General features: G+C 70.6%; 49 protein-coding genes and 1 riboswitch. Of the genes, 27 read left to right on the plus strand and 22 right to left on the minus strand.

What is annotated here, in order from left to right:
• Nucleotides 1-43: 43 nt before the first annotated feature.
• The 6 genes from ACFVJX_RS28080 to ACFVJX_RS28105 form a co-directional block, all read right to left on the minus strand.
• On the minus strand, nucleotides 44-1,420 hold the full coding sequence (locus ACFVJX_RS28080; protein ID WP_384128846.1) for an aminotransferase class V-fold PLP-dependent enzyme: 1,377 nt from the start codon (nucleotides 1,418-1,420) through the stop codon (nucleotides 44-46).
• A gap of 173 nt (nucleotides 1,421-1,593) precedes the next feature.
• A riboswitch (SAM riboswitch) is annotated at nucleotides 1,594-1,711 on the minus strand.
• A gap of 94 nt (nucleotides 1,712-1,805) precedes the next feature.
• On the minus strand, nucleotides 1,806-2,870 hold the full coding sequence (trpD, locus tag ACFVJX_RS28085; protein WP_384128848.1) for an anthranilate phosphoribosyltransferase: 1,065 nt from the start codon (nucleotides 2,868-2,870) through the stop codon (nucleotides 1,806-1,808).
• Between the two features lie 123 nt (nucleotides 2,871-2,993).
• Entirely contained in the window at nucleotides 2,994-4,619 is a 1,626-nt protein-coding gene (locus ACFVJX_RS28090; RefSeq protein ID WP_384128850.1) for a cytochrome bc complex cytochrome b subunit, read from the minus strand.
• The gene (locus ACFVJX_RS28095; RefSeq protein WP_384128852.1) at nucleotides 4,616-5,668 is read right to left on the minus strand and encodes a Rieske 2Fe-2S domain-containing protein; all 1,053 of its coding nucleotides are present in this window, start codon (nucleotides 5,666-5,668) and stop codon (nucleotides 4,616-4,618) included. The genes ACFVJX_RS28090 and ACFVJX_RS28095 overlap by 4 nt, the downstream gene beginning before the upstream one ends.
• Nucleotides 5,665-6,474, minus strand: coding sequence for a c-type cytochrome (locus tag ACFVJX_RS28100; RefSeq protein ID WP_384128854.1), 810 nt, complete (start codon nucleotides 6,472-6,474; stop codon nucleotides 5,665-5,667). Before ACFVJX_RS28100 ends, ACFVJX_RS28095 begins: the two co-directional genes overlap by 4 nt.
• A 62-nt stretch (nucleotides 6,475-6,536) precedes the next feature.
• Nucleotides 6,537-7,157 (minus strand): heme-copper oxidase subunit III, encoded by a 621-nt coding sequence (locus tag ACFVJX_RS28105; protein WP_363021323.1) that lies wholly within the window; start codon nucleotides 7,155-7,157, stop codon nucleotides 6,537-6,539.
• A 202-nt stretch (nucleotides 7,158-7,359) separates the two neighbouring features.
• Here ACFVJX_RS28105 and ACFVJX_RS28110 point away from each other — a divergent pair, with 202 nt between their 5' ends.
• Entirely contained in the window at nucleotides 7,360-7,761 is a 402-nt protein-coding gene (locus ACFVJX_RS28110) for a hypothetical protein (protein WP_384128857.1), read from the plus strand.
• A gap of 50 nt (nucleotides 7,762-7,811) precedes the next feature.
• Here the strand turns inward: ACFVJX_RS28110 and ACFVJX_RS28115 are convergent, their stop codons facing one another.
• The 4 genes from ACFVJX_RS28115 to coxB all read right to left on the minus strand — a co-directional run bounded on the left by ACFVJX_RS28115 (nucleotide 7,812) and on the right by coxB (nucleotide 12,282).
• Complete coding sequence (locus tag ACFVJX_RS28115) at nucleotides 7,812-9,068, minus strand: Ig-like domain-containing protein (RefSeq protein WP_384128859.1); 1,257 nt, start codon at nucleotides 9,066-9,068, stop codon at nucleotides 7,812-7,814.
• A 123-nt stretch (nucleotides 9,069-9,191) separates the two neighbouring features.
• The gene (locus tag ACFVJX_RS28120; RefSeq protein ID WP_384128861.1) at nucleotides 9,192-9,590 is read right to left on the minus strand and encodes a cytochrome c oxidase subunit 4; all 399 of its coding nucleotides are present in this window, start codon (nucleotides 9,588-9,590) and stop codon (nucleotides 9,192-9,194) included.
• Nucleotides 9,587-11,323, minus strand: coding sequence for a cytochrome c oxidase subunit I (ctaD, locus tag ACFVJX_RS28125; RefSeq protein ID WP_384128863.1), 1,737 nt, complete (start codon nucleotides 11,321-11,323; stop codon nucleotides 9,587-9,589). Before ctaD ends, ACFVJX_RS28120 begins: the two co-directional genes overlap by 4 nt.
• On the minus strand, nucleotides 11,320-12,282 hold the full coding sequence (gene coxB / locus ACFVJX_RS28130; protein WP_384128865.1) for a cytochrome c oxidase subunit II: 963 nt from the start codon (nucleotides 12,280-12,282) through the stop codon (nucleotides 11,320-11,322). The genes ctaD and coxB overlap by 4 nt, the downstream gene beginning before the upstream one ends.
• A 270-nt stretch (nucleotides 12,283-12,552) precedes the next feature.
• On the opposite strand from coxB, the gene ACFVJX_RS28135 reads away from it, so the two are divergent.
• Nucleotides 12,553-13,935: a cysteine desulfurase/sulfurtransferase TusA family protein gene (locus ACFVJX_RS28135; protein ID WP_384128867.1), complete on the plus strand. Its 1,383-nt coding sequence runs from the start codon at nucleotides 12,553-12,555 to the stop codon at nucleotides 13,933-13,935.
• A gap of 4 nt (nucleotides 13,936-13,939) precedes the next feature.
• Here ACFVJX_RS28135 and ACFVJX_RS28140 read toward each other — a convergent pair whose 3' ends face one another.
• The gene (locus ACFVJX_RS28140; protein ID WP_384128869.1) at nucleotides 13,940-14,914 is read right to left on the minus strand and encodes a carbohydrate kinase family protein; all 975 of its coding nucleotides are present in this window, start codon (nucleotides 14,912-14,914) and stop codon (nucleotides 13,940-13,942) included.
• 181 nt (nucleotides 14,915-15,095) lie between these two features.
• Here ACFVJX_RS28140 and ACFVJX_RS28145 point away from each other — a divergent pair, with 181 nt between their 5' ends.
• Nucleotides 15,096-15,293 (plus strand): hypothetical protein, encoded by a 198-nt coding sequence (locus tag ACFVJX_RS28145; RefSeq protein WP_384128871.1) that lies wholly within the window; start codon nucleotides 15,096-15,098, stop codon nucleotides 15,291-15,293.
• Nucleotides 15,294-15,455: 162 nt separating this feature from the next.
• Entirely contained in the window at nucleotides 15,456-16,934 is a 1,479-nt protein-coding gene (locus tag ACFVJX_RS28150; RefSeq protein WP_384128873.1) for a hypothetical protein, read from the plus strand.
• 93 nt (nucleotides 16,935-17,027) lie between these two features.
• Here the strand turns inward: ACFVJX_RS28150 and ACFVJX_RS28155 are convergent, their stop codons facing one another.
• Complete coding sequence (locus ACFVJX_RS28155) at nucleotides 17,028-17,384, minus strand: iron-sulfur cluster assembly accessory protein (RefSeq protein WP_024488899.1); 357 nt, start codon at nucleotides 17,382-17,384, stop codon at nucleotides 17,028-17,030.
• Nucleotides 17,385-17,608: 224 nt separating this feature from the next.
• On the opposite strand from ACFVJX_RS28155, the gene nadA reads away from it, so the two are divergent.
• The gene (gene nadA, locus ACFVJX_RS28160; RefSeq protein WP_384128875.1) at nucleotides 17,609-18,805 is read left to right on the plus strand and encodes a quinolinate synthase NadA; all 1,197 of its coding nucleotides are present in this window, start codon (nucleotides 17,609-17,611) and stop codon (nucleotides 18,803-18,805) included.
• Nucleotides 18,806-18,872: 67 nt separating this feature from the next.
• Here nadA and ACFVJX_RS28165 read toward each other — a convergent pair whose 3' ends face one another.
• The 5 genes from ACFVJX_RS28165 to ACFVJX_RS28185 all read right to left on the minus strand — a co-directional run bounded on the left by ACFVJX_RS28165 (nucleotide 18,873) and on the right by ACFVJX_RS28185 (nucleotide 25,379).
• The gene (locus ACFVJX_RS28165) at nucleotides 18,873-22,037 is read right to left on the minus strand and encodes an efflux RND transporter permease subunit (protein ID WP_384128877.1); all 3,165 of its coding nucleotides are present in this window, start codon (nucleotides 22,035-22,037) and stop codon (nucleotides 18,873-18,875) included.
• A gap of 166 nt (nucleotides 22,038-22,203) precedes the next feature.
• Nucleotides 22,204-22,899: a response regulator gene (locus tag ACFVJX_RS28170; protein ID WP_384128879.1), complete on the minus strand. Its 696-nt coding sequence runs from the start codon at nucleotides 22,897-22,899 to the stop codon at nucleotides 22,204-22,206.
• Complete coding sequence (locus ACFVJX_RS28175; protein WP_384128881.1) at nucleotides 22,896-24,158, minus strand: sensor histidine kinase; 1,263 nt, start codon at nucleotides 24,156-24,158, stop codon at nucleotides 22,896-22,898. Before ACFVJX_RS28175 ends, ACFVJX_RS28170 begins: the two co-directional genes overlap by 4 nt.
• 153 nt (nucleotides 24,159-24,311) lie before the next feature.
• Complete coding sequence (locus ACFVJX_RS28180) at nucleotides 24,312-24,590, minus strand: hypothetical protein (RefSeq protein WP_384128883.1); 279 nt, start codon at nucleotides 24,588-24,590, stop codon at nucleotides 24,312-24,314.
• Nucleotides 24,591-24,599: 9 nt separating this feature from the next.
• Nucleotides 24,600-25,379, minus strand: a complete 780-nt coding sequence (locus tag ACFVJX_RS28185) for a PspA/IM30 family protein (protein WP_384128885.1) — start codon at nucleotides 25,377-25,379, stop codon at nucleotides 24,600-24,602.
• A gap of 296 nt (nucleotides 25,380-25,675) precedes the next feature.
• On the opposite strand from ACFVJX_RS28185, the gene ACFVJX_RS28190 reads away from it, so the two are divergent.
• The 3 genes from ACFVJX_RS28190 (at nucleotide 25,676) to ACFVJX_RS28200 (ending at nucleotide 28,373) form a co-directional block, all read left to right on the plus strand.
• Nucleotides 25,676-26,275 carry a DUF3043 domain-containing protein gene (locus ACFVJX_RS28190; RefSeq protein ID WP_384128887.1) on the plus strand — a complete coding sequence of 200 codons (600 nt, stop codon included), beginning with the start codon at nucleotides 25,676-25,678 and terminating at the stop codon, nucleotides 26,273-26,275.
• Nucleotides 26,276-26,358: 83 nt separating this feature from the next.
• Nucleotides 26,359-27,117: a class I SAM-dependent methyltransferase gene (locus tag ACFVJX_RS28195; RefSeq protein WP_384128889.1), complete on the plus strand. Its 759-nt coding sequence runs from the start codon at nucleotides 26,359-26,361 to the stop codon at nucleotides 27,115-27,117.
• 164 nt (nucleotides 27,118-27,281) lie between these two features.
• On the plus strand, nucleotides 27,282-28,373 hold the full coding sequence (locus tag ACFVJX_RS28200; RefSeq protein ID WP_384128891.1) for a S1C family serine protease: 1,092 nt from the start codon (nucleotides 27,282-27,284) through the stop codon (nucleotides 28,371-28,373).
• Between the two features lie 60 nt (nucleotides 28,374-28,433).
• Here ACFVJX_RS28200 and ACFVJX_RS28205 read toward each other — a convergent pair whose 3' ends face one another.
• Nucleotides 28,434-28,679 carry a hypothetical protein gene (locus ACFVJX_RS28205; protein WP_384136624.1) on the minus strand — a complete coding sequence of 82 codons (246 nt, stop codon included), beginning with the start codon at nucleotides 28,677-28,679 and terminating at the stop codon, nucleotides 28,434-28,436.
• Nucleotides 28,680-28,783: 104 nt separating this feature from the next.
• Here ACFVJX_RS28205 and ACFVJX_RS28210 point away from each other — a divergent pair, with 104 nt between their 5' ends.
• The 5 genes from ACFVJX_RS28210 to ACFVJX_RS28230 all read left to right on the plus strand — a co-directional run bounded on the left by ACFVJX_RS28210 (nucleotide 28,784) and on the right by ACFVJX_RS28230 (nucleotide 34,754).
• The gene (locus ACFVJX_RS28210) at nucleotides 28,784-29,986 is read left to right on the plus strand and encodes a bifunctional adenosylcobinamide kinase/adenosylcobinamide-phosphate guanylyltransferase (protein WP_384136626.1); all 1,203 of its coding nucleotides are present in this window, start codon (nucleotides 28,784-28,786) and stop codon (nucleotides 29,984-29,986) included.
• Nucleotides 29,987-30,039: 53 nt separating this feature from the next.
• Complete coding sequence (locus ACFVJX_RS28215; RefSeq protein ID WP_384136628.1) at nucleotides 30,040-30,867, plus strand: class I SAM-dependent methyltransferase; 828 nt, start codon at nucleotides 30,040-30,042, stop codon at nucleotides 30,865-30,867.
• Nucleotides 30,868-31,009: 142 nt separating this feature from the next.
• Nucleotides 31,010-32,131, plus strand: coding sequence for a nicotinate-nucleotide--dimethylbenzimidazole phosphoribosyltransferase (gene cobT, locus ACFVJX_RS28220; protein WP_384136629.1), 1,122 nt, complete (start codon nucleotides 31,010-31,012; stop codon nucleotides 32,129-32,131).
• A gap of 89 nt (nucleotides 32,132-32,220) precedes the next feature.
• A complete protein-coding gene (locus tag ACFVJX_RS28225; protein WP_384136631.1) occupies nucleotides 32,221-34,026 on the plus strand; it encodes a phosphatidylglycerol lysyltransferase domain-containing protein in 1,806 nt (601 codons plus the stop codon).
• The gene (locus ACFVJX_RS28230; protein WP_384136633.1) at nucleotides 34,023-34,754 is read left to right on the plus strand and encodes a hypothetical protein; all 732 of its coding nucleotides are present in this window, start codon (nucleotides 34,023-34,025) and stop codon (nucleotides 34,752-34,754) included. Before ACFVJX_RS28225 ends, ACFVJX_RS28230 begins: the two co-directional genes overlap by 4 nt.
• Here the strand turns inward: ACFVJX_RS28230 and ACFVJX_RS28235 are convergent.
• A complete protein-coding gene (locus ACFVJX_RS28235) occupies nucleotides 34,697-35,458 on the minus strand; it encodes a hypothetical protein (protein WP_384136635.1) in 762 nt (253 codons plus the stop codon). The genes ACFVJX_RS28230 and ACFVJX_RS28235 overlap by 58 nt on opposite strands.
• A gap of 88 nt (nucleotides 35,459-35,546) precedes the next feature.
• On the opposite strand from ACFVJX_RS28235, the gene ACFVJX_RS28240 reads away from it, so the two are divergent.
• On the plus strand, nucleotides 35,547-36,326 hold the full coding sequence (locus tag ACFVJX_RS28240; protein WP_384136637.1) for an adenosylcobinamide-GDP ribazoletransferase: 780 nt from the start codon (nucleotides 35,547-35,549) through the stop codon (nucleotides 36,324-36,326).
• A 26-nt stretch (nucleotides 36,327-36,352) separates the two neighbouring features.
• Here ACFVJX_RS28240 and ACFVJX_RS28245 read toward each other — a convergent pair whose 3' ends face one another.
• Nucleotides 36,353-37,198, minus strand: a complete 846-nt coding sequence (locus tag ACFVJX_RS28245) for an endo alpha-1,4 polygalactosaminidase (RefSeq protein WP_384136638.1) — start codon at nucleotides 37,196-37,198, stop codon at nucleotides 36,353-36,355.
• Nucleotides 37,199-37,445: 247 nt separating this feature from the next.
• On the opposite strand from ACFVJX_RS28245, the gene ACFVJX_RS28250 reads away from it, so the two are divergent.
• The 7 genes from ACFVJX_RS28250 (at nucleotide 37,446) to ACFVJX_RS28280 (ending at nucleotide 48,004) form a co-directional block, all read left to right on the plus strand.
• Nucleotides 37,446-38,993 carry a leucyl aminopeptidase gene (locus ACFVJX_RS28250; protein ID WP_384136640.1) on the plus strand — a complete coding sequence of 516 codons (1,548 nt, stop codon included), beginning with the start codon at nucleotides 37,446-37,448 and terminating at the stop codon, nucleotides 38,991-38,993.
• 328 nt (nucleotides 38,994-39,321) lie between these two features.
• Complete coding sequence (gene lpdA, locus ACFVJX_RS28255) at nucleotides 39,322-40,710, plus strand: dihydrolipoyl dehydrogenase (RefSeq protein WP_384136642.1); 1,389 nt, start codon at nucleotides 39,322-39,324, stop codon at nucleotides 40,708-40,710.
• Between the two features lie 61 nt (nucleotides 40,711-40,771).
• On the plus strand, nucleotides 40,772-42,559 hold the full coding sequence (gene sucB / locus ACFVJX_RS28260; RefSeq protein WP_385746058.1) for a 2-oxoglutarate dehydrogenase, E2 component, dihydrolipoamide succinyltransferase: 1,788 nt from the start codon (nucleotides 40,772-40,774) through the stop codon (nucleotides 42,557-42,559).
• 149 nt (nucleotides 42,560-42,708) lie between these two features.
• A complete protein-coding gene (locus ACFVJX_RS28265) occupies nucleotides 42,709-43,332 on the plus strand; it encodes a GntR family transcriptional regulator (RefSeq protein WP_384136577.1) in 624 nt (207 codons plus the stop codon).
• 260 nt (nucleotides 43,333-43,592) lie between these two features.
• A complete protein-coding gene (gene aceE, locus ACFVJX_RS28270; protein WP_384136579.1) occupies nucleotides 43,593-46,262 on the plus strand; it encodes a pyruvate dehydrogenase (acetyl-transferring), homodimeric type in 2,670 nt (889 codons plus the stop codon).
• A gap of 179 nt (nucleotides 46,263-46,441) precedes the next feature.
• Nucleotides 46,442-47,422, plus strand: a complete 981-nt coding sequence (locus ACFVJX_RS28275; RefSeq protein WP_384136581.1) for a helix-turn-helix transcriptional regulator — start codon at nucleotides 46,442-46,444, stop codon at nucleotides 47,420-47,422.
• 60 nt (nucleotides 47,423-47,482) lie between these two features.
• Entirely contained in the window at nucleotides 47,483-48,004 is a 522-nt protein-coding gene (locus ACFVJX_RS28280; protein ID WP_384136583.1) for a DUF4240 domain-containing protein, read from the plus strand.
• Nucleotides 48,005-48,044: 40 nt separating this feature from the next.
• On the opposite strand, the gene ACFVJX_RS28285 is transcribed toward ACFVJX_RS28280, so the two are convergent.
• Nucleotides 48,045-48,572, minus strand: coding sequence for a GNAT family N-acetyltransferase (locus ACFVJX_RS28285; RefSeq protein ID WP_384136585.1), 528 nt, complete (start codon nucleotides 48,570-48,572; stop codon nucleotides 48,045-48,047).
• A gap of 54 nt (nucleotides 48,573-48,626) precedes the next feature.
• Here ACFVJX_RS28285 and ACFVJX_RS28290 point away from each other — a divergent pair, with 54 nt between their 5' ends.
• Nucleotides 48,627-49,526: a TIGR01777 family oxidoreductase gene (locus ACFVJX_RS28290; protein WP_384136587.1), complete on the plus strand. Its 900-nt coding sequence runs from the start codon at nucleotides 48,627-48,629 to the stop codon at nucleotides 49,524-49,526.
• Nucleotides 49,527-49,772: 246 nt separating this feature from the next.
• Entirely contained in the window at nucleotides 49,773-51,122 is a 1,350-nt protein-coding gene (locus ACFVJX_RS28295; RefSeq protein WP_384136589.1) for an NAD(P)/FAD-dependent oxidoreductase, read from the plus strand.
• A gap of 32 nt (nucleotides 51,123-51,154) precedes the next feature.
• Here ACFVJX_RS28295 and ACFVJX_RS28300 read toward each other — a convergent pair whose 3' ends face one another.
• The gene (locus tag ACFVJX_RS28300; protein WP_384136591.1) at nucleotides 51,155-52,897 is read right to left on the minus strand and encodes a regulator; all 1,743 of its coding nucleotides are present in this window, start codon (nucleotides 52,895-52,897) and stop codon (nucleotides 51,155-51,157) included.
• A gap of 290 nt (nucleotides 52,898-53,187) precedes the next feature.
• On the opposite strand from ACFVJX_RS28300, the gene lipB reads away from it, so the two are divergent.
• The 4 genes from lipB to ACFVJX_RS28320 all read left to right on the plus strand — a co-directional run bounded on the left by lipB (nucleotide 53,188) and on the right by ACFVJX_RS28320 (nucleotide 56,337).
• Entirely contained in the window at nucleotides 53,188-54,000 is an 813-nt protein-coding gene (gene lipB / locus ACFVJX_RS28305) for a lipoyl(octanoyl) transferase LipB (protein WP_384136592.1), read from the plus strand.
• A 131-nt stretch (nucleotides 54,001-54,131) separates the two neighbouring features.
• Nucleotides 54,132-55,097, plus strand: coding sequence for a lipoyl synthase (gene lipA / locus ACFVJX_RS28310; protein WP_384136593.1), 966 nt, complete (start codon nucleotides 54,132-54,134; stop codon nucleotides 55,095-55,097).
• A 309-nt stretch (nucleotides 55,098-55,406) separates the two neighbouring features.
• Entirely contained in the window at nucleotides 55,407-55,607 is a 201-nt protein-coding gene (locus ACFVJX_RS28315; protein ID WP_384136595.1) for a hypothetical protein, read from the plus strand.
• A gap of 19 nt (nucleotides 55,608-55,626) precedes the next feature.
• Nucleotides 55,627-56,337 carry a DUF4191 domain-containing protein gene (locus ACFVJX_RS28320; protein WP_384136597.1) on the plus strand — a complete coding sequence of 237 codons (711 nt, stop codon included), beginning with the start codon at nucleotides 55,627-55,629 and terminating at the stop codon, nucleotides 56,335-56,337.
• The last annotated feature ends 52 nt before the right edge of the window (nucleotides 56,338-56,389 follow it).

The raw sequence follows: 56,389 nt of genomic DNA on the forward strand, positions 1-56,389 counted from the left end.
GGTACGGACTGCTGTCCGTACCGGCCGAACGTATATAGGTGACTCAGACCTGGGCGGCGCCTCGGTCCGGGACGCAACGGCCGTCCTCGGTGCGGTACTTCCACTGGGCGCCCTCGCTCACCAGTTCCTTGACCGCCCGCAGGAAACGCTCGATGTGCTCGTCCGGCGTACCGGCACCGAAGCTCACCCGGATGGCGTTGAGCGACCGCTCGCCCGGCTCGGCCTCGGGCGCGCCGCACTCGCCGACGTCCTGCGGGTCGCTGCCGAGCAGCGTGCGTACCAGCGGGTGGGCGCAGAACAGTCCGTCGCGCACCCCGATGCCGTACTCGGCGGAGAGCGCGGCGGCGAAGTGCGAGCTGTTCCACCCCTCCACCACGAAGGAGATGACGCCGACCCGCGGGGCGTCGTCGCCGAACAGCGAGAGCACCTTGACCTCGGGAACCTCGGCGAGTCCGGCGCGGACCGCGGAGACCAGCTGCTGCTCCCGGGCGACCAGGCTGTCGAATCCGGCCTCGGTGAGCGCCTTGCAGGCGGAGGCGATGGAGTAGACGCCGATGACGTTGGGCGAGCCGGCCTCGTGGCGGGCGGCGGTGGTGTGCCATTCGACGTCCACGCCGCCGTCGGTGCGCCGGGCGACCTTGCGGGAGGCACCGCCGCCGGCCAGGTAGGGCTCGGCCTCCCGCAGCCAGTCGGAGCGGCCGGCGAGGACGCCCGAGCCGAAGGGCGCGTACAGCTTGTGACCGGAGAAGGCGACCCAGTCGACGTCCAGCTCGGCGATGCTCACGGGGTGGTGCGGGGCCAGCTGGGCGGCGTCCAGCACGATCCGGGCGCCGTGGGCGTGCGCGGCGGCGGCGAGCTCCCTGACCGGCCACAGTTCGCCGGTGACGTTGGAGGCGCCGGTGACACAGACGAGCGCGGGGCCGTGGGGATCGCGGGCGGCGAGGGCCCGCTCCAGGGTGGCGACGGCCTGGGCGGGGGTGCGCGGGGCGTTCAGGTAGGTCACCCGGGCGTCGCGCCAGGGCAGCAGGGATGCGTGGTGCTCGGTCTCGAAGACGAACACCTGACAGTCGGCGGGCAGCGCGGCGGCCAGCAGGTTGAGCGAGTCGGTGGTGGAGCGGGTGAAGACGACCTGATCGTCGGCGCGGCAGCCGAGGAAGTCGGCGACGGTCACCCGGCTGCTCTCGAAGAGGTCGGTGGAGAGCTGCGAGAGGTAGCCGGCACCGCGGTGGACGCTGCCGTAGTACGGGGCGTAGGCGGCGACGTCGTCCCACACCCGCTGCAGGGCCGGAGCGCTGGCGGCGTAGTCGAGCGCGGCGTACGTGACCTCACCGCCGGTCACCAGCGGGACCGTCACATCCTTGCCCAGAACCGGCAGAGGGGCACAAATGGACTGGTCGGCGGCAGCGGTGAAGACAGACATGACGAACTCCCGTAACAGGCAGGCGAATTCCGCGCGCCTGCGGGTACGCGGCAGCACGGAGGGAAGAAAAGAGGGTGTGCGGAGGAGGGCCGAAAAGCCCTATCGCATTCGCTTGCTCACAGAGGCTCCCTGAGGACCAGGACCCCACGGGTGGACATCTCACGACGTCGAGGGGTCCGCGCTTGCCGCAGACCTCGCTGCCTACGGCCTGGTCTTCACCCGGGGCACCCCGCCACGGACGGAGGGTTGCCGGACAGCGGGCCGGGGCCGTAGTCGCTGTCACTCATGACCTGCCCAGCATCTTGCCATACGCGGAGGAACGCGCAAGGCGCAGTCCATGATCTGGACTGCGCCCTGCCTCACATCCCGTGCGCCCGAAAACCGCTCAGGCGTTGCTGGCCCTGACCCATCTCTCCAGCACCCGCCCGGCGGATCCGGAGTCGATGGACTCGGCGGCCTTCGCGATACCGGCGGTCAGCTGCTCTTCGAGCGAGCCCTCCCCCGGGTCCAGCGCGACCAGGGCCGCCGCCGAGTTGAGCAGGACGGCGTCCCGTACGGGACCGGTCTCGCCCGCCAGCAGCCTGCGGGCCACATCGGCGTTGTACGAGGCGTCGGCACCCCGCAGCGCCTCCACCGGAACCAGGTCGATGCCGACGTCCCGCGGGTCGAAGGCCTGCTCACGGACGACGCCGTCCCGGGCGATCCAGACCCGGGAGGTGGCCGTCGTGGTCAGCTCGTCCAGACCGTCGTCGCCGCGGAAGACCAGCGCGGAGTTGCCGCGCTCGGCGAGAACGCCCGCGACGATGGGCGCCATCCTCAGGTCGGCGACGCCGATGGCCTGGGAGCGCACCTGGGCCGGGTTGGTGAGCGGGCCGAGGATGTTGAAGGTGGTCGGGGCGCCCAGCTCGGCCCGCGCCTTGGCCGCGTACCGCAGGGCGGGGTGGAACTTCACCGCGAAGCAGAAGGTGATGCCCGCCTCCTCGGCCACCTCCACGACGCGCCGCGGCGGCAGGTCCAGATTGACGCCGAGCTTGCCCAGGACGTCGGATGAGCCGCTGGCCGACGAGGAGGCGCGGTTGCCGTGCTTGACGACCTTGGCGCCGGCCCCCGCCACGACGATCGCGGACATGGTGGAGATGTTGACCGTCTTGGCCATGTCACCGCCGGTGCCGACGATGTCGACCGTGCGACCGGGCACGTGGATGGTGGTGGCGTGCTCGTACATCGCGCGGACCAGGCCGGAGACCTCCGTGACCGTCTCGCCCTTGGCGCGCAGGGCCACCGCGAAACCGGCGATCTGCACGTCGGTCGCCTCGCCGCTCATGATGCGGTCCATCGCCCACGCGGTGTCGTCGGCGCTCAGGTCCTCGCCGCGCAGCAGCGGGGTCAGCACGCCGGGCCAGGAACGAGCCGCCACGCTGTCGCCGCCGACCGGGGTCACAACGTTCATGGTCCGCTCCTGGGGTCCACAGCCGATAAAGGGGATGCGGCCACCCTATCGAGCCCCGGGGACAGCAAAGAGCCCCGTCCGACGAATGGACGGGGCTCCCGCTGTGGCGATCAGTTCAGGTGATCAGTGGTGGCCGTGGCCGCTGGTGATCTCCTTGTACTCCTCGGGGGACGCCTTGGCGATCTGGTTGTTCTCGCCGTAGAAGCCCTTGCTGAGCTTGGCCCGCACCTTCTGCACCGCGGACACCTTGCGCCTGACACCGTTCTCGTCGACCTCGGGGCCGAGTTCGACCGGCTTGTACTGCTCGTGCGCGGTGAGCGAGTGCAGCTGACCGGGTGACAGCGGCTCGTGGACCTCGACGAACTCACCGTGCGGCAGGCGCTTGATGAGCCCGGACTCGCGCCCGTGCAGCACCTTCTCCTTGTCCCGGCGCTGAAGGCCGAGGCAGATCCGCTTGGTGGCGATGAACGCGAGGACCGGTCCGAGGAAGAAGAAGATCCGGACGAACCAGGAGATCGAGTTCAGCGACAGATGGAAGTGCGTCGCCCAGAGGTCGTTACCGCCGCCCACCAGACCGATGAAGTACACCGTGATCCAGGCGACACCGAAGGCCGTCCGGGTCGGGGCGTTGCGCGGGCGGTCCAGGATGTGGTGCTCGCGCTTGTCGCCGGTGACCCAGGACTCGATGAACGGGTACATCGCGATCGCACCCAGGATCACACCGAAGAGCACCAGTGGGATGAACACGCCCAGGACGAGCGTATGACCCCAGAGGTTGATCTCCCAGCCGGGCATCACTCGGATCAGACCCTCGGCGAAGCCCATGTACCAGTCGGGCTGGGCGCCGGTGGACACCTGGTCCGGGCGGTACGGGCCGATGGCCCAGATCGGGTTGATCGACGCGATGCCCGCGATGACGGCGATGACACCGAAGACCAGGAAGAAGAAGCCTCCGGCCTTCGCCATGTACACCGGCAGCAGGGGCATGCCGACGACGTTCTTGTTGGTCTTGCCGGGACCCGCGAACTGCGTGTGCTTGTGGTAGAAGACCAGGATCAGGTGGCCCACCAGCAGCCCGAGCATGATGCCCGGCAACAGCAGGATGTGGATCGAGTAGAACCGTGCGACGAAGTCGCCGCCCGGGAACTCCCCGCCGAACAGGAACATCGAGATGTAGGTGCCGACGATCGGCATCGACAGGATCGCACCCTGGGTGAACCTGACGCCCGTACCCGAGAGCAGGTCGTCCGGGAGCGAGTAGCCGGTGAAACCGGTGAACATGCCGAGCACGAACAGCAGGAAGCCGAACAGCCAGTTGATCTCACGCGGCTTGCGGAACGCGCCCGTGAAGAACACGCGCATCATGTGCACGAACATGCCGGCCAGGAAGATCAGCGCGGCCCAGTGGTGGATCTGCCGGACCAGCAGACCGCCGCGGACGTCGAAGCTGATGTTCAGCGTCGAGGCGTACGCCTCGGACATCCGGATGCCCTGCATGGGCTCGTACGGGCCGTGGTACACGACCTCGTTCATGCTCGGGTGGAAGAACAGCGTCAGATACACACCCGTGAGGATGATGATGATGAAGCTGTAGAGGCAGATCTCACCGAGCATGAAGGACCAGTGGTCCGGGAAGATCTTGCGCATGTTGGACTTGGCGAGGGAGTAGATCCCGAGCCGCCCGTCCGCCCAGTCGGCCACCTTCTCACCGGCGGGCGCCTTGCGCTTCGTATCGGTCGCAGTACTCATCCGCGCTCCCAGAATGCAGGACCGACGGGCTCTTCGAAGTCACCGAGCGCCTCGAGGTTGCCCTCGCTGTTCACGCCGATCCGCAGCTGCGGGAGGGCGTGACCGGCCGGACCGAAGATGACGCGGGCGCCGTCGGAGAGGTCGAAGGTTGACTGGTGGCACGGGCAGAGCACGTGGTGCGTCTGCTGCTCGTACAGGCTGATGGGGCAGCCGACGTGGGTGCAGATCTTCGAGAAGGCCACGATTCCCTCGTGGGCCCACTCGCGCTCGCGCTTGTCCTTGATGTTGGACGGCTCGATGCGAATGATCATCAGCGCAGCCTTGGCGATCTGCGTCTGGAAGTCGTGCGCGTCCTCCTCCAGGCCCTCGGGCATGGCGAAGGTGAGCGAACCGACGGCCACGTCCTCGGGACGGAGCGGCTCATTGGTGTTCATGTTGATGAGCTGCTTGCCCTTGGCCCACAGCGTCGAGCGGAGCTTCTTCTCCGGCAGCGGACCGAGGTCGCGCAGCAGCACCACACCGGCGAGCGGCACCAGGGCCAGCGCGCCGAACATGGTGTTACGGATCAGCTTGCGCCGGCCGAGCACGGACTCCTCGGCACCGGCCGCGAAGTCGGCGAGGACCTTCGCCCTGACCTCGGGCTCGGCCGCGATCGGGTGCCGCTCGTCGGCGACCTCCACGTCGGACATCAGGGTGCGCGCCCAGTGGACGGCTCCCGCGCCGATCGTGAAGAGCGCCACGCCCAGGGTCAGACCCAGGGAGAAGTTGAGCGCGCTCACGTGACCGAACGGGAAGATGTAGACGATCTTGTCGACCGGGAAGATGACGTAGGAGGCGATGAAGCCGACCGTCGCCAGCATGGACAGCGTGAACAGGAACGCGACCACGCGCTCGGACCGGTCCGCGGCCCGTTCGTCGATGTCCTGGATGCGCGGCTGGTGGGCCGGCAGCCCCGGGTCGGCGAACGGATCGTCCGCGACCTCTACCGCGCCGTGCGCGGCGTCCTGCTCTGCGGGCAGGTTCTCTTCTGGATTCTCTTGGCTACTCATGACTTCTTGGCCTTAGCGGTGTGGGCCGCGACCCAGACGGCAACTGCGATCAGTGCGCCGAGCCCGAAGATCCAGCCGAACAGACCCTCGCTGACCGGACCGAGGCCGCCCAGCTTGAGGCCGCCGGGGCTCTCAGCCTGTGCGCTGTTCACGGTCTGGACGTACGCGATGATGTCCTTCTTCTGCTGCTCGGGCATCGTCGTGTCGGGGAAGGACGGCATGCTCTGCGGGCCGGTCTGCATGGCCTCGTACATGTGCTTCGGGTCCACGTCCTCAAGGCTGGGGGCGAACTTGCCCTTCGTCAGGGCACCACCCTCACCGGTGAAGTTGTGGCACTGCGCGCAGTTGGTACGGAACAGGTCGCCACCCTTGGCGATGTCCGCGCCCTCGGGGCTGACCTGGCTCTTGGTCGGGACGATCGGGCCGGCGCCGAGCGACGCGACGTACGCCGCGAGCTGGTCGATCTCGGCCTGGGTGTAGATGACCTTCTTCTTCGGTACCTGGGCACCCGGCTGCTGTGCCGGCATACGGCCCGTACCGACCTGGAAGTCCACGGCGGCGGAGCCCACGCCGACAAGCTGGGGCCCGTCGGTGGTGCCCTGACCGCCGGTTCCGTGGCAGCTGGCGCAACCGACGGAGTACAGCTTCTTGCCCTCGTCAATGGCGAGGGACTGGGCGGTGTCGTCGGCCTGCGCCTTACTCGCGGGCGCAAACGCGGCGTACAGCCCCCCAGTAGCCGCCAGCGCGAGGAGTAGTACGACGACCGCCGCCAACGGATGGCGTCGTCGTGCGGAGAGCTTTTTCACGGATTACCCCGGTGTCAGGATCTTCTGCGTCGATGCTGGATGTGGTTCGGGCTCGGGCCCGGTTACTTGATCAAGTAGATCGTGGCAAAGAGGCCGATCCACACAACATCGACGAAGTGCCAGTAATAGGACACGACGATGGCAGCGGTCGCCTGTTCATGGGTGAACCTCTTGGCTGCGTATGTCCTGCCCAGAACGAACAGGAAGGCGATGAGACCGCCTGTCACATGCAGACCATGGAAGCCGGTCGTCAGGTAGAACACCGAGCCGTACGGATCCGAGGACAGCGAGAGGCCGTCCTCCTTCACCAGCTCGGTGTACTCGAAGATCTGGCCTCCGATGAAGATCGCACCCATCACGAAAGTGATCACGAACCAGGCGCGGAGCTTCTTCACATCGCCCCGCTCCGCGGCGAAGACGCCGAGCTGGCAGGTGAGTGAGGAGAGCACCAGGATGGTCGTGTTCGTCGCCGAGAACGGAACGTTCAGGGACGACGCCATTTCCTTCCAGTGATCTGGTCCGGTCACCGATCGCAGGGTGAAGTACATCGCGAAGAGGGCCGCGAAGAACATCAGCTCGGAACTCAACCAGATGATGGTTCCGACGCTGGTGAGGTTCGGCCGATTGACCGACGGGTGCGCGTGCCCGGTTTCTACTGTCGTTGCTGTCGCCACGACCGACATTATGTCGGTCGCTTATCCCGCCCTCACTCCGGGGGGTGCCGTTCGGTGTGTCAGAGGGGTGTGTCCTCCCCGAACGGCCCATGATTCCGCTGCCCCGAGCGGTGCTGACAGGCAGTCGGGCGGAGTACGATCCGCGCATCGGACAGCCCTCGTGCACCGAGGGCCCCGAGAGCCCCGAAGACACAGACGTCACGGAGGAACAATGCAGCCGACCGCCACGGTCCTGGTCTACAGCGACAACGCACACACCCGTGAGCAGGTGAGGCTGGCAGCAGGGCGCAGGCCCGCGGCGGACGTGCCGCCGGTGGAGTTCCTGGAGTGCGCCACCCTGCCCGCCGTCCTGGACGCGCTGGAACACGGAGGCGTCGACGTCTGCGTGTTGGACGGCGAGACGGCCCCCATCGGCGGGATGGGCGTCTGCCGCCAGATCAAGGACGAGATCTTCCGCTGCCCGCCGGTGCTGCTGCTGATCGGGCGTCCGCAGGACGCCTGGCTGGCCACCTGGAGCCGTGCGGAGGCGTCGGTGACCCTTCCGGTCGAACCGGTCGGGTTCGCGGACGCCCTGGCCGCCCTGCTGCGCAGCAGGCTCTCCGTGGAGGCCTGAGGCCCCGTCCTTCGCCTGTTGTCCCTCCGGGGGGCAGCGCACCCCCGCCGTCAGACCTGGGGCTGCAGCCGCGCGGCCCGGACCGTGTCGACGCGGTCCGCGGGCGCGTCGTTGGTCAGTGCGCTGCCCTTCTGCCACTTCGCCCAGGACAGGTTCCAGTCCCCGTAGCCGTTGTCGAAGGGCGTCATGGTCTCGCCCTCGCTGCCGACGACCTGGACGATGTCACCCTCGCGCACGGTGTTGAAGAACCACTCGGCCTCGCTGGTGCTCATGCCGGTGCAGCCGTGGCTGACGTTCGCGTACCCCTGTGATCCGGTGGACCAGGGGGCCGCGTGGACGTACTCACCGCTCCAGGTGACCCGGGTCGCGTAGTAGACCGGCAGGTCGTAGGAGTCGCTGGAGCCCTCGGCGATGCCGATGGTCTCCCCGCGCATACGTACGTAGTACTCCTTGCCCAGCACGACCTTGACGCCGTTGCGGGTGGAGAAGCCGGGCTTGCCCGTGGTCACCGGAATGGTGTTGATCACTTCGCCGTTGCGCTTGACCGTCATGGAGTGCTCCGAGGCGTCGGTGATCGCCTCGATACGGTCACCGGTTGTGATCTTCAACGCCTTCGTGGGAGCCCCGTACATCGCGTTGGTCACCTTGATGCCGGTCAGGTTGCTGCTGACCTGGACGGTGGCCTTCGCCGGCCAGTAGTCCCGCGGCCGGTAGTGCAGCGTCTTGTCGTCGACCCAGTACCAGGAGCCGGTCACCGAGGGCGTGGAGCGCACCTGCAGCGCGCGCTCGACGGTGGCGCGGGCCGCCTTGTCGGCGACCGGGGCGCTGAGTTCCGCCGTAATGGGCTGTCCGACGCCGTAGGTGCCCGCCTGAGGGCCGAAGGTGACCTTCAGGAACTTCTTTGCGGCGGCGGTCTCGAAGGACAGCGTGCGGCCCCCTGGGGCGCCGTCACCGTTCTCCATGCTGGCCTTGACGGTGTACCGGGTGCCCGCGGCGAGCGGAGCGGTGGAGTGCCAGCGCCGCCCGTCCGCGTCGAGTTCGCCCGCCAGATGGCGTCCTTCGGCGTCCACGGCGGTCACATCGGTGATCCGTCCGTCGTCGTCGGAGACTCTGACTTCCAGGGGCTTGTCCGGGTTGATCTTCTTGCCGCCGTCGGGGGCGTTGAAGGAGATCTCGTCAGCAGCGTCGTACGGCTTCGCCGAGAGCGGATGGCCGTCGGACTCCCCACAGGCGGTCACCCCTGCGACCAGGGTCACGACCAGCAGAGTGCAGCTCACTACGGGACGGATGCGCGGCGTGTGGTTCATGAACCCCACGCTAAGAAGATTCATTCGTTTCAGCGCGCGGAGTGACTGCAAACGGGGGGCCCGCACTCCTCGTGGAAGTGCGGGCCCCCCGTCAGGTGGAGCGGTGTCGCGGGTGGAGCGGTGTCACTGGGTGCGGTTCTCACCGCGGTAGTACTCGAAGACCCAGCCGAACAGACCGAACAGGATGACCGGGGCCGAGAAGTAGAGCAGCCACCAGCCGAAGACGACCCCCATGAAGGCGAGTGCGCCGCCGACCGCCAGCGAGAGCGGCTGCCAGCTGTGCGGGGAGAAGAACCCCACCTCGCCGGCCTCGTCCGCCACGTCGGCGTCCCGGTTGTCCTGCGCGAGCGCGTCGACCCGCCTGGCCGTGAAGGCCAGGTAGAAGCCGATCATGACGCTCAGCCCGAAGGCGAGGACGAGCGCGGTCGTACCGGCCGGCTCCTTGGACCACACGCCGTACGTGACGGCCATGGCGAGGATGAAGACCGAAAGCCAGAGGAAGAGCTTGCCCTGAATCTTCACTTGCCCGCCTCCTTGCCGCCGGCGAGGGCCTTGTCACCCTCGGAGTGGTTCTCCAACAGTTCGAGCGCCGTGATCTCCGGGTGGTGCAGGTCGAACGCCGGGGATTCGGAACGGATCCGCGGCAGGGAGATGAAGTTGTGCCGCGGCGGCGGGCAGGAGGTCGCCCACTCCAGCGAACGGCCGTAGCCCCAGGGGTCGTCGACCTCGATCTTCTTGCCGTACTTGGCCGTCTTCCAGACGTTGTAGAAGAACGGCAGGATCGACAGGCCGAGCAGGAACGAACAGATCGTCGAGATCGTGTTCAGCGCGGTGAAGCCGTCCGCGGCGAGGTAGTCCGCGTAGCGGCGCGGCATGCCCTCGGCACCCAGCCAGTGCTGCACCAGGAACGTGCCGTGGAAGCCCACGAACAGCGTCCAGAAGGTGATCTTGCCGAGCCGCTCGTCCAGCATCTTGCCGGTGAACTTCGGCCACCAGAAGTGGAATCCGGAGAACATCGCGAAGACGACGGTCCCGAAGACCACGTAGTGGAAGTGCGCCACGACGAAGTACGAGTCCGAGACGTGGAAGTCCATCGGGGGCGACGCGAGGATGACGCCGGTCAGACCACCGAAGGCGAAGGTGATCAGGAAGCCGACGGCCCAGAGCATCGGTGTCTCGAAGGACAGCGATCCCTTCCACATCGTGCCGATCCAGTTGAAGAACTTCACCCCGGTCGGCACCGCGATGAGGAACGTCATGAACGAGAAGAACGGCAACAGCACACCGCCGGTGACGTACATGTGGTGGGCCCACACGGTCACGGACAGACCCGCGATGGCGATCGTCGCGCCGATCAGGCCGATGTAACCGAACATCGGCTTTCTGCTGAACACCGGGATCACTTCTGAAACGATCCCGAAGAAGGGCAAAGCGATGATGTACACCTCTGGATGCCCGAAGAACCAGAACAGGTGTTGCCATAGCAATGCGCCGCCGTTGGCCGCGTCGAATACATGCGCACCGAACTTGCGGTCCGCCTCCAGCGCGAAGAGCGCGGCGGCCAGGACCGGGAAGGCCAGCAGGACCAGCACACCGGTCAGCAGGACGTTCCAGACGAAGATCGGCATGCGGAACATCGTCATGCCGGGAGCGCGCATGCAGATGATCGTGGTGATGAAGTTGACCGACCCGAGGATCGTGCCGAAGCCGGAGAAGGCCAGACCCATGATCCACATGTCGGCGCCGACGCCCGGCGAACGGACCGCGTCCGAGAGCGGGGAGTAGGCGAACCAGCCGAAGTCGGCCGCACCCTGCGGGGTGAGGAAGCCGGCCACCGCGATGATCGAGCCGAAGAGGTACAGCCAGTACGCGAACATGTTCAGCCGCGGGAACGCCACGTCGGGCGCACCGATCTGCAGCGGCATGATCCAGTTCGCGAATCCGGCGAACAGCGGCGTCGCGAACATCAGCAGCATGATCGTGCCGTGCATCGTGAACGCCTGGTTGAACTGCTCGTTCGACATGATCTGCGTGCCCGGACGGGCCAGCTCGGCGCGCATGAAGAGCGCGAGCAGACCGCCGATGCAGAAGAACGCGAACGACGTGACCAGGTACATCGTGCCGATCGTCTTGTGGTCAGTGGTGGTCAGCCACTTGATGACGACGTTTCCCGGCTGCTTGGGCCGGACCGGCAGCTCGTCCTCGTACGAGTCGTCTGCTGCCGCGGCACCCTGAGGTTCGTTGAGGATGCTCACAGTTTGTTCGTCTCCGCATTCCTGGCCGGGTCAGTCTGCTCGATGCCGGCCGGCACGTAGCCCGTCTGGCCCTTCTTCGCCAGCTCCTTGAGGTGCGCCTGATAGCGCTCCGGGGAGACGACCTTGACGTTGAAGAGCATGCGGGAGTGGTCGACGCCACAGAGCTCGGCGCACTTGCCCATGAAGGTGCCCTCCTGGTTGGGAGTCACCTCGAAGGAGTTGGTGTGGCCCGGAATGACGTCCTGCTTCATGAGGAACGGCACCACCCAGAAGGAGTGGATGACGTCACGCGAAGTCAGGATGAAGCGGACCTTCTCCCCCTTGGCCAGCCACAGGGTCGGACCGGGGTTGCCGTTCTGCGGGTTCCGGGTTCCCGGGACGCCGACGTCGTAGACGCCGTCAGCACCCTTGGGGAAGTCCTTGCGGAACCGGTCCGGGATGGCGTCGAGCTCCTTGGGGACCTCGTTGCCCGTGGCGGCGGAGCCGTCCACGTTCTCGATGTAGTTGAAGCCCCAGCTCCACTGGTAGCCGACCACGTTGATGGTGTGGGCGGGCTTGGGTGAGAGCTCGAGGATCTTCGATTCGTCGCGCGCGGTGAAGTAGAACAACACCGAGACGATGATCAGAGGGACCACGGTGTACAACGCCTCGATCGGCATGTTGTACCGGGTCTGCGGAGGAACCTCCACCTTGGTACGGCTGCGCCGGTGGAAGATGACGCTCCACAGGATCAGGCCCCAGACCAGCACGCCCGTGGCGAGCGCTGCCGCCCACGAGCCCTGCCAGAGGGAAAGGATCCGTGGGGCCTCTTCCGTTACCGGCGTAGGCATACCAAGGCGGGGGAAGTCCTTGTATGTGCAACCGGTTGCGGTCGCCAGGATCAGGCCCGCAGTCAGCACCTGCGGCAGCTTCCGCCGCATCGGGCGCCGCGACGAGCGGTCGGAGCCGTTGGGACTCACGTAGCGCCTTCCCGAGAGTCTCGCCCGCACGGTCGGCGCGCCCGTCTCGTTTGTCGGTCGCCGCCCCTGACGCGGGCAGGGGTTTGGATGTTTATGCGGACCAAACCCTACTGGACGCTATTTGGGGTCGCGCGGGGAGGGTGCCCAACGCGCCGCCCGACTCCCCGAAGGGGTGGAATCCGGGCCTCCGGCCGCCATCTGACGCCCCCTCTCCTGACCGGGCGGACAGCCGGTCCCGGGCGGGGTCCCGGGCCGGGCTAGCGTGGCCGGGTGCCCTACTTCGACGCCGCGTCCGCCGCCCCCCTCCACCCCGTCGCCCGCCAGGCGCTGCTTGCCGCACTGGACGAGGGCTGGGCCGACCCGGCCAGGCTCTACCGCGAAGGGCGCCGCGCCCGGCTGCTGCTGGACGCGGCACGGGAGGCGGCGGCGGAGGCCGTCGGCTGCCGTCCCGACGAGCTCACCTTCACCTCGTCGGGCACCCGGGCGGTGCACTCCGGAATTTCCGGGGCCCTCGCGGGGCGTCGGCGTGTCGGGCGTCATCTGGTGGCCTCGGCGGTCGAACACTCGTCCGTGCTCCATTCGGCCGCCGACCACGAGGGCCTGGGCGGATCGGTCAGCCAGGTACCGGTGGACCGGTCGGGGGCGGTGAGCCCGGCGGCGTACGGAGCGGCGCTGCGCGGGGACACCGCGCTGGGCTGCCTCCAGTCCGCCAACCACGAGGTCGGCACGGAGCAGCCGGTGGCCGAGGTCGCCGAGCTCTGCCGGGCCGCGGGGGTGCCGCTGCTGGTGGACGCCGCGCAGTCGCTGGGCCGGGCGCCGGTACCGGCCGGCTGGTCGCTGCTGGCGGCCAGCGCCCACAAATGGGGCGGGCCGGCCGGGGTCGGGCTCCTCGCCGTGCGCAAGGGTGTGCGGTTCGCGGTCCAAGGGCCCACCGACGAACGGGAGTCGGGGCGCGCAGCCGGCTTCGAGAACCTTCCGGCGATCGTGGCCGCGGCGGCGTCCCTGCGGGCGGTCCGGGCGGAGGCTGCCGCCGAGTCGGTGCGGCTGCGGGCGCTGGTGGACCGGATCCGGAGCCGGGTGCCTGACCTGGTGCCGGATGTGGAGGTCGTCGGCGATCCGGTGCGGCGGCTGCCGCATCTGGTCACCTTCTCCTGTCTCTATGTCGACGGGGAGACCCTGCTCCATGAGCTGGACCGGGCCGGTTTCTCCGTGTCGTCCGGCTCGTCCTGCACGAGCAGCACCCTGACCCCGAGCCATGTGCTCAAGGCGATGGGCGTGCTGTCGGAGGGCAACGTCCGCGTATCGCTGCCGGCGGGCACCACCGAGGAGGACGTCGACCGTTTCCTGGCGGTGCTCCCCGGGGTGGTGGCGGGCGTACGCGAGAAGCTGGGCGCGCCCGCCGCGGCGGCCCCCTCCCCCGCGTCGGCCCCCTCCCTGGTGGTCGACGCGCTCGGCAGGCGCTGCCCCGTCCCGGTGATCGAACTCGCAAAGGTGATCGGAGGGGTACCGGTGGGCGGGACGGTGACCGTCCTGTCCGACGACGAGGCGGCCCGGCTCGACATCCCGGCCTGGTGCGTGATGCGCGAGCAGGAGTACGTGGGTGAGGAGCCGGCGGACCGCGGCTCGGCCTATGTGGTCCGCCGGCTGTCCTGAGCCCCTACGCGAGGTGCGTGCGGACCTCGGCGGCGGCTTCGTGGCCGTACGCCTTGGTGAAGCGGTCCATGAAGTGGTTGCGGTGCAGGGTGTACTCCTGGGTGCCGACCGTCTCGATGACCAGGGTGGCGAGCATGCAGCCGACCTGGGCGGCCCGCTCAAGGCCGACGCCCCAGGCGAGCCCGGAGAGGAATCCGGCACGGAAGGCGTCGCCGACGCCGGTCGGGTCGGCCTTGACCTTCTCCTCCGGGCAGCCGACCTCGATCGGCTCCTCGCCCGCGCGCTCGATCCGCACGCCCTGGGCGCCGAGGGTGGTGACGCGGTGGCCGACCTTGCCCAGGATCTCCTCGTCGGTCCAGCCGGTCTTGGACTCGATGAGCCCCTTCTCGTACTCGTTGGAGAAGAGGTACGTGGCGCCGTCGAGGAGGATGCGGATCTCGTCGCCGTCCATCCGGGCGATCTGCTGCGAGAAGTCCGCGGCGAACGGGATCCCGCGGGAGCGGCACTCCTCCGTGTGACGGAGCATGCCCTCCGGGTCGTCCGCGCCGATGGAGACCAGGTCGAGGCCGCCCACGCGGTTGGCGACGGCCTTCAGCTCGATCAGCCGGGCCTCGCTCATGGCGCCGGTGTAGAAGGAGCCGATCTGGTTGTGGTCCGCGTCCGTCGTGCAGACGAAGCGGGCGGTGTGCAGGACCTCGGAGATCCGCACGGATCCGGTGTCGACGCCGTGCCGGTCGAGCCAGGCGCGGTACTCGTCGAAGTCGGAGCCCGCGGCGCCGACCAGGATCGGGGAGGTGCCGAGCAGACCCATGCCGAAGCAGATGTTGGCGGCGACCCCTCCCCGGCGGACGTCGAGGTTGTCGACCAGGAAGGAGAGCGAGACCGTGTGCAGCTGATCCGCGACCAGCTGGTCCGCGAATCGGCCGGGAAAGGTCATGAGGTGGTCGGTGGCGATGGAGCCGGTGACTGCGATACGCACGGGGGACTGCTCCTGCGGAGGTCGAGGGGAACCGGTGTCGCGTTCCCGGGGTGGCGTGACAGGTGGGAGGGCCCCGAAAATCGGCCCCTCTCACGCTACCGGGTCCCGCCGTGACCGAAGCGGAAAAACTACCCGATAGTAGGGCTTTCTTCCTGAGCTCTGTGGTGCCTACGGTGCGAACATGTCGAACCACATCGCCCCGCGCGAGTCCGAGACCGGCCTGGCCGAGCTGCGCGGAGACTGCGCACGGATGGCTCCGCACTGGGTGGTACCCACCCGGGTCGCCCCCACCCCTGTGGAGCCCGCCCTGATCCACGGGGTGACCGTGCCGCCCGCCTCGGCCAGGATGATCGACGCGATGCCGGAGTACGGCGACTGACCGGCGCGCTCCGCCGCCCCCGGACCGTGCTCCCGGACGCAACTGCCGCCCCACGGGGGAACCGTGCGCTCCTGCGCCCCGTCCCATCGGTGTCCGCACCTCAGGGGCGGGCGATATGCCGGGCCAGGCATATGACGGCAATGCAGGCGAAGGAGCGATCCGGTGAGCACCGAGCGACCCGACAACGACGTGACCGGTCCCCGGCGGCGTTCGCCGCTCGCCGTGGCCTCGGTGGCGGCAGCCGTACTGCTGGCCGGTGGCGGCGGCGCGTACTGGGCCGCGACCGCGGCGGACCACGACAGCGGCAGCGGCAAGGAGAGCACGGGGAGCGGTGACGGCACGCCCCCGCCGCTCTCCCTGGACGAGCGGACGGGCGGAGCCGCTACGCGGTCACCCGCCCCGTCGGCGCCGCCACAGGGCATCGCCCCGGGCGAACCCGATCCGCACGGCCAGCGGCTGGTCTACCGCGCGGCCGGAGCGCTGCCCGACGGACCGGACGAGGCCGCCGTCCAGCGTCCGAGCGGAACGGTCTCCGCGGCCGAGGTGGCCAGGCTGGCGAAGGCGCTCGGCCTGAAGGGCACCCCGCAGGCCGAGGGAGAGGGAACGGCCTGGAAGGTCGGCTCCGCCGGGGACGGTTCGGGCCCGGTGCTGCGGGTGGACAAGCAGGCCCCCGGCACCTGGACGTTCGCCCGTTACGGCTCCGGAGGCACGGACAACTGCGGCAAGAAGGCGACCTGTTCCAGCGAGGTGACTCCCGGCGGTTCGGGATCACCGGTGAGCGAGAAGGCCGCCAAGGCCGCCGCGGCCCCCGTCCTGAAGGCGGTCGGCCAGGACGGCGCGGCCCTCGACGCCCGTCAGCTGATGGGCTCGGCACGGGTGGTGAACGCGGACCCGGTGGTGGACGGACTGCCGACGTACGGCTGGGCGACCGGTGTCCAGGTGGGCCCGGACGGTGCGGTCGTCGGTGGTGGCGGGCAGTTGAAGAGCCTGGAGAAGGGCGCCGACTACCCCGTGATCGGCGCGGCCGACGCGCTGAAGCAGCTGAACGCCGCGCAGCCGTCGGACGGCCGCAAGAACATCGGCGGCTGCGCCACCCCCGCCCCGCTGACGGACGGCGCGAAGCCCTCCGGGGCGGCCTGCGGCGCACGGACCGGGGCGGAGCCGGCCACGACGACGGTCACGGTCGACAAGGCCGTCTTCGGACTGGCGGCCCGCCACGTGGACGGGAAGCAGCTGCTCGTACCGTCCTGGATCTTCACGGTCCGGCCGGCCGCGGGCGGGACGGGCGACACCGTCACCCAGGTCGCCGTCGACCCGAAGTACCTCACGAAGGAATCGCCGTCGCAGAAGACCCCGGACGGGGACAGCACGGCACGGGACATCGGCGCGATCCAGTCGTACAGCGCGGACGGCCGCACCCTTTCGGTGACGTTCTGGGGCGGCGTGTGCAGTACGTACAAGGCGAGCGCGCGTGAGGACGGCAGCACCGTCCGGGTGACCCTGACGGAGTCGACGCCGGACCCGAAGAAGATGTGCATCAAGGTCGCCAAGAAGCTGACCCGTACCGTCACCCTGGACCAGCCGCTGGGCGACCGGAAGGTGGTCGAGGCGGGCTCGGGCAGTGCGGTGCCGCAGAAGTGACCTGATGCCCCGATGACGGGCAGGACAGCGGTAAGGCGGCGGCCCCAGGACTGGATCCCGGGGCCGCCGCCTTACCGCTGTCGCGTGCGAGTCCTAGCTGAAGGAGTCGCCGCAGGCGCAGGAACCCGTGGCGTTCGGGTTGTCGATGGTGAAGCCCTGCTTCTCGATGGTGTCGACGAAGTCGACCGAGGCGCCGCCCAGGTACGGGGCGCTCATGCGGTCGGTGACGACCTTGACGCCGCCGAAGTCCTTCACGACGTCACCGTCGAGCGAACGCTCGTCGAAGAAGAGCTGGTAACGCAGGCCCGAGCAACCGCCGGGCTGGACGGCGACGCGGAGCGCCAGGTCGTCGCGGCCTTCCTGCTCCAGCAGGCCCTTGACCTTGGCTGCGGCGGCGTCGGACAGGAGGATGCCGTCGCTCACGGTGGTGGTCTCGTCCGATACGGACATCTGCTTCTCTCCCGGGTTGTACGGAGTCTGCTTGCCGACGTTGCAACCGCCGGAACCGCGGATTCATTCCGGGGCCGCACGCTTGCCTGTTCCATTCATGCTCGCACACCGGCCCCTCGGGCGGGTGCGTCACATTGACGCTATCGGCATCGTCAAAGTGACGTGAAGCGGTTATGATAGATAACGTCAATTAGACGAAAAGGCTCCTCGCCAGAGAAGAAAGGGTGCGTGACGTGACCACGGCCCACCCCGTCCAGGAACTCGATGTCCAGCCGACGCCCCTCGCCCTGCTCCTGCTCGGCCGCGACGCCGACCCCAGGAGCGAGCGCGGTGTCGAATGCCCCGGTGACCTGCCCTCCCCGTCCGACCCGGACCTGGTGGAGCGCGCCCGCGCCGCCAAGGAGAAGCTGGGCGAGAAGGTCTTCGTCCTCGGCCACCACTACCAGCGTGACGAGGTCATCCAGTTCGCGGACGTCACCGGCGACTCGTTCAAGCTGGCGCGCGACGCCGCGGCGCGTCCGGAGGCCGAGTACATCGTCTTCTGCGGTGTGCACTTCATGGCCGAGTCCGCGGACATCCTGACGACCGACGACCAGAAGGTCGTGCTGCCGGACCTCGCTGCGGGCTGTTCGATGGCCGACATGGCCACCGCCGAACAGGTCGCCGAGTGCTGGGACGTACTGACCGAGGCCGGCGTCGCCGAGCAGGTCGTGCCCGTCTCGTACATGAACTCCTCCGCGGACATCAAGGCCTTCACGGGCCGTCACGGCGGCACGATCTGCACCTCGTCCAACGCGAAGCGCGCCCTGGAGTGGGCCTTCGAACAGGGCGAGAAGGTCCTCTTCCTCCCCGACCAGCACCTCGGCCGGAACACCGCCGTGCGCGACATGGGGATGACCCTGGAGGACTGCGTCCTCTACAACCCGCACAAGCCCAACGGCGGGCTCACCGCCGAGCAGCTGCGCGACGCGAAGATGATCCTCTGGCGCGGGCACTGCTCGGTGCACGGCCGCTTCTCGGTGGAGTCCGTCGAGGACGTGCGCGCGCGCATACCCGGCGTCAACGTGCTGGTGCACCCGGAGTGCAAGCACGAGGTCGTGGCGGCGGCGGACTACGTCGGCTCGACGGAGTACATCATCAAGGCCCTGGAGGCGGCCCCGGCCGGCTCGAAGTGGGCGATCGGCACCGAGCTGAACCTGGTGCGACGTCTGGCGAACCGGTTCGCGGCCGAGGACAAGGAGATCGTCTTCCTCGACAAGACGGTGTGCTTCTGCTCGACGATGAACCGGATCGACCTGCCGCATCTGGTGTGGACGCTGGAGTCGCTGGCCGATGGCAAGCTCGTGAACCGGATCGAGGTCGACCCGGAGACCGAGAAGTACGCCAAGCTGGCGCTCGAGCGGATGCTGGCGCTGCCGTAGCGGTCAGGACGGACAGCGGGAAGGCCCCGGCACCGGAATCCGGTGCCGGGGCCTTCCGTATGACGGGTCAGGCCTTCGCGGGCTCCGGCTCCTCCTCGGAGGAGGTGGTGGTCTCCTCCGATTCGGCCGGGGCCGGGAGACCGGCCTTCTTGGCCCGCTTGGCGGCCTTCTTCTTCGCGCGGCGCTCCTTGCGGAGCTCCACCATCGCGTAGAGCGTCGGCACCAGGAGCAGCGTCAGCAGCGTCGAGGTGACCAGACCGCCGATGACCACGACGGCCAGCGGCTGCGAGATGAAGCCGCCCTCACCGGTGACGCCGAGCGCCATCGGGAGGAGGGCGAAGATCGTCGCCAGGGCCGTCATCAGGATCGGGCGCAGACGGTGGCGGCCGCCCTCGATGACCGCCTCGACGACGCCCATGCCCTGCCTGCGGTACTGGTTGATCAGGTCGATCAGCACGATGGCGTTGGTCACCACGATGCCGATGAGCATCAGCATGCCGATCATCGCCGCGATGCCCATCGGGGTGCCGGTGATGAGCAGCAGACCGATGGCGCCGGTCGCCGCGAACGGGATGGAGACCAGCAGGATCAGCGGCTGGACGAGCGACCGGAAGGTCGCCACCAGCAGCATGAAGACGATCGCGACGGCCGCCAGCATGGCCAGGGCCAGCTTCACGAACGCGTCGGACTGGTCCTCGGTGACGCCGCCGATGGTGGCGGTGGCGCCGTCGGGGAGGTCCAGGGCGTCGACCGCCTTCTGCAGGTCCGTGCTGACCGCGCCGGTGTCGTCGCCCACGGGCTTGGCGGTGATCGTCGCGGCGCGCTGGCCGTCGATCCGGGTCATGGAGACCGGTCCGGGGACCAGCGCCACGTCGGCGATCGAGCCGAGCTTGACCCGGCCGAGCGAGATGTTCTTCAGCTCGTTCATGGTGGTGGCCGGGTGGGCGGACTTGACGACGACGTCGCGCTCGGTGTCGTCCATGATCGCCTTGCCGGACGGGGTGCCCTGCACCGCGCCGGCGACGGCCGCGCCGAGGGCGGCCTGGGTGAAGCCCGCGTCGGCCGCCTTGTCGTTGGCCTTGACGGAGATCCGCGGGATGCTCTGCGCCAGGTCGCTCTGGACGTCGGTGACCTTCTTGAGCTTGGCGACCTCGGCCCGTACCTGCTCGGAGGCCTTCTTCAGCGTGTCCGCGTCGGCGGACTTGACCACGACGCTCAGGTCCTGGCTGCCGAAGCCGTCACCCCCGGAGATCGTGGTGTCACCGATGCCGTCGAGCCTGCCCAGTGCCTCCTCGATCCGTTCCTGGGCGGCGTCGTATTCGTCCGAGTCCTTCAGGGTGACCTGGTAGGAGGCCTGGTTGGCGCCGGTGCCGCCGCCGAAGGCGGCCATGAAGCCGGACGAGCCGACGGTGACCTGGTAGTCCTTGACGCTCTTGTCGTCGGCGAGGACCTTCTCGACCTTCTTGGACGCCTCGTCCGCGGCCTTCAGGCTGGTGCCCGGGGTGAGCTCCTGCTTGATGGAGAGGACTTCCTGCTCGCCCTGGTCGAAGAAGTTGGTCTTGAGCAGCGGGACCATGCCGAAGGTGCCGAACAGCACCGCGACGGCGATGACGACGCTGGTGATGCGGCGCCGGGTCGCGAAGCGCAGTACCGGGATGTAGAGCCGCTGGAGCTTGCTGCGGGCTTCCTTCTCCTCGGCCTCGCGGCGCGCCTTGTCCGGGTCCTCGACGGCGCCCTTGGGGGCGCGCAGGAACCAGTACGACAGGACGGGTACGACGGTGAGCGAGACCAGCAGGGAGGCCAGCAGGGCCGCCGTGACCGTCAGGGAGAACGAGCCGAAGAGCTCGCCGACCATGCCGCCGACCAGACCGATGGGCAGGAAGACCGCGACGGTGGTGAGGGTCGAGGAGGTGACCGCGCCGGCCACTTCCTTCACCGCGGTGATGATCGCGGACTGGCGTTCCTCGCCGTAGCCGAGGTGACGCTTGATGTTCTCCAGGACGACGATCGAGTCGTCGACGACCCGGCCGATCGCGATGGTCAGCGCGCCCAGGGTGAGCATGTTGAGCGACAGGTCACGGGTCCAGAGCACGATGAGCGCGAGGACCACGGAGAGCGGGATGGAGACCGCGGTGACCAGGGTCGAGCGGAGCGAGGCCAGGAAGACCAGGATCACGATGACCGCGAAGAGCAGGCCGAGCGCGCCCTCGGTGGTCAGACCGGAGATCGCCTTGGAGACGGCGGGGCCCTGGTCGGAGACGACGGTCAGCTCGGCGCCGGCGCCGAGGTCCTTGCGCAGGTCCGGGAGCTTGTCCTTGACCGCGTCCGAGATGGAGACGGCGCTGCCGTCCTTGTCCATCGTCGCCATGACGGCGAGGCTCGGCTTGCCGTTCGTACGGGTGATGGAGTCCGCGGTGGACGGCTCCTGCTTCACCGTCGCGATGTCACCGACCCGGACCGCCTTGCCGGGCTTGCCCGACGCCGCGTCCTGACCGGTGACCCGCAGGTCCTCGATCTGCTTCAGGGAGGTGAAGGAGCCGCCGACCTGGACGGTGCGGCTCTTGCCCGACTCGGAGAACGAGCCCGCCGGGACCGTCGCGCCGCCCGCCTGGAGTGCCTGGGCGAGCGAGGCCGGGTTCAGACCGGCGGCGGCGAGCTTCCGGTCGTCCGGGGTGATGGAGATCTGGAGGTCCTGCACACCGTCGACGGACACCTGGCCGACGCCGTCGATGTCCTCCAGTGCGGGGACGACGGTGCGGTCCAGCTGGTCGGAGAGCGCCTGCTGGTCCTTGTCGGACGTGACGGCGAGGACGACGGTCGGGATGTCGTCCGTCGAACCGGCGATGACCTGCGGTTCGACGTCGTCGGGCAGTTGGACGCGGGCGCGGTTCACCGCCTGCTGGATGTCGGCGACGAGCTGCTTGGTGCCCTCGTCGCCGAAGTCGAAGGACGCCATGATGACGGCGTTGCCCTCGCTGGCGGTCGAGGTGATTCCGGTGACGCCGTCGACGGACTTGATCGAATTCTCGAGCGGTTCGACGACCTGCTTCTCGACCACATCGGGGGACGCACCCTGGTAGGGGGCGAGCACCGACACCATCGGAAGTTCGATGGTGGGCAGCAGTTGCTGCTTGAGCTGCGGGATCGCAATCGCTCCGAACACGAGCGCGACGATCGAGATCAGCCCGATCAGGGCCCTTTGCGCGAGGCTGAATCTGGACAGCCAGGACATGGGTTAGGTCTCTCTTCTGTGGCTTACGCGGCAGGTGGGCGGGGTAACTCGGGGACAGACCCGGCCCATCTATACGATCGCCCACCGACCTGGCCGAAGGCGTCAGCCCCAGGTCGCCTTCCTTATGCCGCGCATACCGCAGGTGGAGTACGCCGCGGCTGCACCCTCACTCCACCCTGGGGCGCACAAGGCCCGATTCGTAGGCAATAACCACCAATTGGGCCCGGTCGCGGGCGCCCAGCTTCGCCATGGCCCGGTTCACATGGGTCTTCACCGTGAGCGGGCTGACCACCAGGCGCTCGGCGATCTCGTCGTTGGTGAGGCCGCCCGCCACCAGGACCAGCACCTCGCGCTCCCGCGTGGTGAGCGCCGCGAGGCGCTCGGAGTACTCGGCGGCGCCCGGCCCCTCGCCGTCCGAACTGCCGCCCTGCGCGAGGAACGTGGCGATCAGCCCTTTGGTCGCGGCCGGGGAGAGCAGCGCCTCGCCGCCCGCGGCGATCCGGATGGCGTTGAGGAGCTCGTCCGGTTCCGCCCCCTTGCCCAGGAAGCCCGAGGCGCCGGCCCGCAGCGACTGCACCACGTACTCGTCCACCTCGAAGGTGGTCAGCATGACCACGCGTACGTCCGCGAGATCCGGGTCGGCGCTGATCATGCGGGTCGCGGTGAGCCCGTCCGTACCGGGCATCCTGATGTCCATCAGCACCACGTCGGCCCGCGTCGACCTGGCCAGTTCCACCGCCTGCGCACCGTCGGCCGCCTCGCCGACCACCTGCATGTCCGGCTCCGAGTCGACCAGCACCCGGAACGCGCTGCGCAGCAGCGCCTGGTCATCGACGAGCAGGACCTTGATGGCCGGTGTCATACGTTCTCCCCCGTTCGGCCCACCACGTCCGGTTGTTCCGACTGCTGCGGGAGGGCCTTGACGGGCAGGATCGCATGGACGCGGAAACCCCCGCCGTAACGGGGGCCCGCGGTGAGGGTGCCGCCGAGGGCGGTGACCCGCTCCCGCATGCCGAGCAGGCCGTGGCCTCCCCCGTCGCCCTCGGCGCCCGGGTTCCCCCGGCCGTTGTCGAGCACCATGACCTCAGCCGTGGCCCCGACCCGCACGACACTCACCTCGGCCTTCGCGCCCGGGCCGGCGTGCTTGCGCACATTGGTCAGCGCCTCCTGGATCACCCGGTACGCGGCCAGGTCCACCGCGGCCGGCAACGGCGGGTTGTCGCCCGTCGCGCAGGCCACCTCGACGGGCAGCCCGGCCCGGCGCACGGTCTCCACCAGCTCGTCGAGGACGGCGAGCCCGGGGGCGGGCTCGGTCGGCGCCTCGGGATCGCCCGACTGACGCAACAGGCCCACGGTGGCCCGCAGTTCGTTGAGCGCCGAGCGGCTGGCCTCGCGGACGTGGGCGAGGGCCTGCTTGGCCTGGTCCGGGCGTTTGTCCATGACGTGGGCGGCGACCCCGGCCTGCACATTGACCAGGGCGATGTGGTGGGCCACGACATCGTGCAGATCGCGGGCGATCCGCAGCCGCTCCTCGGCCACCCTGCGCCGGGCCTCCTCCTCGCGGGTCCGCTCGGCCCGTTCGGCGCGCTCCCGGATCGCGTCGACGAACGCGCGCCGTGAGCGCACCGCGTCCCCGGCGGCGCTCGCCATGCCCGTCCAGGCGAAGACGCCGAAGTTCTCCTGGCTGTACCAGGGCGCCGATCCGAAGAGCATCGCGGCCGCGGTGAGCGCGGCCATGGTGAGCAGCCCGACCCGCCAGGTGGTCGGCCGGTCGGTGCGGGCGGCGATCGTGTAGAGCGCGATGACCACACTCATCACGACCGGGGCCGGCGGGTCCGCCAGCACCAGCTCGACGACCGTCAGCGCACCGGTGGCGACGAGCACGGCCATCGGATGGCGGCGGCGCCACACGAGAGCGAGAGCGCTCAGCACCATCAGCAGGACACTGCCCGCCGATGGCGTGCGGGTGCCGAAGGAGGGCCCGTTGTGCGCGTGCGGATCGGCGAACGAACCGACGAGCATGCATACGAGCACGCCCAGCGCGAGCGCTCCGTCCAGCGCGGTGCAGTGGTCGCGCAGCCAGTGCCGGACGCGCAGAACGCCGGTTCCGAGGGTTGTCACGTCAAGCTACGTTACGGCGTGTCGCGCGGGAATCCGCCCGGCCCGGGGCGAGAGGCCGCCCGCGGCAGGCGCCCCGCCGTACGCACAGTGATGCCCCGCGTCCGGCGGACCGGGCGCGGGGCATCACTGTGCGGGTGCTGGAGCTGCCGGTTGTCAGCCGGGAATCAGACCGTCGTCACGGAGCATGGCGCGCACCTCTTCGAGGGTCGCGTCGGGCGACGGCAGGATCAGCTCGGACGGCTCCAGGGAGTCGTCCGGCAAGGGTGTGCCGAGTTCGCGCACCTTGGCGAGGAGCGCGTGGAGGGTCGAGCGGAAGCCGGGGCCGTCGCCGCTCTCCATTTCGGCGAGCAGGTCGTTGTCGAGCTCGTTGAGCTCGGCGAGATGAGTGTCGGCCAGGACTGCCTGGCCCTCCCCCATGATCCGTACGATCATGACGCTGCCTTAATTCTTGTCGAACTTGTGCGGGGACCGGTCCTGCTGCTGGGCGGCGTCCTGCGGGCCGCCCTCGATGGCCTGCTGCGAGGAGGAGCCGCCGGCCAGTTCGGCCTTCATGCGCTGCAGCTCCAGTTCCACATCAGTACCACCCGAGATCCGGTCCAGCTCGGCGGCGATGTCGTCCTTCGCCGTGCCGGTCGGGTCGTCCAGGGCTCCGGAGGCGAGCAGCTCGTCGATCGCGCCCGCGCGCGCCTGCAGCTGCTGGGTCTTGTCCTCGGCCCGCTGGATGGCCAGCCCGACATCGCCCATCTCCTCGGAGATGCCCGAGAAGGCCTCCCCGATCCGGGTCTGCGCCTGGGCAGCCGTGTAGGTGGCCTTGATCGTCTCCTTCTTGGTACGGAAGGCGTCGACCTTGGCCTGCAGCCGCTGGGCCGCCAGAGTGAGTTTCTCCTCCTCACCCTGCAGCGTCGTGTGCTGCGTCTCCAGGTCGGTGACCTGCTGCTGAAGGGCCGCTCGGCGCGACAGCGCCTCGCGGGCCAGGTCCTCGCGGCCGAGCGCGAGTGCCTTGCGGCCCTGGTCCTCCAGCTTCGATGACTGGCCCTGCAGCTGATTCAGCTGCAGCTCCAGACGCTTGCGCGACGTCGCCACATCGGCGACACCGCGGCGCACCTTCTGAAGCAGCTCCAGCTGCTTCTGGTACGAGTAATCGAGGGTCTCGCGCGGGTCCTCGGCCCGGTCCAGGGCCTTGTTTGCCTTCGCGCGGAAGATCATCCCCATACGCTTCATGACACCGCTCATGGGCTTCGCGCGCCCCCTTCTGACTTAACTGGGCTCCAGCACTCCAACAGAACCCACAGTACGGGCCCTGCCTCTATTACCGCACTGTTCGAGCAAGGATGTGCTCCTCCCCAAGGACGACTGCCACCGGCACCGCTCCGGCCCAGGGAGTAGGTGAGGGTCAGGGAAACCGGTGGCAACACCCGCAAACGTCCCGCTCGCACACTCCTGGGGACGCAGGCCGTTGCCGGATCGTTCCCGGCCGGTCTGGGGTCGTCGCGATCGACCCCGTACCCTTGGGCCTTGTGTTCCGTAGCCGCTCCAAGGAAGAGAAGGCCCCCACCGGCAAGGTGACGGCGGACCTCTCCAAGACGCCCCGCGACCCGCAGGCCCCCAAAGGTCGCCCCACCCCCAAGCGCAGCGATGCCCAGTCGCAGCGCCGTCGTGCCTCCAGTGGAGCGCCGACCGACCGCAAGGAGGCCATGAAGCGCCAGCGCGAGGCGCGCCGCGTGGACATGGCCAAACAGCGTGAGGCGCTCGCCAGTGGTGACGAGCGCTATCTGCCGGCCCGTGACAAGGGCCCGGTGCGACGGTTCGTCCGCGACTTCGTGGACTCGCGCTTCTGCATCGCGGAGTTCTTCCTGCCGCTCGCCGTGATCATCCTGATTCTCAGCGTGATCCAGGTGCAGGGCATCCAGAACATCTCGCTGCTGCTCTGGCTCGGTGTCATCGTGCTGATCGTCGTCGACTCGATCGGGCTCACGTTCCGGCTGCGCAAGCAGCTGAACGAGCGGTTCCCCGACACCCCCAAGCGGGGTGCGGTCGCCTACGGCCTGATGCGTACGCTCCAGATGCGACGGCTCCGGCTGCCGAAGCCGCAGGTCAAGCGCGGGGAGCGGCCCTGAGTACGGATCTCTTCGGCTCGGCCGGCGGCGCGTCCGCCGGGCAGCCGGGTGATGCCGTCTCCGGATTCTCCGGCGCCTCGCCGGTGTGGCTGAAGGGGCTCGGCGGACTGCGCAACACCGTCCGCCAGGAGCTCGTCGCCCGGCAGCTGGACGAGCAGATCGCGGCACGCTTCCCGGTCGGGCAGCGGCTGCGCATCCTGGACGTCGGCATGGGCCAGGGCACACAGGCGCTGCGCCTGGCCCGGGCCGGGCACACGGTCACCGGGCTGGAGTCCGACCCCGAGATGCTGCGGATCGCCCGCGAGGCACTCGGTGGCGAACCCGCGGGAATCCGTGAGCGGGTCCGGCTCATCGAGGGAAACGGCCAGGACACCGGGGTGCACTTCCTGCCCGGCAGCTTCGACGTGGTGCTCTGCCACGGCGTGCTGATGTATGTCCAGGAGCCCGACGCCATGGTGGCGGGGCTGGCCCGGATGCTCGCACCGGGCGGCCTGCTGTCGCTGCTCGTACGGAACGCGGACGCGCTGGCGATGCGGGCCGGGACCGCCGGGGACTGGGACGCGGCGCTGGCCGCGTTCGACACGGACCGGTACACCAACCGGCTCGGCCTGTCCGTGCGCGCGGACCGGCTCGCCGCCCTCACCGCGACGCTCGCCGGGATCGCGGCTCCGCTGCACGCCTGGTACGGGGTGCGGGTCTTCACGGACAACGTCAGCAACGACGTGGAGCTGCCTGCCGCGGCGGAGCTGGAGCGGGTGCTGGCCGCGGAGGACCGGGCGGGGCGGACGGATCCCTATCGTGGGGTGGCCGCGTTGCTGCACCTGTGCGGGGTGCGGGGGTAGGGAGCCGGGGGCGGGGCGGGTCCACCGGGGTTGTCCGGCGGCCGTTTCGTCCTCGATCGCCGGACGGGCTCGAGTGGTCCGGGCTTGAGTGGTCCGGGCGCTCGGACGGTCCGGGCGGGTGCGTTCAGCGGGCCGAATTGTGGGGCCAAAGTGATAATCCGGACATGGATTCCTTTTGCTCCCGCAGCCTCGTGCGTCGGCTGCTGCTGCCCCTGACCGCGGGTGCGTGTGCGATCGCGCTGGTCGGCGGCTGCTCCGACTCGAAATCGAACTCCTCCGAGCAGGACGCGACGAAGTCCGAGGCGGTCCAGCAGGGCTCGGCCTCGAAGGCCACCGCCGATCTCCAGAGCGAGTACCAGTCCGTGATCAAGGACGTACTTCCGTCGGTGGTGCAGATCGACGCCTCTGACAGCCTGGGCTCCGGCATCGTCTACGACGCCAAGGGGCATATCGTCACCAACGCCCACGTCGTCGGCAAGGAGAAGACCTTCAAGGTCAGCTCGGCCACCGGCGAGAAGGTGCTGAGCGCCTCGCTGGTCGCCACCTACCCCGAGCAGGACCTGGCCGTGATCAAGCTCGACCACGTGCCCGAGGGGCTGAAGGCCGCGAAGTTCGGGGACTCCGAGAAGGTCGCGGTGGGGCAGATCGTGCTGGCGATGGGCTCGCCGCTCGGGCTGTCCAGCAGCGTCACCCAGGGCATCGTCTCGGCGCTCGGCCGGACCGTGAGCGAGAGCAGCGCGGGCGGCGGCACCGGCGCGACCATCGCGAACATGGTGCAGACATCGGCGGCGATCAACCCGGGCAACAGCGGGGGCGCGCTGGTGAACCTGGACAGCCAGGTCGTCGGCATCCCGACGCTGGCGGCGACGGACCAGCAGATGGGCGGCAGCGCGGCGCCCGGCATCGGATTCGCGATCCCCGCCTCCATGGTGAAGACGGTCGCCGACCAGATCATCAAGAACGGCAAGGTCACCGACTCGGGCCGGGCGGGCCTCAACATCACCGGCCGGACCGTCGTCGACAACAGCTACAAGCCCGCCGGGGTCGCACTCGTCAGCGTCTCCAAGGGCGGCGCGGCGCAGAAGGCTGGTCTGCGGGTCGGCGACATCATCACCAGGATCGGCGACAGCCGGGTCACCACGATCACGTCTCTGTCCGAGGCGCTGGCCTCGGACAAGCCCGGCCAGAAGGTCACCGTGACCTATCTGCGCAGCGATGCGGAGAAGACCGCCGACGTGACGCTGGGCGAGATCTGAGCACCGGAACCGCGCGGCCGCCGGGCGGGCCCGTTCGGGTCCGCCCGGCGGCCGTCCGGATCAGCTCTGCTCGGCCTGCTCCGGCTGGTCCGCCGGCTCGGCCTGCTCGGCCTGGAGGCTCATCGGGCCGTAGATCTTCGTCGCGTCCTCGAAGAGCGTCACCTGCTCCGCCCCGCCGTCGAGGAGTTCCTTCCAGTACTCACCGATCCAGGACTCCGCGTCCCCCTGCGTCGTGAATTCCTCCGGCTGCAGGGCCGGCTCCGTCTCCGTACCGTCGGACTTCTCGAACCGCCACGTCCACGCCATGTCCGCCTCCTGGGTCACTTTGTTCCGTCCGCAGCCTAGGGCCTCTGCATACCCCGGTACCCCCACGTCGCGCACCCGGTGCCGGTACGCGGGAGGATCGGACCGTGGAACTGACTCTGCTCGGCACCGGAGCCCCCGACGGGCTGCCGCGGCCCGAATGTCCCTGCGCCGCCTGCGCCACCGCCCGCGGGGTGCGCAGCCGGGCCGCGACCGCCCTGCTGATCGACGACGCGCTGCTGCTCGATCTCACCCCCGGGGCCGTGTTCGCCGCCGCCCGCGCGGGCCGGTCGCTCACCGGCGTACGCCAGGTACTGCTCACCCATCCGCACGACGGGCCGGCCGTGGAACTGCCCGCGGGGCTGCCCCCGGCGGGCCGGGTGCCGGACGGGCAGGTGCTGACGCTGATCAGCGGGCACCGGGTGCGGGCCGTGCCGATGGACGCGCCGGGGACCGGGTACGAGGTGACGGCGCCGGAGGGTGAGCGGCTGCTCTACCTGCCGCCGGGCGGCGCCCCGGCCGGTCTCGCCGACCGGGTGGCGGAACCGTACGACATGGTGGTCGGCGACGTCGTGGGGCGGCCCGACGCGGTGGCCCGGCTGCGGGCCGTCGATGCGGTCGGGCCCGCCACCGAGGTGATCGCCGTCCATCTGGACCATGACGCACCACCCGGCCCCGCGCTCGACCGCAGGCTCGCCGCGGCCGGGGCGAGGGCCGTGCCGGACGGGACGACCCTGGCGGTCGGCGGGTACCGCTCCGCCCCCGAGGTGCCCCGGCGCACCCTGGTCACCGGCGGTGCGCGGTCCGGGAAGTCGGTCGAGGCCGAGCGGCGGCTGGAGACGTATCCGGAGGTCGTGTACGTGGCGACCGGCGGCGGCCGGGACGGCGACGCGGACTGGGCGGCCCGGATCGGGCTGCACCGGGAGCGCAGGCCGGCCGCCTGGCGCACCGAGGAGACCTGCGAGCTGGCGGAGCTGCTGGCATCGGACGGCCCTCCGCTGCTGATCGACTGTCTCTCGCTCTGGCTGACGGACGCGATGGACCGGGTGGACGCCTGGGACGACGCCGCGTGGGCAGGAGGCGGACGGAGCACGCTGCGCAAGCGGACGGCGGAGCTCGTGGCGGCCTTCCGGGGCACGCGTCGCACGGTCGTCGCGGTGACCAACGAGACCGGCTCGGGCGTCGTGCCCGCGACGGCCGCGGGGCGGCGGTTCAGGGATGAGCTGGGCCGGCTCAACGCCGCGGTCGCGAGTGAGTGCGAGCAGGTGCTGCTGGTGGTGGCCGGGCAGTCGCTGACGTTGCGCGGCTGACCGGGAAGCGGTCGCCGGGCCGACCGGCGGCGGACGGAGTGAGGAGCGGACGGATGGCGCGTGTGCGGCCGATGCTGGACGGGGTTCCGGAGACCCTGCTGTGGACGTTGTACAACCGGGCGTACGAGGCCGGCCGGCGCTATCCGGTGCTGGACGACCCGATGGCGCTCCAGTTGCTGGCGGATCTGGACTACCCGTTCGAGGAGCGGTTCGGCCTTCCCAACGCGTTCAACTCGCAGGCGCAGGGGCTGCGGTCGCGCTGCTTCGACCTGGCCGTGCAGGCGTATCTCGCCGACCGTCCGGAGGCCACCGTGGTGGCGCTCGGTGATGGTCTGGAGACCGGGTTCTGGCGGGTCGACAACGGCCGGCTGAACTGGCTGAGCGTGGAGCTGCCCGAGGTGGCCACGTTGCGCCGGACGCTGCTGCCCCCGTCCGGCCGGCTGCGGACGATCGCCGGATCGGTGACCGATCTGTCCTGGCTGGACGCGGTCGAGGACCCGTCGGGGCGGGGTGTGGTCGTCACGGCGCAGGGGCTGCTGATGTATCTGCGGCCCCCCGAGGTACGCAGGATCATCGCGGCCTGCGCCGAACGGCTGCCGGGCGGGGTGCTCGTCCTGGACTCGATGTCCCGGTGGCTCGCGAAGGGCACGGTGGCGGGCACCTCGAAGGTCGGCGGGATGACGGTTCCGCCGATGCGCTGGGCGATGGACCCGGGCGAGCGGCAGAAGCTGCGCGGCGCGCATCCGGGGATCACGGAGGTGCGCGCGCTCCCCCTGCCGCGCGGGCGCGGTGCGATGGGTGAGCTGATCCGGGTGCAGAATCTGCTTCCCGGGGTGCGGACGATGACCCCCGCGATGACCCAACTGCGGTTCGGCGGCTGAGCGGCGCACCCGCCCGGGCCGAAAATCGCGGCAGGTACTGTTCCGGAGAGAGGTTGCCCGGTCGCAGGCCACCCGGCACCCTCTGAGCCCGCCGGCGGGCTCCCCGGCCCACACGACGTATCGACCCGCGAGGCAGACCCCCGTGAATCTGGACGACTTCTCCGACCTGATCGAACGCCCCGACGGGGGTGTACGGCGAGATGCCGAGGAGCGCCGGGAGCGCTTCCGCGTGCCGCCGGGCGCTCTCGGCCGTCTGGACGAGCTGGGCGAGTGGCTCTCGGCGGCCCAGCAGGCCGTACCCGTCAGGCCGGTCGAGCAGCCGCGGGTGGTGCTGTTCGCCGGTGATCACGGGGTGGCGGCGCTGGACGTCTCCGGCCGTGCGGCCGGCAGCGCGCACGAGCTGGTGCGGGCCACGCTGGAGGGGGCTACGCCGCTCTCCGTGCTGGCCCGCCGGTTCTCCGTGCCGGTGCGGATCGTCGACGCCGGTCTGGACTGCGACCCGGAGCTGCTTCCGGAGCAGGTGGTCCGGACCCGGGTGCGGCGCGGCAGCGGCCGGATCGACATCGAGGACGCGATGACGGCCGAGGAGGCGGAGCGGGCGGTACGTCTCGGTATCGCCGTCGCCGACGAGGAGGCCGACTCGGGCACCGACCTGGTGGTGCTGGGCGATCTGAGTGTCGGCGGTACGACGGCGGCGGCCACGCTGATCGCCGCGCTGTGCGGCACGGACGCCTCGGTGGTCACCGGGCGCGGCGGTGCGGGCATCGACGATCTGGCGTGGATGCGCAAGTGCGCGGCGGTCCGCGACGCGCTGCGCCGGGCCCGGCCGGTCCTGGGCGACCAGCTGGAGCTGCTGGCCACGGTGGGCGGTCCGGATCTGGCCGCGATGACCGGCTTCCTGCTCCAGTGTGCGGTGCGCCGGCTTCCGGTGATCCTGGACGGGGTGGTCTCCGCGGCCTGTGCGCTGGTCGGCCAACGGGCCGCGTTCCGGGCGCCGGACTGGTGGCTGGCGGGCCAGCTGAGCGGTGAACCGGCACAGGCGAAGGCGCTGGACCGGATGGCGCTCAACCCGCTGCTCGACCACGGCGTCATCGTCGGCGAAGGAAGCGGGGCATTGCTCGCACTTCCGTTCGTACAGGCCGCTGCCGCACTGGCGGCGGAACTGCCCGAGCGCGCACCGGCCGCCGACGAGGACGACGAGAAGGACGGCGAGGAGACGGCCGTAGGCGAAGGGGCCGACGGGGGCGGACCGGCCGGCGACTGACGAGCGGCAGCCCGATCCGGCTGCGGCCGCCGGACACCGGCCGTGAGGCAGCCCCTTATGAAGTGCGATGCCCCATATGATCGCTTTTCATGGGAGAGGTCAGCGTGGCAAGCGAGGAATCCGGGCGAGACGACGTCCAGGCACAGAGCACCGTCCGCTCACGACGCGGCGCGGCCTTCGCCATCTGGTACCTGCGCGTCGTGTCGTTCATCAATTTCCTGAGCGCCGTCTGGGTCACCTTCGGCCAGGACCTGCGGCGGCACAACACCGAGAACTACTTCACGCCCTATCTCCTCACCGCCGGATTCTCCTCCGGGGTGGTGGCGATGTTCCTCGCCGTCACCATGCGGCGGCGCAAACGGGCCGCGTGGATCGTCAACATGGTGCTGAGCGGGCTCACACTGCTGCTCTTCGCCGCGGTGATCGGCTTCCCGGAGATCCGCCGGTACCCGCAGAACTGGATCTCGCTGGCCCTGACCGCCGCCTTCGTCCTCGCACTGGTACTCGGCAGGCGCGAGTTCTACGCGAAGGGCGACCGGTCCAATCCGAAGCTGGCCGCGCTGGTGGCGGTGGTCGGACTGCTGGCCACCTCACTGATCGCGGCCGCCCTGGTCACCCTCACCAACACCGCGCACGACGAATACCGTTCGACGTTCCTGGACCGCTGGCGCTACGGCGCGCTGCGGCTGGTCTCCGTCGCCGCCAGCGACTCCCGGTTCCCCGGCATCCAGTCTCCGGGCTGGGTCAACGTCGTCATCAACATCCTCTCCACACTGCTGCTGATCGCCGTCGTGTACGCGGCGTTCCGCTCCCGCCGGGCGGTCGACCCGATCAGTCCGCAGGACGAGGAGGCACTGCGCACCCTGCTCGACAAGCACGGCGAGCGGGACTCGCTGGGCTACTTCGCGCTGCGCCGCGAGAAGAGCGTCATCTGGTCGCCGACCGCCAAGGCCGCCGTCACCTACCGGGTGGTGGGCGGGGTCTCGCTGGCCTCGGGCGATCCGATCGGCGACCCGGAGGCATGGCCCGGGGCGATCGGTCCCTGGCTGACCGAGGCGCGCGAGCACGGCTGGACCCCGGCGGCGATGGGGGTGAGCGAGGAGGGCGGCAACGTCTACGCCCGGCACGGGCTCGACGCCCTGGAGCTCGGCGACGAAGCGATCGTGGAGACCGCCGAGTTCACCCTGGAGGGACGGGCGATGCGGACCGTCCGCCAGGCGTACAACCGGGTCAAGCGGGCCGGTTACGACGTGACGGTGCGCCGGCACGAGGACATCCCCGAGGCCGAGATGGCCGAACTGGTGCGACGGGCCGACGACTGGCGCGACGGGGAGACCGAGCGCGGTTTCTCGATGGCGCTCGGGCGGCTCGGCGACCCGGCGGACGGCCGGTGCGTGATGCTCGAATGCCGGGACGCGCCCCCCGCCGACGGCGAGGGACCGGGCGAGCTGCGCGCCGTGCTGAGCTTCGTGCCCTGGGGTCCGAACGGCCTCTCGCTCGATCTGATGCGGCGTGACCGGGACGCCGAGAACGGCCTGATGGAGTTCATGGTCATCGAACTCCTGCAACAGGCCGAGAAGATCGGCATCACCCAGGTCTCGCTGAACTTCGCGATGTTCCGCTCGGTCTTCGAGCGTGGATCGCGGCTCGGCGCCGGTCCGGTGCTCAGGCTGTGGCGTTCGCTGCTCAGCTTCTTCTCGCGCTGGTGGCAGATCGAGTCGCTCTACCGCGCCAACGCCAAGTACCGGCCGATCTGGGAACCGCGCTACCTGCTCTTCGAGAAGAGTTCCGACCTGCTGCGCATCGGCATCGCGGCAGGACGCGCCGAAGGGTTCCTGGAGGCGCCCGGTCTGCCCAAGTGGCTGCACCGCTCGCATCTCGGGCCGCGTGGATGAGACCGGTGCGCGCCCTGCTCCGGGCGGCCCGCCGGGAGTGGGGGCCGCTGTGGACGGCCGTGCGGACGGCGCTCGCACGCGACCGGCTGCGGGCCGTCCCGATGACGTCGGCGGCCGTCTGTCTGACGGCCCTGATACAGGTGGTGCAGAACCGGTCCTGGGGCGCGGGTGCGGTACGGACCCTCGGCGCCGTGCGGGCCGAGGATCCACTCTGGGTGGCTCTGCTGCGTACCCCGCTGTCGCTGTTCGTCCCCGCGCCGGACCTGCCGGTGTGGGGCGCGCTGGCGCAGCTGCTGCTGGTGTTCGGGATCGCCGAGATGTGCCTGGGCCGGCGGCGGACGCTGCTGATCGCGTACGCCGCGACCCTGGCCGGGACGCTGTACGCGCGGATCGGCGTCGCGCTCGGCCCCGACGGGTTCCTCGGACTGCCCGCGTCCGACGCCCTCGAGGTCGACACCGGGCCCTCGGCCGCCGTCGTCGCCCTGGCCGTCTGCCTGTGCCACGCGTACCGGGCCTGGTTCACCGGGACGCTGGTGATCGTGGCGATGGTGGCCGAGGTGGCCGCCAAGGACAATCTGGCGGGCAAGGAGCATCTGGCGGCCATCGCCGCCGCGCTCGTGCTGTGCGCGCTGGCGGCCCGGCACGACCGGCGCCGGCTGCGCCGCCGCCGTCAGGGCTTGGGCGTGCGGGCCGGGACGCGGTCGGGCGCGCCGCCGATCAAGTCCTGAAACCTGCGGCGCGGGCCGGCCCAGCGGACGTCGTGGTGGTAGGCGCGCAGCACCGACCTGGAGCGGGCCCGGTGCCGGTTGCGGTAGAACCGCTTGGCCCACATCGAGGCCGGCCGCGCCAGCCGGACCGCCCCGACGAGGGCGACGAACGGCACCAGGGTGCCGACCACCGCCATCCGCGCCTTGCCCTTGAACAGGGTGATCAGCACGAAGCAGAAGTTGACGACGACGGTCAGCACGGCGCCCAGCCGGCCCTGCTGCTGATCGTCGCTCAGATCGTCGACGCCGAGCGGCGAGAACCCGCCGAGCACCAGCAGCACCAGGGCCGCCGTGAGGACCACGACCTCCACGCTCTGGCGGCCCTGCTCGCTCCAGTACACGTCGTCCAGGTGCAGGATCAGGGCGAATTCGTCCAGCACCAGCCCCGCTCCGATGCCGAACACCACCGCACAGGCCGCAGCCGTGAAGCCGTGCTTCCCGCTGGCCACCGCGCCGAAGCCACCGACCACGCTCAGCACCACTCCCGGCACCACGTGGTGGACGTGGACCCCGCCCGGCGTGATGTTCCGGAACGGCCCCTTGCCCGCCCGGATCATCCGGGTGATGACCCGGGTGACCGCGAACGTCAGCACGAAGGCGGCCAGTGCCAGGAGCAGGGGCAGTTTCCCCGGCTCGACGATGTTCCGGTCGAACCAGTGACCCATGCCACCCACTCCCGATTGACCGATTCAGCCCCGTTTCAATCCGTTTCGGACAATCTATCGGGCGTGCCCACCGATTAGCCTGCGCGCCGTGACCTCCCTCAACAGCCACGGCATACGTTTCGCCTTCGGCACCCTCACCGTGATCCCCGTCCGCGTCACCCGCTGGGACCGCGAGGCGGCGCGGGCCGGGATGCTGTGGGCCCCGTCGGCCGGGCTGGCCGTGGGGGTCCTGGCGGCGGTACCCGGCAGCCTGTTGCCGCTGCTCGGCTCGGGGCCGCTGCTCGCCGCCGTCGTATCCACCGCGGTTCCGGCGGCCCTGACCAGGGGGCTGCATCTCGACGGTCTCGCGGACACCGCCGACGGCCTCGGCAGCGGGAAGCCGGCCGAGGACGCGCTGCGGATCATGAAGCAGTCGGACATTGGGCCATTCGGTGTGATCACCCTGCTCCTCGTGCTGCTGGCACAGGTGGCGGCCCTTCAGGAGCTGTACGGGCAGAGCTGGGCACGGGGCGCGGTGGCGACCGTCACCGCCGCCGTCGTCGCCCGGCTCGCCCTCACGCTGGCCTCCCGGGCCGGGGTCCCGGCGGCGCGCCCGGAGGGGCTCGGCGCCGCGGTGGCGGGCACGGTCCCGGTCCCGGCCGCGGTGGCGGTCGCGCTCGTGACGGTGGCGGCCTGCGCGGGCGCCGGAGCGCTGCTGGGCGGTTACGGGGCCCTGAGTCACGCCCTGGCCGCGTCAGCCGCCCTGGTGGTGGCCCAGCTGCTCCTGCGCCACTGTGTGCGGCGCTTCGGCGGGGTGACCGGCGATGTGTTCGGGGCGCTGGCGGAGACGGCGGCGACCGTGACCCTGGTGGGGCTGACACTCGGCTGACCGGCGGCCGCCGGTCAGCCGCCCGGTCAGGCTCCGGCCGCCGGGCACTGCTTGCGCCAGGCGCCGAGCTCGTACTTCTTGAGGAGGGAGCTCAGCCCCAGCCGCCCGGACTGTGCGCAGAACCGTGTCACGGGCAGCTCGTACTCCACGTGGAACACCGCCTTGCCCGCCTTCACGAACGGGCTGAGCTCCTCGCACTCCTCGTACTGGGCACACTGCTCGTTGACCGCGAAGTCGAAGTCCCCCACCAGCTGCGGGATCTGCGGGAGGTCGTTCTTCAGGCCGACGGCGAGTCCGTGGCGGTGGGCCGCGGCGGCGATGAGCCGGTTGTAGCGCAGCTGGTGGGCGGCGGTCAGCGGGAAGCCGGTCCGGTTGCGGTAGCCGTCCATGTTGTCGGGCTCCACCGCGTCGAAGCCCTTCTTGGCGCACATGGCGATCCGGTCCTCCATCAGCGGCGCCAGGACGTCGGTGCGGCGGATGTCGAGCCAGCGCTCCCCCGCCCAGCCGTTGCTCTTCCCGAGGACCGCCGCCGGGAAGTCGTCCGCGTCCGGCCGGAACTCCTCCCAGGCGCCGGTGGAGAGGTAGCAGATGACCTTGCGCCCCTTGCGGTGGAGGGCGGCCACCTCCGCCGCACCGCGGTCGAAGCCGTCGATGTCGTAGACCGGGGCGTCCACCGTGGGGTCCAGCCGGCCCGAGAGCTGCCACTGCCAGTCGGTGCCCGGCTCCGGCTGCCAGCGCCCCGCGGCGGGCCGGGCGGCCGGGGCGGGTTCCGGCGCCGAGGTGCAGCCCGCCAGCAGAATCAGCACAACCAGCAGCGTGACGGACAGCACGAGGGGCCGTCCGGTCACACGCGTGGCCACCCGGTCGAGCATCGTTCCCCCTGTTCGCCGCGCCGTCGCCAACATCGTTGCGGTCGCGGCCCGTTCTCCCGGGAAGATCATCCCGGCATGACAACCGTACGGGTGCCGGAAGGTGCTGACGGCCCGCCGCCGTGATCCGGCGGCAAGGGCGCGCGTAGGCTCATTCCCGGCACATTGCGGCGGCGTCTACGATGCGCCGGGCACGGTCGGCCCACCCCTCGACCGACAAAGAACTCTACGGAAGCGAGATTTCACCACCGTGACTGCTCTCACTCTCAGCACCTCCGGTGCGGCGACGCTGCGCGCCGACGCACTTGTCGTAGGCGTCGCCAAGGGCGCAGCCAAGTCCGGGGCCCTGGTCCTCGCACCGGGCGCCGAGGCCGTGGACAAGGCCTTCGGCGGAAAGCTCGCCGGCGTCCTGGAGACCCTGGGCGCCTCCGGTGCCGAGGGCGAACTGACCAAGCTCCCCGCGCCCGACGGCCTGAAGGTCCCGGTCGTCATCGCGGTCGGCCTCGGCCCGGTCCCGGAGAAGGGCGGCTCGTACGACGCCGAGGCGCTGCGCCGGGCCGCGGGTTCCGCCGCCCGCTCGCTCACCGGCTCGAAGAAGGCCGGCTTCGCGCTGCCCATCGGCTCCGTCGAGGACGCCGAGGCCATCGCCGAGGGCGCGCTGCTCGGCGCGTACGCCTTCACCGCCTACCAGCGCGGCGAGAACAAGCTGGCGCCCAAGGGTGACCGGTCCGGCGCCAAGCTGCCGCTGGCCGAGGTGGCCGTGCTCGGCGCCAAGCCCCGCGACAAGGCGTTCAAGGCCGGCGCCGAGCGTGCCGTCGCGCTGGTCGAGGAGATCAACCGCGCCCGCGACCTGATCAACACCCCGCCGAACGACCTGTACCCCGAGTCCTTCGCCGCCGTGGCCTCGGCCGCCGGCAAGGAGCACGGCATCAAGGTGCAGGTGCTCGACGAGAAGGCGCTCGTCAAGGGCGGCTACGGCGGCCTGGTCGGCGTCGGCCAGGGCGCGACCCACGGTCCGCGTCTGGTGAAGCTCGCCTACACGCACCCCAAGGCGGAGAAGACCCTGGCCCTCGTGGGCAAGGGCATCACCTACGACTCGGGCGGCATCTCGCTGAAGCCGGCCGGCCACAACGAGACGATGAAGTGCGACATGAGCGGCGCGGCCGCCGTGTTCGCCGCCGTCGTCACGGCCGCCCGTCTGGGCCTGCGCGTCAACGTCACCGGCTGGCTGGCCCTCGCCGAGAACATGCCCTCGGGCAACGCCACCCGCCCCGGTGACGTACTGAACATGTACAGCGGCAAGACCGTCGAGGTCCTCAACACGGACGCCGAGGGCCGGCTCGTCCTGGCCGACGCGCTGACCCGTGCCTCCGAGGAGAAGCCGGACGCGATCGTCGACGTGGCGACCCTGACCGGCGCGATGGTGCTGGCGCTGGGCAACCGCACCTTCGGCATCATGGCGAACGACGACGCCTTCCGCACCTCGATCCACGAGATCGCCGACGAGGTCGGTGAGGCCTCCTGGCCGATGCCGCTCCCCGCCGACCTGCGCAAGGGCATGGACTCCCCGACCGCCGACATCGCCAACATGGGCGAGCGGATGGGTGGCGGCCTGGTGGCGGGTCTGTTCCTGAAGGAGTTCGTGGGCGAGGGCATCGCCTGGGCGCACCTGGACATCGCGGGCCCGGCCTTCCACGAGGGCGCACCGTACGGCTACACGCCGAAGGGCGGCACCGGATCCGCGGTCCGCACCCTGGTGAAGCTGGCGGAGCGCACCGCGGCCGGAGACCTCGGCTGAGGCGCGACTGACGGACGGCCCCGGGCATACGTCCGGGGCCGTCCGTGTTGCACCCACGCCACCGCTGCCGGGGTCCGGGACGGGTTTCGCTCTCGACGAAATCGGCTCGCCCCTACGCGGTGGTAACCCCCTGAGAAGGACGACCATCCGTCTCAGACCCGGGCCCCCGCGTCCCGCCCACCGTCAACAAGTGCGAAGATGGGTTCTCGGCAGGACAGGGCCCCCACCACAGGGCCGAATGACAAAAGCGGCCGAACACCAGCCGACCGGCCGGTCACACCCCGATGACGGGGCCCGGCGTACGGCGCACATGCATGGAGGACGTGACGTGGCGAACGACGCCAGCACCGTTTTCGACCTAGTGATCCTCGGCGGTGGTAGCGGTGGTTATGCCGCGGCCCTGCGCGGAGCGCAGCTGGGCCTGGACGTCGCTCTGATCGAGAAGGGCAAGGTCGGCGGCACCTGCCTGCACAACGGCTGTATCCCCACGAAGGCCCTGCTGCACGCCGGTGAGATCGCCGACCAGGCGCGCGAGGCCGACCAGTTCGGTGTCAAGGCCACCTTCGAGGGCATCGACATGGAGGCCGTCCACAAGTACAAGGACGACGTGATCTCGGGCCTGTACAAGGGTCTGCAGGGTCTCATCGCCTCCCGCAAGGTGCACTACATCGAGGGTGAGGGCCGGCTCTCCTCGCCCACCTCGGTGGACGTGAACGGCCAGCGCATCCAGGGGCGCCACGTGCTCCTGGCGACCGGCTCCGTGCCGAAGTCGCTGCCGGGCCTGGAGATCGACGGCAACCGCGTCATCTCCTCGGACCACGCGCTGAAGCTGGACCGGGTCCCGAAGTCCGCGATCGTGCTGGGCGGCGGCGTCATCGGCGTCGAGTTCGCCTCGGCGTGGAAGTCCTTCGGCACCGACGTGACCATCGTCGAGGGCCTCAAGCACCTCGTCCCGGTCGAGGACGAGAACAGCTCGAAGCTTCTTGAGCGCGCGTTCCGCAAGCGCGGCATCAAGTTCAACCTCGGCACGTTCTTCCAGGGCGTCGAGTACACCCAGGACGGCGTCCGGGTGACCCTCGCCGACGGCAAGACCTTCGAGGCCGAGGTGCTGCTGGTCGCCATCGGCCGCGGCCCCGTCTCGCAGGGCCTCGGCTACGAGGAGGCCGGTGTCGCGCTGGACCGCGGCTACGTCCTCGTCGACGAGTACATGCAGACCAACGTCCCGACCGTCTCGGCCGTGGGCGACCTGGTCCCGACGCTCCAGCTCGCGCACGTCGGCTTCGCCGAGGGCATCCTCGTGGCGGAGCGGCTGGCCGGTCTGAAGACCGTCCCGATCGACTACGACGGTGTCCCGAAGGTGACGTACTGCCACCCCGAGGTCGCCTCCGTGGGCATCACCGAGGCCAAGGCCAAGGAGCTCTACGGCGCGGACAAGGTCGTCGCCCTCAAGTACAGCCTGGCGGGCAACGGCAAGAGCAAGATCCTCAAGACCGCGGGCGAGATCAAGCTCGTCCAGGTCAAGGACGGTGCCGTGGTCGGCGTCCACATGGTCGGCGACCGTATGGGCGAGCAGGTCGGCGAAGCCCAGCTGATCTACAACTGGGAGGCGCTGCCGGCCGAGGTCGCGCAGCTCATCCACGCCCACCCGACGCAGAACGAGGCGATGGGCGAGGCGCACCTGGCCCTCGCCGGCAAGCCTCTGCACTCCCACGACTGATCAGTCGACCGGGCGCGACGACCGACCTACTTCCGCACATTCGTAAGGAGCAACTGAAACCATGTCGGTTTCCGTAACCCTTCCGGCGCTCGGCGAGAGCGTCACCGAGGGCACTGTCACCCGTTGGCTGAAGGCCGAGGGCGAGCGCGTCGAGGCCGACGAGCCGTTGCTCGAGGTATCGACCGACAAGGTCGACACCGAGATTCCGGCCCCCGCCTCCGGCACCCTGACCTCCATCAAGGTCGCCGAGGACGAGACCGTCGAGGTCGGCGCCGAGCTGGCCGTCATCGACGACGGTTCGGGCGCCCCGGCGGCCGAGGCCGCACCGGCCGCCGAGCCGGAGGCCGCCCCGGCACCGGCCGCCGAGGCCCCCGCGGAGGCTCCGGCCCCCGAGGCCCCCGCCGAAGCCCCGGCCGCCCCCGCCGGTGGTGCCTCCGGCACCGACGTCACCCTTCCGGCGCTCGGCGAGAGCGTCACCGAGGGCACCGTCACCCGCTGGCTGAAGGAGGTCGGCGAGGAGGTCGCGGAGGACGAGCCCCTGCTCGAGGTCTCCACGGACAAGGTCGACACCGAGATCCCGGCCCCGGTTGCCGGTGTGCTGCTGGAGATCGTCGTCGGTGAGGACGAGACCGCCGAGGTCGGCGCCAAGCTCGCCGTCATCGGTGCTCCCGGTGCCGCCCCGGCCGCTGCTCCGGCTGCCGCCGCTCCGGCTCCGGCCGCCGCCCCGGCCCCCGCGGCTCCGGCGCCCGCTCCGGCCGCCCCCGCCCCGGCACCCGCCGCCCCCGCTCCGGCTCCGGCGGCTCCCGCCGCACCGGCCGCCGCTCCGGCCCCGGCCGCTCCGGCGCCCGCCGCCGCTGCTCCGGCTCCGGTCACCCCGGCGGCTCCGGCCGCTCCGGCCGCTCCGGCCGCGACCTCCGGTGACGACGGCGCCTACGTCACGCCGCTCGTCCGCAAGCTCGCCGCCGAGAACGGCGTCGACCTGGGCGCGGTCAAGGGCACCGGCGTCGGTGGCCGTATCCGCAAGCAGGACGTCGTCGCCGCCGCGGAGGCCGCCAAGGCCGCCGCCGCTGCTCCGGCACCCGCCGCCGCTCCGGCCGCCTCCAAGGCGCCGAAGCTGGAGGCGTCCCCGCTGCGCGGTCAGACGGTCAAGATGACCCGCATGCGCAAGGTCATCGGCGAGAACATGATGAAGGCGCTGCACTCGCAGGCTCAGCTGACCACGGTCGTCGAGGTCGACGTCACCAAGCTGATGAAGCTGCGCAACAAGGCGAAGGACGCCTTCGCGGCCCGTGAGGGCGTCAAGCTCTCCCCGATGCCGTTCTACGTCAAGGCCGCCGCCCAGGCGCTGAAGGCCCACCCGGTCGTCAACGCCCGGATCAACGAGGACGAAGGCACGATCACGTACTTCGACTCGGAGAACATCGGCATCGCCGTGGACGCCGAGAAGGGTCTGATGACCCCGGTCATCAAGGGTGCGGGCGACCTCAACATCGCCGGTATCTCGAAGAAGACCGCCGAGCTGGCCGGCAAGGCCCGCGGTGGCGGCCTGACGCCGGACGACATGTCCGGTGCCACCTTCACCATCAGCAACACCGGCTCGCGCGGTGCGCTGTTCGACACCGTGATCGTGCCGCCGAACCAGGCAGCCATCCTGGGCATCGGCGCCACCGTCAAGCGCCCGGCTGTCATCGAGACCGAGGAGGGCACCGTCATCGGTGTCCGCGACATGACGTACCTCGCGCTCTCCTACGACCACCGTCTGGTGGACGGCGCGGACGCCGCCCGTTACCTGACCGCGGTCAAGGCGATCCTCGAGGCCGGTGAGTTCGAGGTCGAGCTCGGCCTCTGAGCACCGCGGTTGTAACCAGCCTCACCAGCGGCGCCCCCGTCCGGAACACTCCCGGGCGGGGGCGCCGCCGTATTGTCTAGACACCACCGGTCGCCCCCGGCAGCGGGGGTGGGTGCAGGCAGCACCGGTTTGCCCCGAAGGAGCCCGACATGACCCCGCCCGTCGTCCACTCGCTGCGCGAGCAGATCCGCGAGCACATCGTGGACGGGATCGTCAGCGGGCGCTGGAAGCCGGGCGAGCGGATCGTGGAGCGCCGGATCGCCACCGAGCTGGAGGTCAGCCAGACGCCGGTGCGCGAGGCGCTGCGGGAGCTGGAGACGCTCCGGCTGATCGAGTCGGCGCCCAACAAGGGCGTCCGGGTCCGCAATCTCACCGCGGCCGACCTGGAGGAGAGCTATCCGGTACGTGCCGGTTTGGAGCAGATCGCGGCGGAGCTGGCGGCCCCCGGACTCGGCGAGGACTGCTCACTGCTCGCACCACACGTGACGGCTCTGTACGAGGCCGACCGGCTGGCCGACGGCGAGGCCCAGGTGCGCCACACGGTCGGTTTCCACCGCGAGCTGGTCCGGGCGGCAGGCAACGCCGTGCTGCTGCACACCTGGGAGGGGCTCGGCATCGAGGTCTTCACGGCGCTCTCGATCCGCTGGCTCGGCACGGTGCAGAAGTCGTACGCCGAGGAGCACGAGGCGCTCATCGAGGCGTTCCTACGCAAGGACCCGGACATCGGTGTGCTGGTCAAGGCGCATGTGCTGGGCTGCGCACCGCGCGCCTGACACCGGCGGTGCGCATGTGACGCGAGGGGTGCTCACCTGCACCGATGCGCACCCCTTTTGTTCAAGAATGTCCCGTCACTGCGTGCCCCGTTCTGCGGCACGCCATGCCACTTTCTCCATATCAAGAAGTTTTGCCTTTCATCCTTTGATCGATCATCGATCGGCGACTTAGAGTTCATCCGCGGGCCCACCGGCCCCATCGCCCTGTCCTGCCAGTCAGGGACTTTCTCCACCCCCCTCCTCACCGGAAGGCGGCGATCATGACCGACCCCGTAGGAAAGCTTCCGAGCGAGCTCGACCAGCTCCCGGACCGCGACCCCGAGGAGACCGCCGAATGGGCGGCCTCCCTGGATGCCGTCACCAAGGCCGCAGGCCCGCACCGCGCCGCATACCTGATGCGCCGCTCGCTCCAGCACGCCGAGGGCGCCGGTCTCGCGCTGCCCAAACTGCTGGAGACCGATTACGTCAACTCCATCCCGACCGCCGCGGAGCCCGCCTTCGACGGTGACCTGGAGATGGAGTCGAAGATCACCGCGTGGAACCGCTGGAACGCGGCCGCGATGGTCACCCGTGGCTCCCGGTTCGGGGTCGGTGGCCACATCGCCACCTTCGCCTCGGCGGCCTGGCTGTACGAGACCGGCTTCAACCACTTCTTCCGCGGCAAGGAGGGGGACGGCTCCGGGGACCAGCTCTACATACAGGGCCATGCCTCCCCCGGCATCTACGCCCGCGCCTTCCTCGACGGCCGGCTCAGCGAGCAGCAGCTCGACAACTTCCGCCAGGAGGCGGGCGGCGACGGTCTGCCCTCCTACCCGCACCCGCGGCGGCTGCCCTGGCTGTGGGAGTTCCCCACCGTGTCGATGGGTCTCGGCCCGCTCTCGGCCGTCTACCAGGCGCGCTTCAACCGTTATCTGAGCAACCGCAACATCAAGGACACGTCGAACTCGCACGTCTGGGCCTTCCTGGGCGACGGCGAGATGGACGAGCCCGAGTCGACGGCGGCCCTCGCCCTCGCGGCCCGTGAGCAGCTCGACAACCTGACCTTCGTCATCAACTGCAACCTGCAGCGCCTCGACGGTCCGGTCCGCGCCAACTTCCGCGTGGTCCAGGAGCTGGAGGGCGCCTTCCGCGGCGCCGGCTGGAACGTCGTCAAGACGCTCTGGGGCAACGCGTGGGACGAGCTGTTCCAGCTGGACACCACGGGTGCGCTGGTCCGTCGGCTCCGGGAGGTCCCGGACGCGCAGTTCCAGACGTACGCCACCCGCGACGTCGCCTACATCCGTGAGCACTTCTTCGGCGCCGAGCCCGCGCTCGCCGAGCTGGCGAAGCTGCTCACCGACGCGAAGATCGCCGAGTGTTTCCACACCTCTCGCGGTGGCCACGAGGCCCGCAAGGTGTACGCGGCGTACAGGGCTGCCCTGGAGCACAAGGGTGCGCCGACGGTGATCCTGGCGCAGACGGTGAAGGGCTACACGCTCGGCCCGGGCTTCGAGTCGCGCAACGCCAACCACCAGATGAAGAAGCTGGACGGCAAGCAGTTCCGCGCCATGCGCGATCTGCTGGACCTGCCGATCCCGGACGCGAAGCTGGACGAGGGCCTGGTGCCCTACGGCCACCCGGGCGCCGACTCGCCCGAGGTCCGCTACCTCCAGGAGCGCCGTGCCGCACTCGGCGGCCCCGCCCCGGCCCGCCGGGTGCACGCGGTGGCGCTGCCGCAGCCCGAGGAGCGTGCGTTCAGCGCGCTGAAGAAGGGCTCCGGCAAGCAGGAGCTGGCCACCACGATGGCGTTCGTGCGGCTGGCCAAGGACCTGATGCGGGACAAGGAGACCGGCAAGCGCTGGGTTCCGATCGTCCCCGACGAGGCCCGCACCTTCGGCATGGAGGCGCTGTTCCCGTCGGCCGGCATCTACTCGCCGCTGGGCCAGACGTACGACCCGGTCGACCGCGACCAGCTGATGTACTACAAGGAAGCCAAGGACGGCCAGGTCCTCAACGAGGGCATCACCGAGGCCGGCGCGATGGCCGACTTCATCGCCGCGTCCACGTCGTACGCGACGCACGGCGAGCCGATGATCCCGTTCTACATCTTCTACTCGATGTTCGGCTGGCAGCGCACGGGCGACCAGTTCTGGCAGCTGGGCGACCAGCTCGGCCGCGGCTTCGTGGTCGGCGCCACGGCGGGCCGTACGACGCTGACGGGTGAGGGCCTCCAGCACGCGGACGGCCACTCGCACCTGATCGCGTCCACGAACCCGGCGTCGCTCAACTACGACCCGGCGTTCGCGTACGAGATCGCGGTCATCGTCCAGGACGGTCTGCGGCGGATGTACGGCCCCGACGCCGAGAACGTCTTCTACTACCTGACGGTCTACAACGAGCCGAAACCGCAGCCCGCGATGCCGGAAGGCGTCGAGGAGGGCATCGTCAAGGGCCTCTACCGCTTCAAGGAGGGCACGCCCGCGAAGGCGGACGCTCCCCGCCTTCAGCTGATGGCGTCCGGTACGGCCATCCACTGGGCCCTCAAGGCCCAGGAGCTGCTGGCCGCGGACTGGGGTGTCACGGCCGACGTCTGGTCCGCGACCTCGTGGGGCGAGCTGCGCCGGGACGCGCTGGAGTGCGACGAGGCGCTGCTCCGCGGTGAGCAGCGGGTGCCGTACGTGACCCAGGCGCTGGAGGGCGCACCGGGTCCGGTCCTCGCGGTCAGCGACTGGATGCGCGCGGTGCCGGACCAGATCAGTCAGTGGGTGGAGCAGGACTGGTCCTCGCTCGGTACGGACGGCTTCGGCCTCTCCGACACCCGCGAGGCCGCCCGGCGCCACTTCGGCGTGGACGCGCAGTCGGTCACGGTCGCGGCGCTGGCCCAGCTGGCCCGTCGCGGCGAGGTGCCTGCGTCCGCGGTCAAGGAGGCCCGCGAGCGGTACGGGCTCTGACAGCCCGGAGGACGGGGCGCGGGCCCACCCCCGTGCCCCGTCCTCCGCGTGCGCGCCCCCGGCTCCGGCACGGGCTTTCGGCCTCGGTCGCGTGATCGGGCCTGCTCTTCCGGCCCGATCGCACTCTTTCTCCGAGCCCGGCCGGCGGCCGGGGCCACCACCGCGGACACAATGGCCGCATGCGTGCTGCCCGGCTCATCAGAATGGTGCTGCTCCTTCAGTCCCGCCCCACCATGACCGCCACCGAGCTCGCCCAGGAGCTGGGCGTGTCGGAGCGGACCGTCACCCGGGACGCCCAGGCGCTCTCGGAGGCCGGCGTCCCGGTCTACGCGGAGCGGGGACGGGCGGGCGGGTACCGGCTCATCGGCGGGTACCGCACACGGCTCACCGGTCTCGCCCGCGACGAGGCCGAGGCGCTCTTCCTCTCCGGCCTGCCCGCCGCCCTGCGCGAGATGGGCCTGGAGGACGCCGCGTCCGCCGCCCGGCTGAAGGTGTCGGCGGCCCTCCTCCCCTCCCTGCGGGACGCCTCGGCCGGCGTCGCCCAGCGGTTCCACCTGGACGCGCCCGGCTGGTACCAGGAACCGGCCACCCCCGAACTGCTGCCCGTCGTCGCCGAGGCCGTCCGGGACGACCGGACGGTACTGGCCCGCTACCGCCGGGCAGGCCACGAGAGCGGCGCGGAACGGGAGCTGGCCCCGTACGGCCTCGTCCTGAAGGCCGGGGTCTGGTACCTGTGCGCCCGCGCGGGGGACGGCTTCCGGGTCTACAGGATCGACCGGTTCACGGCCGTCACCGTGACGGACACCCGGTTCGTCCGGGACGAGAGCTTCGACCTGCCCGGTTTCTGGCAGGAGCGCGCGGCGCAGTTCGCCCGGTCGATCCTGCGTGCCGAGGTGACGCTGCGCCTCTCCCCCGCGGCGGCCGCCCGGCTGCCGCACACCGTGGACCGGGTCGCCGCCCGGGACGCCCTGGACGCGGCGGGACCGCCCGGGGCCGACGGATGGGTCACGGTCACTCTGCCGGTCGAGTCCCTGGACGTGGCGTACAGCCAGCTGCTCTCCCTGGGGCCGGAGTTGGAGGTCCTGGAACCGGCCGCACTGCGAACCCGCTTCGCCTGCGCCGCCGAACGTCTGCACGAGCTCTATCGGCGGCACCTGTAAGGCTTCATTTCGGTGTCTCCGCGTGCATCGCCCGCCGCCAGGGCAGATGCTGGACCCGTGATGGACGAGACGGATTTCTGGGAGCTCATCGACAGCACCCGCGAGGCCGCCGACGGCGACCCCGAGGACCACGCGGACCTGCTCGTCGAACGGCTGGTGCAGCTCGATCCGGATTCCGTGCTGGACTTCGCCCGGCACTTCGAGGCCCGCTACAACCGTGCCTACCGCTGGGATCTGTGGGGCGCAGCCGCCCTGCTGCTCGGTGGCGCGAGCGACGACGCCTTCGACTACTTCCGCTGCTGGCTGATCGGCCAGGGCCGGGAGGTCTTCGAGGGTGCCGTGCACGACCCCGACAGCCTCGCCGAGCTGCTCGACGACTTCGACGACGAGCTGGACGGGGACGCGGAGGAACTGGGCTACGCCGCCGACGAGGCGTACGAGCAGCTCACCGGGGTGGTCGCGCCGGACCTCGGACTGCCGCCCCAGCCGGCCGAGCCCGAGGGCACCGCTTTCAGCCTCGAGGACGACGCGGCCCTGGCCGAACGCTTCCCGTCGCTCCAGGAGCGGTTCGGCAGCGTCTGAGCGGCAGCGTCCGAGCGACACCGTTCCTCCGTCACCCGGTTCAGGGGGCGAGCGGGCGCCCCATCAGCACATCGTCCACGTAACGCCCGCCGAGGAAGAACTCGCCGGGCAGCACCCCCTCGACGGCGAACCCCTCCGACGCGTACAGGGCTCGCGCGGGCTCGTTGTGTCCGAGCACCCGCAGCGTCATCCGGTTCGCCCCCTGGCTCCGGGCCACGGTCATCGCGGCCCGCAGCAGGTCCCGGGCGATCCCCCGGCCCCTGGCCCAGTCGGCCACGGCCAGGCCCTGTATCTGGCGTACGTGCGCGTTGCAGGCCAGCGGGGTCGGGGGGACCAGCCTGATGTACCCGGCGAGCGACGGCTCCCCGGCCCGGTCCGTCGCCTCGGCCACCAGGAAGTCCTCCGGCCGGTGCCTGTCGTCGAAGAAGGGCGGGTACGGCGGCTGCGGCCTCGGCTGCACGGCGTGCAGTGTCGACCAGGTGGCACGGTCGAGCTCGCCGAGCGCGGTCCCGTCGGAGAGGGCCGAGGGACGGAGGGAGTGGGCCGGATGCGTATGGGTCTCGGACATGCGCGCCACTGTGCCACGCCGCCCGCGGCCCGTTCCGTGCGGCAGGATGGACCCATGCCGCACTCCCGTATTGCCATCAGCGGATCGACCGGACTCATCGGAGCGGCCCTGGTCCGCTCGCTGCGGACCGACGGGCACGAGGTGGTCCGGTTGGTCCGGCACCCGGCCAGGTCCGGCGACGAGGTGGAGTGGGACCCGAAGCGGAGTTACGTCGACGTGGCCGGTCTCGTGGGCTGCGACGCCGTAGTCCATCTCGCCGGGGCCGGGGTGGGCGACCACCGCTGGACCGAGGCGTACAAGCGGGAGATCCGGGAGAGCCGGGTGCTCGGCACCGCCGCGGTCGCGGAGGCCGTCGCCTCGCTCGACACTCCTCCGAAGGTGCTGCTGGCCGGGTCCGCGATCGGCTACTACGGCGACACCGGGGACCGGGCCGTCGACGAGGGCGCTCCGCCCGGCGAGGGTTTCCTGCCGTCGGTGTGCGTGGAGTGGGAGGAGGCGACCGCCGCCGCGGAGGAGGCCGGGATCCGGACCGTGCACGCCCGCACCGGACTGGTCGTCGCCCGGCAGGGCGGGGCCTGGGGCCGGCTCTTCCCGCTCTTCCGGGCGGGGCTCGGCGGGCGACTGGGCAACGGGCGGCAGTACTGGAGCTTCATCGCGCTGCACGACCACATCGCGGCCCTGCGGCACATCCTCGACACCCCGGAGCTTTCCGGGCCGGTGAATCTGACCGGCCCCGACCCCGTGACCAACGGCGAGGTGACGGCGGCGATGGGCCGGGTGCTGCACCGGCCCACCCTCTTCACCGCGCCCGCTCCGGCGCTTCGGATCGCGCTGGGCGACTTCGCCGGGGATGTGCTGGGCAGTCAGCGGGTGCTGCCGGGACGGCTGATGGACTCGGGATTCACGTTCGCCTTCCCCGGGATCGACGCCGCCATCCGCGCCGCACTGCGCTGATCCGGTCCGCTCCGGCGCGCTGTTCCCGCCCGCTCCGGCCGGCCGCCCCTGATCCTCGTCGGACGGGCCGGGGAGACCACCCGTCGGCACATTCAGACGGGTGTGCGACCCCGTGCACCGGTGCCCCGGTCCGCGCGACTGCGCCGATATCCGGCCGCACTCCTAGCCTCATGGCGAACTCGCGCATTCCGGTGGTCTGTTGAGGGCAAGAGCCTCCCACCAATTGCGCCGACTCGGGGAGGGCACGTGCTCAGCACGGCACACCACGCGGACGTCGTCATCATCGGGGCCGGGATCGCCGGTCTGTCAGCGGCCCACCAGCTGACCAGCGCGGGAGTCAGCGTCAGCGTCCTGGAGGCCGGCCCCCGGGTCGGCGGCCGGATGATGACGGAGGAGGTGGACGGCTTCCGGCTCGACCGCATCGGCCCACTCCTCAACACCTCGTACCCGGAGCTGCGCGCGGCACCCGGGCTCGACGGACTCGTCCTGCGGAACTTCGCTCCCGGCGTGCTCGTCCACAGCGGCGGCCGCCGCTACCGGACCGGCGAGGTCAGGGGCGCCCGGGGCGCGCGCAACGCCCGCGGTGCGCTCAAGGCGGCGCGCGCCCTCGCAAGCGCCCCCAGAGCGCCGCTCAGCACCACCCTGACCGGGGCGATGGGCGGCGCGATCGACCACGCCAGGCTGGGCGCGGCACTGTCCCGCCTCGCCGCCACACCACGGGCGCGTGTACTGGCCCGGCCCGAACGGACCGCGCTGGAAGCCCTGTCCGGCCGTGGCCTGTCCTCCCGAACGCTCAACGGCTTCGTCCGGCCGCTGCTCACCGCGCTGCTCAGCGACCCCGAACTCACCACGTCCAGCCGGTGCGCCGATCTCGCCCTGCGCGGCTATGCGAGCGGCAGGCTCTGTGTGCCGTCGGGAGGTTCCGGGACGCTGCCCGAACTGCTGGCGGCGGCGCTGCCCCCCGGCACCGTACGGACGGGGGTGCACGTGACGGCCGCCGACATCACCTCGGTACGCACCAAGGAGCACGGCGAACTGGGCTGCCGCGCGCTGCTGCTGGCCACCGGGGCGGGCGCCGCCGCCGAGTTGCTGCCCGGTCTGCGGGTACCGTCCTTCCACCCGGTGACGGTGCTCCACCACACCGCACCCGCCGCCCCTCCGACCGGGGCGTCGCTGGTGCTGGACGCCGACCGTTCGGGCCCTGTCGCGCACACCGCGGTGATGAGCGAGGTCGACCCGGCGCGCGCACCGCACGGCCGGACCCTGGTCAGCTCGACGGTGCTCGGCACCCCGCCGCCCGATCTGGACCGCGCCGTCCGCGCCCACCTCGCCGTGCTCCACGGCACTCCAACGGACGACTGGGGGCTGCTGGCCGTCCACCACGACCCGGAGGCGGTGCCCGCGATGGAGGTTCCGCACGACCCGCACCGTCCGGTCCGGCTGGTCGCGGGACTCTACGTGTGCGGCGACCACCGCGATACGAGCACGGTCCCGGGAGCCCTGAACTCGGCCCGCCGCGCCGCCGGGGCGATCCTCACCGACCTGGGCGTGCGGCCCGGGTACGGAAGCGCCGCCGCGCTCCCGGAGGCGGCGTAGGGGCCGCCCGGCGCACCGCTGCCGGCCCGGCCTCACCCGAGTGCGGCGACCCGCTCGCGGTATCCGCGTACGGCGGCGGCGTCCCGGAACGGTTCGAGCCGCCGCTCGAAGTCCCGTACGTACTCCGTGGCACGCACCGACCTCATCTCCGCGGCCTGCTGTGCGGCCTCCGCGCCGAGCCGGCAGGCCTGTTCGAGCTCACCGAGCCCGAGCCGGGCGGACGCCAGCACCACCCGGCAGAACAGCCGGCTGCGGGCGTACGCGGGGGCGCGCAGCTGGAGCGAGCGCTCCGCGTGCTGCGCGGCGGCCCGGTACTGCTGGAGGTCGCGGTAGCAGTGGCCGAACTCGTCGGCCAGCTGGGCCTCGTCGAAGTAGCGCGCCCAGTGGGGCACCTCGTCGCCGGGCCGGGAGACCTCCAGCGCGCGTTCCGCCCGTGCCAGTGAGGCGGCGCAGGCCTTGGCCTCCCCGAGGACGCCGTGACCGCGCGCCTCGACCGCGTGCAGCAGGGCCAGGACGGCGTTCGGTGCCGCCGAGCCGATGCCCTGCTGCGCGACCCGGGCCAGCTGCACCGCCTCCCTGCCGTGCCCGAGGTAGACCGCCTGCCGGCTCATGGTGATCAGGACGTAGCTGCCGTAGGCCCGGTCCCCGGCGGCCTGGGCGAGCCGTAACGCCTGGACGAAGTACCGCTGGGCGAGCCCGTGCGCGGCGATGTCGTAGGAGGTCCAGCCGGCGAGGCGGGTCAGATCGGCGGCGGCGGCGAACAGCCGGCGGCCGGTGGCCTCGCTGTAGGTGCCGCGCAGCATCGGTTCCGCCTCGTGCTCCAGGTACCGCACCAGGGCCTGCCGGGCGTGGCCGCCGCCGTAGGTGTTGTCCAGGGTGCGGAAGAGCTCGGAGACGGACCGCAGGGCGGCCACGTCTCCGCTGCCGACCTTCTGGCCGGAGCCCCGCTCGGTCTGCCGCTGCCGGGGCACGCCGGGCGGGGCGGGCAGCGCCCCCGGCGCCGCGAGGGAGCCCGGAGAGCCGGGAGAGCCGGGAGGCGCGGTGGGGCCAGGGGGCCGGGGAGGCATGGGCCCCCGGGGGCCCGGCCGTCCGCCGGGGCCGGGGGCGCCGCCCTGCTCGGGCACCGCCCCGAGGCTGCCGGGGGCGGGGGGCTGCGCGAGGCCGGGGCTCCCGGGGGCGTGAGCGTTGACTCCGGCGCCGTACAGCCCGTTCGGACCTGGTGCCCCGCGTTGGCCGCCGACCGTGCGGACACCGTGCGTCCTGCCGCCCGCCCCGGAACCGGGGGCGCCACCGCCCGCCCCGAGCGCCGCGGGCTCGCCGCCGCGGCCCACCCATTCGTCCGCCCGCCCGATCAGCCAGTCCCGGCTGGGCACGACCAGTCCGGCCGGGGTGAAGGCGATCTTCCGCAGCTCCGCATGGCTGCCGGAGTCCTTCCGCCACAGCCCGCTGACGATGTCGACCGCCTCCGTCGGCGTGGCCGCGAACTCCAGACCCGCGTAGACGGGGGCGCACGCGTCCAGGCCCAGGTCCTGGGCCGAGAATCTGCGCCCGAGCCGCCTGGTGAAGACCTCGGCGATCAGGGCCGGGGTGGTCCCCCGCGGCTGCTGTCCGCGCAGCCAGCGGGTCACGGAGGTCTTGTCGTAGCGCAGGTCGAGGCCGTGTTCGAGCCCGAGCTGGTCCACCCGGCGGGCGAGGCCGGCGTTGGAGAATCCGGCTTCGGTGATGAGCGAGGCGAGTCGGCGGTTGGGGGTGCGCTGCGGAGGTCGTTCCGACATCAGCTGTACGGTCTCCTGCCTTCGGGGCGGGCGGACACGCCCTGGGGCTGCCCGAAGGGCCGTCCCGTAGGCAACGGCGCGAATTTAGCGGCCTGCGCGGCGGTCCCGGCCACCTTGGCTTCACATTCATCCGATCGTGTGAGGATTGTGGTGACGCTGACGGGAACGACCTGCCGGACCACGGATCCGAATGCGGTCGTACAGTTGCGGGTGGCGCGATTCGGTGCATGGTGCCGTGACACCGGGGGCACTCCCCCGGCCCCGGCCCCGCAAGGAGAAAGGCTGCTGCCGTGACTGAGCTTCGGTTCGTCCGTCTGGGATTCGGCGAGGAGGCCGTCGACTACCGGGAGGCCTGGCAGAAGCAGCGCGAGGTGCACGCGGCACGGTTCGAGGACACCGTTCCCGACACCTGTCTGCTGCTGGAGCACCCGCCCGTCTACACGGCGGGGCGGCGCACGGCCGACAGCGAGCGCCCCCTGGACGGCACGCCGGTCATCGACGTGGACCGCGGCGGCAAGATCACCTGGCACGGGCCGGGTCAGCTGGTCGGCTATCCGATCCAGAAGCTGCCGCGCCCGGTGGACGTCGTCGCGCACGTGCGCCGCCTGGAGGACGCGCTGATCCGCACGGCGGCCGAGTTCGGGGTGGCGACCAGCCGGGTCGAGGGCCGCAGCGGTGTCTGGGTGCTCGGCGATCCGGTCGAGCAGCGCCCGGCGGTCGGCGGTCTCTCCCTCGACTTCGACCCCAGGCTCCAGGACGAGGAGTTCGACGCCCGGCTGAACGGGCCCGAGTACGCCCCCTCCAACGCCGGCCAGCGCCGCGAGGACCGCAAACTGGCCGCGATCGGCATCCGGGTGGCCAAGGGCGTGACCATGCACGGCTTCGCCCTCAACGTGAACCCGGACAACACCTCGTTCGACCGGATCGTGCCGTGCGGCATCCGGGACGCGGGCGTCACCTCACTGGCGTACGAGCTGGGCCGCGACCTCACCATCGCGGATGTCCTCCCGGTCGTCGAGAAGCACCTCAGGGACGTCCTGGAGAACGCCGAACTCGCCCCCCGCACGATCGAGCGCCCGGCCGATGCCGTGGCCACGGCATGACGCTCGGAGTGCCGCTCCGGGAATAGGCCCTGTCGGCCACAGGTTGGCCAGACGTAAAGCCGTATGAACTACGGGCGTACCCTGGGGTTCGCCGAAGAATCCAATGCAGCACAAGCAAAGGGAGTGCCGGAGTGTCCGCTGTCGCACCCGACGGGCGCAAGATGCTGCGCCTTGAGGTCCGGAACAGCCAGACCCCCATCGAGCGGAAGCCCGAGTGGATCAAAACCCGGGCGAAGATGGGCCCCGAGTACAACCAGCTGCAGAAGCTCGTCAAGAGCGAGGGTCTGCACACGGTGTGCCAGGAGGCGGGCTGCCCCAACATCTTCGAGTGCTGGGAGGACCGCGAGGCCACGTTCCTCATCGGCGGCGACCAGTGCACCCGGCGCTGTGACTTCTGCCAGATCGACACGGGCAAGCCGCAGGCGCTGGACCGGGACGAACCCCGTCGCGTCGGCGAGTCCGTCGTCACGATGGACCTGAACTACGCCACCATCACCGGCGTCGCCCGCGACGACCTGGAGGACGGCGGTGCCTGGCTGTACGCGGAGACCGTGCGCCAGATCCACGCGCAGACGGCGGAGCGGGAGGGCGGCTACACCAAGGTCGAGCTGCTGATCCCCGACTTCAACGCCGAGCCGGAGCAGCTCGCCGAGGTCTTCTCCTCGCGCCCCGAGGTACTGGGGCACAACGTGGAGACGGTGCCGCGGATCTTCAAGCGGATCCGTCCCGGCTTCCGGTACGAGCGCTCCCTGGAGGTCATCACGCGGGCCCGCGAGGCCGGTCTGGTGACCAAGTCCAACCTGATCCTCGGCATGGGCGAGACCCGTGAGGAAGTCAGCCAGGCGCTCCGCGACCTGCACGACGCGGGTTGCGAGCTCATCACGATCACGCAGTACCTGCGGCCGTCCCCGCGCCACCACCCGGTCGAGCGCTGGGTGAAGCCGCACGAGTTCGTGGAGCTCAAGGAGGAGGCCGACGCGATCGGCTACTCCGGTGTGATGTCCGGGCCGCTGGTCCGTTCCTCGTACCGCGCGGGCCGGCTCTTCCAGCAGGCGGTCGAACGGCGCGACGCCGCCACCACCGCGCGGACCGCGTGAACCGCGCCCGTGTGAAACCGCGCACAAGAGACTACTGAACAGTAGTGGCTGGTTCGGCGCGGCCCGTGCGCTCCTCGCAGGTCGGAGGCGCGTATGGGCCGCGCCGACGTGCGCGCCGCCCATATCAAGGGTTCATTGGTGTTTGACCGACCGGTCATGCGCTGGTAACACCGAGCAGTGACGCTGGATGCACGCAGCGCAGTGGCTCTCCGCCGCTGCCGACGCCGCTTCCGTATCCAGTCCGCGCAGCACACTTCGCCCACTGAGCGCCGCTCAGTGACGCGCATCCGTTCCGAGGGGACTTCCACGATGCAGGCCGTGCCGGTACGCGCCACCGCCATTCCGTCCGTCACCACTGCCCTTCGCGCCGTCGAGTCACTGCTGATGAGCAGCGGCCAGCGCACCGCCCGCCGCAACGCCTGGACGGCCGTCCTGGAGGACCGCCGCCGGGCCAAGGACCGGGTCGAGTCCGAGTACGTACTGGAGGCCGTGGCCGAGCACCGTTCCTAGGCCACGTAAACTTCATTGCATGGCGAGGAAGGCAAAAACCACTGAAGGCGCGGACAGCGCCGAGAACGCGGGGCGGCTCAAGCAGATCGCCCTGACCTACAAGATGACCAGGCGGACCGACACCAAGATCGGTCTTGTCGTCGCGGGTGTGGGAATCGTCACCTTCGGTGTCCTCCTCGCGATCGGTTTCTTGATCAACCACCCGATCTACGTGGGCATCCTGGGCTTCGTGCTCGCCCTCCTCGCGATGGCGATCGTCTTCGGACGGCGTGCCGAGCGGGCCGCCTTCGGGCAGATGGAGGGCCAGCCGGGCGCTGCGGCGGCGGTGCTGGACCGCGTGGGCCGGGGCTGGTCCACGACACCCGCGGTCGCGATGAACCGCAGCCAGGACGTCGTCCACCGTGCCGTGGGCAAGGCGGGCATCGTGCTGGTGGGCGAGGGCAACCCGAACCGGGTGAAGACCCTGCTCGCGGCCGAGAAGAAGAAGATGGCCCGCATCGTGGTCGACGTACCCGTGCACGACATCATCGTCGGCAACGGCGAGGGCCAGGTGCCGCTCAAGAAGGTGCGCACCAAGATGCTGAAGCTGCCGCGCGTCCTGACCGGCCCCCAGGTGACGGCCGCCAACGACCGGCTGCGCGCGATGGGCGACCTGATGAGCAACATGCCGCTGCCGAAGGGCCCGATGCCGAAGGGCATGCGGATGCCGCGCGGCGGAAAGATGCGCTGACGCACGGACGGGCATACGAAGAGGGCGGGTCACGAACTCCTGGTTCGTGACC

The organism is Streptomyces sp. NPDC127177 (genome assembly GCF_042672475.1).
Lineage (GTDB): Bacteria > Actinomycetota > Actinomycetes > Streptomycetales > Streptomycetaceae > Streptomyces.

Bases quoted from the DNA above. Each gene is read 5' to 3' on its own strand.
- ACFVJX_RS28275 (WP_384136581.1), top strand. From the start codon at position 46,442: ATGCGTGCTGCCCGGCTCATCAGAATGGTGCTGCTCCTTCAGTCCCGC.
- ACFVJX_RS28265 (WP_384136577.1), top strand. From the start codon at position 42,709: ATGACCCCGCCCGTCGTCCACTCGCTGCGCGAGCAGATCCGCGAGCAC.
- trpD (WP_384128848.1), bottom strand. From the start codon at position 2,870: ATGAACGTTGTGACCCCGGTCGGCGGCGACAGCGTGGCGGCTCGTTCC.
- ACFVJX_RS28155 (WP_024488899.1), bottom strand. From the start codon at position 17,384: ATGTCCGTATCGGACGAGACCACCACCGTGAGCGACGGCATCCTCCTG.
- ACFVJX_RS28245 (WP_384136638.1), bottom strand. From the start codon at position 37,198: ATGCTCGACCGGGTGGCCACGCGTGTGACCGGACGGCCCCTCGTGCTG.
- ACFVJX_RS28185 (WP_384128885.1), bottom strand. From the start codon at position 25,379: ATGAAGCGTATGGGGATGATCTTCCGCGCGAAGGCAAACAAGGCCCTG.
- ACFVJX_RS28315 (WP_384136595.1), top strand. From the start codon at position 55,407: ATGCAGGCCGTGCCGGTACGCGCCACCGCCATTCCGTCCGTCACCACT.
- ACFVJX_RS28090 (WP_384128850.1), bottom strand. From the start codon at position 4,619: ATGAGTACTGCGACCGATACGAAGCGCAAGGCGCCCGCCGGTGAGAAG.
- ACFVJX_RS28105 (WP_363021323.1), bottom strand. From the start codon at position 7,157: ATGTCGGTCGTGGCGACAGCAACGACAGTAGAAACCGGGCACGCGCAC.
- ACFVJX_RS28225 (WP_384136631.1), top strand. From the start codon at position 32,221: ATGGGAGAGGTCAGCGTGGCAAGCGAGGAATCCGGGCGAGACGACGTC.
- ACFVJX_RS28320 (WP_384136597.1), top strand. From the start codon at position 55,627: ATGGCGAGGAAGGCAAAAACCACTGAAGGCGCGGACAGCGCCGAGAAC.
- sucB (WP_385746058.1), top strand. From the start codon at position 40,772: ATGTCGGTTTCCGTAACCCTTCCGGCGCTCGGCGAGAGCGTCACCGAG.
- ACFVJX_RS28180 (WP_384128883.1), bottom strand. From the start codon at position 24,590: ATGATCGTACGGATCATGGGGGAGGGCCAGGCAGTCCTGGCCGACACT.
- ACFVJX_RS28230 (WP_384136633.1), top strand. From the start codon at position 34,023: ATGAGACCGGTGCGCGCCCTGCTCCGGGCGGCCCGCCGGGAGTGGGGG.
- ACFVJX_RS28290 (WP_384136587.1), top strand. From the start codon at position 48,627: ATGCCGCACTCCCGTATTGCCATCAGCGGATCGACCGGACTCATCGGA.
- ACFVJX_RS28165 (WP_384128877.1), bottom strand. From the start codon at position 22,037: ATGTCCTGGCTGTCCAGATTCAGCCTCGCGCAAAGGGCCCTGATCGGG.
- ACFVJX_RS28115 (WP_384128859.1), bottom strand. From the start codon at position 9,068: ATGAACCACACGCCGCGCATCCGTCCCGTAGTGAGCTGCACTCTGCTG.
- ACFVJX_RS28080 (WP_384128846.1), bottom strand. From the start codon at position 1,420: ATGTCTGTCTTCACCGCTGCCGCCGACCAGTCCATTTGTGCCCCTCTG.
- ACFVJX_RS28200 (WP_384128891.1), top strand. From the start codon at position 27,282: ATGGATTCCTTTTGCTCCCGCAGCCTCGTGCGTCGGCTGCTGCTGCCC.
- ACFVJX_RS28145 (WP_384128871.1), top strand. From the start codon at position 15,096: ATGTCGAACCACATCGCCCCGCGCGAGTCCGAGACCGGCCTGGCCGAG.
- ACFVJX_RS28170 (WP_384128879.1), bottom strand. From the start codon at position 22,899: ATGACACCGGCCATCAAGGTCCTGCTCGTCGATGACCAGGCGCTGCTG.
- ACFVJX_RS28235 (WP_384136635.1), bottom strand. From the start codon at position 35,458: ATGGGTCACTGGTTCGACCGGAACATCGTCGAGCCGGGGAAACTGCCC.
- ACFVJX_RS28110 (WP_384128857.1), top strand. From the start codon at position 7,360: ATGCAGCCGACCGCCACGGTCCTGGTCTACAGCGACAACGCACACACC.
- ACFVJX_RS28285 (WP_384136585.1), bottom strand. From the start codon at position 48,572: ATGTCCGAGACCCATACGCATCCGGCCCACTCCCTCCGTCCCTCGGCC.
- ACFVJX_RS28280 (WP_384136583.1), top strand. From the start codon at position 47,483: ATGGACGAGACGGATTTCTGGGAGCTCATCGACAGCACCCGCGAGGCC.
- aceE (WP_384136579.1), top strand. From the start codon at position 43,593: ATGACCGACCCCGTAGGAAAGCTTCCGAGCGAGCTCGACCAGCTCCCG.
- ACFVJX_RS28215 (WP_384136628.1), top strand. From the start codon at position 30,040: ATGGCGCGTGTGCGGCCGATGCTGGACGGGGTTCCGGAGACCCTGCTG.
- ACFVJX_RS28300 (WP_384136591.1), bottom strand. From the start codon at position 52,897: ATGTCGGAACGACCTCCGCAGCGCACCCCCAACCGCCGACTCGCCTCG.
- ACFVJX_RS28205 (WP_384136624.1), bottom strand. From the start codon at position 28,679: ATGGCGTGGACGTGGCGGTTCGAGAAGTCCGACGGTACGGAGACGGAG.
- ACFVJX_RS28095 (WP_384128852.1), bottom strand. From the start codon at position 5,668: ATGAGTAGCCAAGAGAATCCAGAAGAGAACCTGCCCGCAGAGCAGGAC.